The organism is Lachnospira hominis (ex Liu et al. 2021) (genome assembly GCF_014287955.1).
In the GTDB taxonomy this organism is placed as follows: Bacteria; Bacillota; Clostridia; order Lachnospirales; family Lachnospiraceae; genus Lachnospira; species Lachnospira hominis.
On record NZ_JACOPD010000006.1, the window covers coordinates 1 to 57,671 of the forward strand.

Annotated in this window: 46 protein-coding genes, 1 tRNA gene and 1 rRNA gene (1 of these 48 running past the window's edge); 46 read left to right on the forward strand and 2 right to left on the reverse strand. The window is 37.1% G+C overall.

Translation table 11 applies throughout. The features are described 5' to 3' along the window. From H8S01_RS09015 to H8S01_RS09035, 5 genes are all read left to right on the forward strand, one after another. Nucleotides 1-102, forward strand: a 23S ribosomal RNA gene (locus H8S01_RS09015); the annotation flags it as partial. Between the two features lie 115 nt (nucleotides 103-217). Next, nucleotides 218-288, forward strand: a tRNA-Trp gene (locus tag H8S01_RS09020). A gap of 326 nt (nucleotides 289-614) precedes the next feature. Beyond that, on the forward strand, nucleotides 615-956 hold the full coding sequence (locus tag H8S01_RS09025; RefSeq protein ID WP_186836973.1) for a hypothetical protein: 342 nt from the start codon (nucleotides 615-617) through the stop codon (nucleotides 954-956). A 48-nt stretch (nucleotides 957-1,004) separates the two neighbouring features. Then, nucleotides 1,005-1,508 carry an HD domain-containing protein gene (locus tag H8S01_RS09030; RefSeq protein ID WP_186836974.1) on the forward strand — a complete coding sequence of 168 codons (504 nt, stop codon included), beginning with the start codon at nucleotides 1,005-1,007 and terminating at the stop codon, nucleotides 1,506-1,508. Between the two features lie 73 nt (nucleotides 1,509-1,581). Beyond that, nucleotides 1,582-1,770, forward strand: a complete 189-nt coding sequence (locus H8S01_RS09035; protein ID WP_021866149.1) for a hypothetical protein — start codon at nucleotides 1,582-1,584, stop codon at nucleotides 1,768-1,770. A 132-nt stretch (nucleotides 1,771-1,902) separates the two neighbouring features. Here H8S01_RS09035 and arcC read toward each other — a convergent pair whose 3' ends face one another. Then, a complete protein-coding gene (gene arcC, locus H8S01_RS09040) occupies nucleotides 1,903-2,841 on the reverse strand; it encodes a carbamate kinase (protein WP_186836975.1) in 939 nt (312 codons plus the stop codon). 182 nt (nucleotides 2,842-3,023) lie between these two features. On the opposite strand from arcC, the gene H8S01_RS09045 reads away from it, so the two are divergent. The 39 genes from H8S01_RS09045 (at nucleotide 3,024) to hemW (ending at nucleotide 54,085) form a co-directional block, all read left to right on the forward strand. Next, on the forward strand, nucleotides 3,024-3,848 hold the full coding sequence (locus H8S01_RS09045; RefSeq protein ID WP_186836976.1) for a S8 family peptidase: 825 nt from the start codon (nucleotides 3,024-3,026) through the stop codon (nucleotides 3,846-3,848). A 103-nt stretch (nucleotides 3,849-3,951) separates the two neighbouring features. Next, a complete protein-coding gene (locus H8S01_RS09050; protein ID WP_021866146.1) occupies nucleotides 3,952-4,641 on the forward strand; it encodes a hypothetical protein in 690 nt (229 codons plus the stop codon). 110 nt (nucleotides 4,642-4,751) lie between these two features. Next, the gene (locus H8S01_RS09055; RefSeq protein ID WP_021866145.1) at nucleotides 4,752-6,389 is read left to right on the forward strand and encodes an ABC-F family ATP-binding cassette domain-containing protein; all 1,638 of its coding nucleotides are present in this window, start codon (nucleotides 4,752-4,754) and stop codon (nucleotides 6,387-6,389) included. A gap of 151 nt (nucleotides 6,390-6,540) precedes the next feature. Further along, nucleotides 6,541-9,336, forward strand: a complete 2,796-nt coding sequence (locus tag H8S01_RS09060) for an FtsK/SpoIIIE family DNA translocase (RefSeq protein ID WP_186836977.1) — start codon at nucleotides 6,541-6,543, stop codon at nucleotides 9,334-9,336. Nucleotides 9,337-9,352: 16 nt separating this feature from the next. After that, the gene (locus H8S01_RS09065; protein WP_186836978.1) at nucleotides 9,353-11,032 is read left to right on the forward strand and encodes a formate--tetrahydrofolate ligase; all 1,680 of its coding nucleotides are present in this window, start codon (nucleotides 9,353-9,355) and stop codon (nucleotides 11,030-11,032) included. A gap of 17 nt (nucleotides 11,033-11,049) precedes the next feature. Then, complete coding sequence (locus H8S01_RS09070) at nucleotides 11,050-12,561, forward strand: UDP-N-acetylmuramoyl-L-alanyl-D-glutamate--2,6-diaminopimelate ligase (RefSeq protein ID WP_021866142.1); 1,512 nt, start codon at nucleotides 11,050-11,052, stop codon at nucleotides 12,559-12,561. A gap of 31 nt (nucleotides 12,562-12,592) precedes the next feature. Beyond that, complete coding sequence (priA, locus tag H8S01_RS09075) at nucleotides 12,593-14,800, forward strand: replication restart helicase PriA (RefSeq protein WP_186836979.1); 2,208 nt, start codon at nucleotides 12,593-12,595, stop codon at nucleotides 14,798-14,800. Between the two features lie 14 nt (nucleotides 14,801-14,814). Next, on the forward strand, nucleotides 14,815-15,288 hold the full coding sequence (gene def, locus H8S01_RS09080) for a peptide deformylase (protein ID WP_021866140.1): 474 nt from the start codon (nucleotides 14,815-14,817) through the stop codon (nucleotides 15,286-15,288). Next, complete coding sequence (gene fmt, locus H8S01_RS09085) at nucleotides 15,288-16,235, forward strand: methionyl-tRNA formyltransferase (protein ID WP_186836980.1); 948 nt, start codon at nucleotides 15,288-15,290, stop codon at nucleotides 16,233-16,235. The genes def and fmt overlap by 1 nt, the downstream gene beginning before the upstream one ends. Nucleotides 16,236-16,286: 51 nt before the next feature. Next, the gene (locus tag H8S01_RS09090) at nucleotides 16,287-17,000 is read left to right on the forward strand and encodes a zinc metallopeptidase (RefSeq protein WP_186836981.1); all 714 of its coding nucleotides are present in this window, start codon (nucleotides 16,287-16,289) and stop codon (nucleotides 16,998-17,000) included. Next, complete coding sequence (rsmB, locus tag H8S01_RS09095; protein WP_021866137.1) at nucleotides 16,993-18,312, forward strand: 16S rRNA (cytosine(967)-C(5))-methyltransferase RsmB; 1,320 nt, start codon at nucleotides 16,993-16,995, stop codon at nucleotides 18,310-18,312. The genes H8S01_RS09090 and rsmB overlap by 8 nt, the downstream gene beginning before the upstream one ends. Nucleotides 18,313-18,314: 2 nt before the next feature. Next, on the forward strand, nucleotides 18,315-19,361 hold the full coding sequence (gene rlmN, locus H8S01_RS09100; protein ID WP_186836982.1) for a 23S rRNA (adenine(2503)-C(2))-methyltransferase RlmN: 1,047 nt from the start codon (nucleotides 18,315-18,317) through the stop codon (nucleotides 19,359-19,361). Nucleotides 19,362-19,382: 21 nt separating this feature from the next. Continuing rightward, nucleotides 19,383-20,105, forward strand: a complete 723-nt coding sequence (locus H8S01_RS09105; protein ID WP_021866135.1) for a Stp1/IreP family PP2C-type Ser/Thr phosphatase — start codon at nucleotides 19,383-19,385, stop codon at nucleotides 20,103-20,105. 33 nt (nucleotides 20,106-20,138) lie between these two features. Then, nucleotides 20,139-22,103 (forward strand): Stk1 family PASTA domain-containing Ser/Thr kinase, encoded by a 1,965-nt coding sequence (gene pknB, locus H8S01_RS09110; protein ID WP_243204324.1) that lies wholly within the window; start codon nucleotides 20,139-20,141, stop codon nucleotides 22,101-22,103. Nucleotides 22,104-22,109: 6 nt separating this feature from the next. Continuing rightward, entirely contained in the window at nucleotides 22,110-22,988 is an 879-nt protein-coding gene (rsgA, locus tag H8S01_RS09115) for a ribosome small subunit-dependent GTPase A (RefSeq protein WP_186836984.1), read from the forward strand. Nucleotides 22,989-23,015: 27 nt separating this feature from the next. After that, nucleotides 23,016-23,672, forward strand: coding sequence for a ribulose-phosphate 3-epimerase (rpe, locus tag H8S01_RS09120; RefSeq protein ID WP_186836985.1), 657 nt, complete (start codon nucleotides 23,016-23,018; stop codon nucleotides 23,670-23,672). Between the two features lie 329 nt (nucleotides 23,673-24,001). Beyond that, nucleotides 24,002-24,481, forward strand: coding sequence for a type III toxin-antitoxin system TenpIN family toxin (tenpIN, locus tag H8S01_RS09125; RefSeq protein ID WP_186836986.1), 480 nt, complete (start codon nucleotides 24,002-24,004; stop codon nucleotides 24,479-24,481). A gap of 154 nt (nucleotides 24,482-24,635) precedes the next feature. Continuing rightward, nucleotides 24,636-26,153, forward strand: coding sequence for a hypothetical protein (locus H8S01_RS09130; RefSeq protein WP_186836987.1), 1,518 nt, complete (start codon nucleotides 24,636-24,638; stop codon nucleotides 26,151-26,153). A gap of 136 nt (nucleotides 26,154-26,289) precedes the next feature. Next, a complete protein-coding gene (locus tag H8S01_RS09135) occupies nucleotides 26,290-26,679 on the forward strand; it encodes a C-GCAxxG-C-C family protein (protein ID WP_243204325.1) in 390 nt (129 codons plus the stop codon). 59 nt (nucleotides 26,680-26,738) lie between these two features. Next, nucleotides 26,739-27,314, forward strand: a complete 576-nt coding sequence (locus H8S01_RS09140) for a chromate transporter (RefSeq protein WP_186836988.1) — start codon at nucleotides 26,739-26,741, stop codon at nucleotides 27,312-27,314. Further along, on the forward strand, nucleotides 27,311-27,871 hold the full coding sequence (locus H8S01_RS09145) for a chromate transporter (RefSeq protein ID WP_186836989.1): 561 nt from the start codon (nucleotides 27,311-27,313) through the stop codon (nucleotides 27,869-27,871). Before H8S01_RS09140 ends, H8S01_RS09145 begins: the two co-directional genes overlap by 4 nt. Before the next feature lie 89 nt (nucleotides 27,872-27,960). Beyond that, nucleotides 27,961-29,058: a redox-regulated ATPase YchF gene (gene ychF / locus H8S01_RS09150; protein WP_021866126.1), complete on the forward strand. Its 1,098-nt coding sequence runs from the start codon at nucleotides 27,961-27,963 to the stop codon at nucleotides 29,056-29,058. A gap of 253 nt (nucleotides 29,059-29,311) precedes the next feature. Further along, nucleotides 29,312-29,749 carry a division/cell wall cluster transcriptional repressor MraZ gene (mraZ, locus tag H8S01_RS09155; RefSeq protein WP_021866125.1) on the forward strand — a complete coding sequence of 146 codons (438 nt, stop codon included), beginning with the start codon at nucleotides 29,312-29,314 and terminating at the stop codon, nucleotides 29,747-29,749. Between the two features lie 32 nt (nucleotides 29,750-29,781). Then, the gene (rsmH, locus tag H8S01_RS09160; protein ID WP_186836990.1) at nucleotides 29,782-30,726 is read left to right on the forward strand and encodes a 16S rRNA (cytosine(1402)-N(4))-methyltransferase RsmH; all 945 of its coding nucleotides are present in this window, start codon (nucleotides 29,782-29,784) and stop codon (nucleotides 30,724-30,726) included. Between the two features lie 2 nt (nucleotides 30,727-30,728). Continuing rightward, nucleotides 30,729-31,241 (forward strand): cell division protein FtsL, encoded by a 513-nt coding sequence (locus tag H8S01_RS09165; RefSeq protein ID WP_186836991.1) that lies wholly within the window; start codon nucleotides 30,729-30,731, stop codon nucleotides 31,239-31,241. A 41-nt stretch (nucleotides 31,242-31,282) separates the two neighbouring features. Beyond that, nucleotides 31,283-33,181: a peptidoglycan D,D-transpeptidase FtsI family protein gene (locus tag H8S01_RS09170; protein ID WP_186836992.1), complete on the forward strand. Its 1,899-nt coding sequence runs from the start codon at nucleotides 31,283-31,285 to the stop codon at nucleotides 33,179-33,181. 68 nt (nucleotides 33,182-33,249) lie between these two features. Further along, complete coding sequence (locus H8S01_RS09175) at nucleotides 33,250-34,989, forward strand: peptidoglycan D,D-transpeptidase FtsI family protein (RefSeq protein WP_186836993.1); 1,740 nt, start codon at nucleotides 33,250-33,252, stop codon at nucleotides 34,987-34,989. A 54-nt stretch (nucleotides 34,990-35,043) separates the two neighbouring features. Then, nucleotides 35,044-36,402, forward strand: coding sequence for a UDP-N-acetylmuramoyl-L-alanine--D-glutamate ligase (gene murD / locus H8S01_RS09180; protein ID WP_021866120.1), 1,359 nt, complete (start codon nucleotides 35,044-35,046; stop codon nucleotides 36,400-36,402). A gap of 36 nt (nucleotides 36,403-36,438) precedes the next feature. Further along, nucleotides 36,439-37,590: an FtsW/RodA/SpoVE family cell cycle protein gene (locus H8S01_RS09185; protein ID WP_330605563.1), complete on the forward strand. Its 1,152-nt coding sequence runs from the start codon at nucleotides 36,439-36,441 to the stop codon at nucleotides 37,588-37,590. A 66-nt stretch (nucleotides 37,591-37,656) separates the two neighbouring features. Then, nucleotides 37,657-38,907, forward strand: a complete 1,251-nt coding sequence (murA, locus tag H8S01_RS09190) for a UDP-N-acetylglucosamine 1-carboxyvinyltransferase (RefSeq protein WP_021866118.1) — start codon at nucleotides 37,657-37,659, stop codon at nucleotides 38,905-38,907. Continuing rightward, a complete protein-coding gene (locus tag H8S01_RS09195; protein ID WP_021866117.1) occupies nucleotides 38,904-39,626 on the forward strand; it encodes a cell division protein FtsQ/DivIB in 723 nt (240 codons plus the stop codon). The genes murA and H8S01_RS09195 overlap by 4 nt, the downstream gene beginning before the upstream one ends. Before the next feature lie 75 nt (nucleotides 39,627-39,701). After that, on the forward strand, nucleotides 39,702-40,913 hold the full coding sequence (ftsZ, locus tag H8S01_RS09200; RefSeq protein ID WP_186836994.1) for a cell division protein FtsZ: 1,212 nt from the start codon (nucleotides 39,702-39,704) through the stop codon (nucleotides 40,911-40,913). Nucleotides 40,914-41,016: 103 nt separating this feature from the next. Continuing rightward, the gene (locus H8S01_RS09205; RefSeq protein WP_186836995.1) at nucleotides 41,017-41,853 is read left to right on the forward strand and encodes a MerR family transcriptional regulator; all 837 of its coding nucleotides are present in this window, start codon (nucleotides 41,017-41,019) and stop codon (nucleotides 41,851-41,853) included. 212 nt (nucleotides 41,854-42,065) lie between these two features. Further along, nucleotides 42,066-48,314, forward strand: coding sequence for a pectinesterase family protein (locus H8S01_RS09210; RefSeq protein WP_186836996.1), 6,249 nt, complete (start codon nucleotides 42,066-42,068; stop codon nucleotides 48,312-48,314). 181 nt (nucleotides 48,315-48,495) lie between these two features. Further along, complete coding sequence (locus H8S01_RS09215; protein ID WP_021866113.1) at nucleotides 48,496-49,434, forward strand: sigma-E processing peptidase SpoIIGA; 939 nt, start codon at nucleotides 48,496-48,498, stop codon at nucleotides 49,432-49,434. Further along, a complete protein-coding gene (sigE, locus tag H8S01_RS09220) occupies nucleotides 49,406-50,146 on the forward strand; it encodes an RNA polymerase sporulation sigma factor SigE (protein ID WP_021866112.1) in 741 nt (246 codons plus the stop codon). Before H8S01_RS09215 ends, sigE begins: the two co-directional genes overlap by 29 nt. 139 nt (nucleotides 50,147-50,285) lie before the next feature. Beyond that, on the forward strand, nucleotides 50,286-51,101 hold the full coding sequence (locus H8S01_RS09225; RefSeq protein WP_186836997.1) for an N-acetylmuramoyl-L-alanine amidase family protein: 816 nt from the start codon (nucleotides 50,286-50,288) through the stop codon (nucleotides 51,099-51,101). Between the two features lie 16 nt (nucleotides 51,102-51,117). Next, nucleotides 51,118-52,929: a translation elongation factor 4 gene (gene lepA / locus H8S01_RS09230; RefSeq protein WP_186837093.1), complete on the forward strand. Its 1,812-nt coding sequence runs from the start codon at nucleotides 51,118-51,120 to the stop codon at nucleotides 52,927-52,929. Beyond that, the gene (hemW, locus tag H8S01_RS09235; RefSeq protein ID WP_186836998.1) at nucleotides 52,919-54,085 is read left to right on the forward strand and encodes a radical SAM family heme chaperone HemW; all 1,167 of its coding nucleotides are present in this window, start codon (nucleotides 52,919-52,921) and stop codon (nucleotides 54,083-54,085) included. The genes lepA and hemW overlap by 11 nt, the downstream gene beginning before the upstream one ends. On the opposite strand, the gene H8S01_RS09240 is transcribed toward hemW, so the two are convergent. Beyond that, nucleotides 54,075-54,836: a helix-turn-helix domain-containing protein gene (locus H8S01_RS09240; RefSeq protein ID WP_186836999.1), complete on the reverse strand. Its 762-nt coding sequence runs from the start codon at nucleotides 54,834-54,836 to the stop codon at nucleotides 54,075-54,077. The two genes, hemW and H8S01_RS09240, sit on opposite strands and share 11 nt — an antisense overlap. A gap of 290 nt (nucleotides 54,837-55,126) precedes the next feature. Here H8S01_RS09240 and H8S01_RS09245 point away from each other — a divergent pair, with 290 nt between their 5' ends. Together H8S01_RS09245 and H8S01_RS09250 are read left to right on the forward strand one after the other, a co-directional pair. Then, the gene (locus tag H8S01_RS09245) at nucleotides 55,127-56,866 is read left to right on the forward strand and encodes an ammonium transporter (protein WP_186837000.1); all 1,740 of its coding nucleotides are present in this window, start codon (nucleotides 55,127-55,129) and stop codon (nucleotides 56,864-56,866) included. A 193-nt stretch (nucleotides 56,867-57,059) separates the two neighbouring features. Continuing rightward, a protein-coding gene (locus H8S01_RS09250) for an FprA family A-type flavoprotein (protein ID WP_021866106.1) crosses the window boundary here: on the forward strand, nucleotides 57,060-57,671 show its 5' portion. 585 nt of this gene lie beyond the right edge of the window; only the first 612 of its 1,197 coding nucleotides appear in the window; the start codon lies at nucleotides 57,060-57,062; the stop codon falls past the right edge of the window.

Here is a 57,671-nt window from a genome sequence, read left to right on the forward strand (position 1 = left end):
AGTTAGTAAGACCCCTTGAAGACGACGAGGTAGATAGGTGAAAGGTGGAAGCACGGTGACGTGTGGAGCTGATTCATACTAATAGGTCGAGGGCTTAACCGAAGAGGTTAGGTTTGTAATGAAACGCAACGAGATAGAACGAGAGTTATCTTTAAAGGTAATCGGATGAAAAAAGATATATTTAATGTGCAGTTTTGAGGGAGCAATCCTTTGGCATAGGGGTGTGGTGAAGTGGTATCATAGGGGTCTCCAAAACCTTTGGTGGGAGTTCGATTCTCTCCACCCCTGCTACGATTTTAAAAATCAAAAATGCTGTGTGAAGTCACATAAATATTGGATAAAGGTGGAATTCTGAACGTCATCAGTTTTTGTTAAAATTTAAGAAATAATTAAAGTTATGATACGCCGTGATGGCGTTATTTTTTTACTTATTTTTGATGTATAACTGATTAATTTATGGCAGATAATCCATCTTTTTATGTCAAAATTTAATAAAAGGTGATAATTATAGAAATATAATATAATGAAACAATTTAAACACCCATTTATGTAGATTGACAAAAATATTACAAGAGAATATATTTGAGATAACAAAGATATGGAGGTGTTTTAATATGTCACTTTTGCAAAAACTATTGAGTATTGGAATGTATAATCAACAACCGAAGCAGATTCAGCAAAGACAACCACAATTAAATCCTGATTTTAAAGGGGTTTATAGACCTGTTGGCAATACATTACAAGAAGTTTATTGCCCGAGGTGTGGAAGTTGGGAGTGTTCACATACTCAAATTCCAATAAATGTACCCGGTAGAGTTAAAACAAGGTATACAGCTAACCTAAATCCATTTAGACCTTTTACGTTAGTAAATAAAAAGGAAAAAGTTGTTCAACAGGGTGGGACATATTATCAACATAGATTTGTATGCAATAAATGTGGCTTGATTTTTATGTAAATGTTATAATCAATTTAATAAGATTTTATTGATTAAGAGGTAAACATTATGTATACTAATAACAAAGTAGGAAATGTTATATATAAAGTAATTGAATACTTTGGAGATGACGTAAGAAGAATAAATCATTTTCTTAAAGTTTATGGTTATGCTAAGATGATTGGTGAGCGTGAGAATCTTGATGACAGCATGCAGGAGATTCTGGAGGTTACGGCTGTTTTGCATGATGTAGGTATCAAGGTGGCAGAACAGAAGTATAATTCAAGTGCAGGACATTACCAGCAGCTGGAGGGACCTCCTGTTGCAAAGAAGATTCTGGACGAACTTGGATACCCGGATGATTTTGTAGAAAGGGTTATGTATCTAATAGCACATCATCATACATACACTAATATTGATGGCATGGACTATCAGATTTTAGTTGAAGCAGATTTTCTTGTTAACGCGGATGAAGATAGGCTTAGCAGTGATGCGATAGAGAATTTTAAAGAAAAGATTTTTAAAACTACGACAGGAATTGCAGTTTTGGAGAATAATTATCTTAATTTATAAAAGCTGTACTTTTATGGATTGGGATTATTTATATAATTTTAGATAAGATTTTAATTACATTTCAGGAGGAGTTATGCCAAACGTTAATGGAAAGATGTTCAAAAATAATCAGCCACAGAAAAAAAAGGTTAATCCAATTGTTGCATTGATTTTTATAATGGTTTTAGCAGCGGTATTAATAGGATTACAGTATTTTCTGTTGGATGTTCAGACTGAGATATATAATCAGCAACAGCTTGAGTCTACACAGAGTGCAGAATAATAGAGCAGTGACGAAAAAGAAAATAAAAGATTCAAAATTTTATTAGCAAGTAAAGTTTGAAGCATAAATAAAACCAGAGCGGTAACGTAATTAATACATACGCTCTGGTTTTTCTTTATTAATTAATCACTTTTAAGCTGTGATTGTTGTGCCGCTCTTTCCGGCAAGGCTGAGTTTTGCTTTATCAAGGTTAGATATTACAGCTTTACGGCTTGAATCGGCAGTTACAAATCGAATTGATGCATCAACTTTTGGGAAAGTAGTCTTTGCAGGGAAATGACCAGCTTTTATGTAGCCATGCAAATCTGATGCAGTAACATTATCAAATGACTTTTCGTCAGGAGTTCCGTTTCCGATTGTAAGTTTGTCATAAGCAGTAAGGAAAAGAAGTGTTTCTGCATCTACAAGTTCCGCAAGTTTAGCTGCAGTGTAATCTTTCTCAATGATAGCACTTGCACCTTTGAGGTGTGAACCCTGCTGAAGAACAGGAATTCCGCCGCCACCGGCAGCGATTACAATCTGATCTGCATCAAGAAGAGCTTTGACAGCATCAATTTCATAAATGTCAATTGGCATAGGAGATGCTATGATTCTTCTGAATTTACCAGGTTCTTCTTCTGTAACATAGTTACCTTTTTCTTCTTCAGCTTCAGCTTCTTCTTTTGTCATATATCGTCCGATAATCTTTGATGGTTCACTGAATGCAATATCAAATGGGTCAACGCGTACCTGTGTGATGATTGTAGATACTGTTTTGTAAATACCACGATTTAAAAGTTCTTCTCTTATAGCATTCTGTAAGTCATATCCTATATAACCTTCGCTCATTGCACCACAAACAGACATTGGTGCAACTGTTCTGTCGTCAGGATTCAAACGGGCAAATTCAGTCATGGCTGTCTGAATCATTCCAACCTGTGGTCCGTTACTGTGTGTAATTACAACCTGGTATTTAGCTTCTACGAGGTCAGCTATAGCACAGGCAGCTTTTTTAACATTAGTCTGCTGCTCAGGGAATGTTTCACCGAATGCATTTCTTCCAAGAGCAACAACAATTCTTTTATTATTCATAATCAGCCTCCGTTTTATCGTAGCACAATTTAAAAATGTGTACATATAATAAATTATTATAAGATATTTACATACAAAAAGCAAATTATTACGTGCTTTTTTTGAAAATTAAAAGAAGTGAAAATATAAATTAAAAATCGATTGAAATAAATTTTGAAAACAGAGTTGAGTGGGGAATTAAAATGTATGTCAGTGTTGCTGTTATGGATACCGGAATTTTCAGACATATGGATTTTGATACAAGGATAGCTGGATTTGCAGATTTTGTCGGAAGAAAAAAATATTTATACGATGATAATGGTCATGGTACGCATGTTGCAGGAATAATTGCCGGGAGCGGAAAAGGTTCTAATGGAAAATACAGGGGAATTGCACCGGATACATTTCTTGTAAGTGTGAAGGTGCTTGATAAATCAGGAAATGGCAAGATAGAAAATGTTGTGGAGGCAGCCGGCTGGATTATAGAAAATAAATCGGCTATGAATATAAGAGTTGTGAATATTTCATTTGGGACGCGTGCAAAAATGGAGAATGGACCGGCAATTGAGACAGGAGAGGATGATTATGCACTTATCATGGCAGTTGAAAAAATGTGGGATTCCGGAATAGTTGTTGTTGCGGCGGCGGGGAATAACGGACCGGGAAATACAAGTGTTACCGCACCGGGAATAAGTAAAAAAATTATAACGGTAGGTGCATTTGATGATAAGAATTTTTTTTCCGGAAGAGGACCGACAAGGGAGTGTATCGTAAAACCTGAGGTTGTTGTTACGGGAAGTAATATTATTGCATGTAACAATCATCAGGGAAGGTATTCTTCAAAAAGTGGTACCTCTATGGCGGCACCAGTAGTTTCAGGGGCCGTGGCACGACTTATTAAAAACAATCCGGATATTACTCCTAAAGAGGTAAAGATATGGATGAAAAGCTGCTGTAAAAAGATAAACGTGCCATCTGAAAAACAGGGATGGGGAGTGCTGGATATCAGAAAGTTTGTTACCGGATGAAATATTATTATAAAAAAACGAAAAAAGTAATAGCATTTATATAAAAATAATGGTATACTTATTACAGGCGTTCAAATTAAATATTTAGGAGAAGAACAGGGAAGTGATACTTATTTATGAAAAAGGGAAGAAGGGCAGCATCGAAGTTATAGCGGAGGATTTACAAACAAGGCTTGAAGGATATGGAATAGATATTCATAAAGAATCATATGATTTGGGCGAATGTATGATGGCAGCTGATGAATCGAAGGTTTACATGTCCGGGAAGAAGAGAAGCAGGAGCAGAGGATTTGAGGTATGTTATGATATACAGGATTCTGGCAGCGAATTCGACAACATGACATATGATGAATTATATAGCAGATTTTTATGGGAAAAGTATGTGGTCGTGATAGCATCGGATGAACTTTTTTCAGAGGCAGAAGGCTTAATTAAACTTGATATTGCAATGCAGCTGTTTCAGAGTTGTAATATTACAGTTTTTACAATATATAATGACAGAATATTAAAAAAGATACCTAAGAGGGCAGAGTGGCTTGAAAAAACATATTTATTGAGTATTCCAAAGAATATGGATTTACAGAATGTGACGGCTGCTATTGCAAAGATTTACTGGAGAGACAGGCTGTCTGTTCAGAAGAGTAAAGGAAATGACATATATACTGATAATGTAAGAAGGAGCAAGCTGTGTATTGATACAGTTTTGTCAAATATTCTGGCTGATAATGCGACATGTGATGATGAATTAACAGCGATGAACTACTGTATGCTTGATATGATTAAGAATTTATAGTATACTATATTTATATTGCCGTTTTATGCGTTGCTTTTGATAAAAAGCCTGCATAAAACGGTGTACATTTGAGTTAAATGCAGTATTTTAGTTTTGGAGGAAATTTTTTAATGATTAGTGCAAATAATGTAACACTTCGTATTGGTAAGAAAGCACTCTTTGAAGATGTTAATATTAAGTTTACTGAAGGCAACTGCTATGGTCTTATTGGTGCAAACGGTGCCGGCAAGTCAACATTTCTTAAAATACTTACAGGACAGATTGAACCGAGTAAAGGTGATGTGAGTATCACACCTGGACAAAGACTTTCATTCCTGGAGCAGGATCACTTCAAGTATGATGACTGTGTTGTTCTTGATACTGTAATCCGTGGCAATGAGCGTCTTTATGAAATAATGAAAGAAAAAGAAGCAATATATGCAAAGGAAGATTTTACGGAAGAAGATGGCAATAAGGCAAGTGAGCTTGAAGCAGAGTTTGCTGATATGAACGGATGGGAAGCAGAGTCTGATGCGGCACAGCTTCTTAACGGACTCGGTGTTACAACAGATTTGCATTATAAACTTATGTCAGAGCTTAATGGTAGTGAAAAGGTTAAGGTTCTTCTTGCAAAGGCTTTATTTGGTAATCCGGATATACTTCTTCTTGATGAGCCTACTAACCATCTGGATCTTGATGCTATTGCATGGCTTGAAGAGTTCCTTATTAATTTTGAGAATACTGTAATTGTTGTATCACACGACCGTTATTTCCTTAATAAAGTATGCACACAGATTGCTGATATTGACTATGCAAAGATTCAGCTTTATGCAGGTAATTATGATTTCTGGTATGAGTCAAGCCAGCTTCTTATTAAGCAGATGAAAGAGGCCAATAAGAAGAAGGAAGAAAAGATTAAGGAACTTCAGGATTTCATTCAGAGATTCTCTGCTAATGCATCTAAATCTAAGCAGGCTACTTCAAGAAAGAGAGCATTGGAGAAAATTGAGCTTGATGAAATCAGACCATCAAGCAGAAAGTACCCATACATTGATTTCAGACCGGCAAGAGAGATTGGTAATGAAGTTCTTCAGGTAGAAGGAATTTCTAAGACTATTGATGGTGTAAAGGTGCTTGACAATATTTCATTTATTGTTGGACATGATGATAAGATTGCATTCGTAGGCTCAAATGAGCTTGCAACAACAACACTTTTCAAAATTCTTACGGGTGAGATGGAACCGGATGAAGGAAGCTTCAAATGGGGAGTTACGACATCAAGAGCATATTTCCCTAAGGATAGTGCAGCAGAATTTAACTGCGACGATACTATTGTTGAGTGGCTTACACAGTACTCACCGGATCCGGACCCAACATATGTAAGAGGTTTCCTTGGAAGAATGCTTTTTGCAGGTGAAGACGGAGTAAAGAAGGTTAAGGTCCTTTCAGGTGGTGAGAAGGTAAGATGCCTTATTTCAAAGATGATGATTATGGGTGCTAATGTACTTATATTTGATGACCCTACAAACCATCTTGATATGGAATCTATTACAGCACTTAATAATGGTCTTATTAAGTTTAGCGGTGTTTCATTATTTACATCGCATGACCATCAGTTTATACAGACAACTGCCAACAGAATCATGGAGATTGTTCCAAGCGGACAGCTTATTGATAAAATCACAACATATGATGAATATCTTGAGAGTGATGAGATGGCAAGAAAACGTCAGGGATTTGCTGAAGCAGCAAATGATGATGAGGATTAATATTATGATGTACACAAGCCTGTGTCCCATTGGGATACAGGCTTGTTTTAACTGCCGGTAAATGGTATAATATTAAAATATGCAAAATAATGGCTAATTGTCTGCATTGCATCCGGCAGCAGATATCAGAGCTGAAAGTGGAGGAAAGAAAATGGCGGAAAGCAGAAAGAAAAAAGAGGTGCCGGAACGCTCAGGTAAAAGTAGTAAAACAACGCAGAAAAGTGCCGCTAAAAGAAAAACCACAAATTCTTCGGCAAAGAAAAGTACAAGACAGACAAAACAGGAAGCAGCTGCTAAAGCTGCTTATGGTGCCAAAATGCAGGATGAAGTTATGGTGCTGTTGTCTTTTGCTGTTGCACTTATTCTTATTCTGAGTAATTTTAATCTTGTAGGAAGTGTCGGTAAAGGCATTAAATGGTTTATGTTCGGGCTGTTTGGCGTAGTAGAATATATATTTCCTGTAATTATGGCATTTACGCTTGTTTTTATGATTTCCAATAAGAATATTATTGCTGTAGCAAGAATTAAGACGGTAGCAGTATACATTTTTACAATAATTTTATCAGCTGTATGGTTAAGAATTGTTAATGAACCTAAGATAGCCGATGCAGGAATTATGGAATTTTTTACATACAGTGCTGATTATAAATCCGGTGGAGGATTATTTGGAGGAATTTTATGTAGAATCCTTTCGCCTATGGGATTCTGGGGAACAATGGTTGTCCTTATTATTCTTGCAATTATATGTATTATTGTAATTACGGAAAAATCATTTATTAATGGTATTTTAAAGGTTAAAAAGAATGGTTCACGTATGATGATGGCTGCAAAACAGGATTATGATATTTACAGGGAACATTCAAATGAGCGTCTTGCGGGTCGTGATATGTATGATGATGAAGATGAAGAAACACAGGAAGAATATCTTGCGAGACGGCGTCGTGAAAAAGAGGCAAAGCTTCAGGAAAAATATGAGAGGCAGGAAGAGCGTGCAAGGAAAAGAATGAATAAAAAAGCACGCGGTGTGACACTTGATACACAGCTTCCGAAGAAAGAAGAGACTGTAAAAAGTGTGGATGTGCATGAGATTGTACCTGATATATCAGTGCATGATGAATATTCGGCAGATATATATGATCCGGGTGACTCATTTGAATATATGCAGGAAAATGTAGATGATAATATAGAAGAACATATAGAGAATGATTCATATATTGATTTATCTGATAGTTCAGGTGTTGATTTATATGAAGATTCAAATGAAGATTCAAATGAAGATTTATATGAAAATTCATATGGAAACCCAAATGAAGGTACAGACACTAATTCATATGATAATACATATGAGAGTCCGGCAGAGGATACAGATATATCAGTAACTTCAGATAATAGAACCAATACAGCAGACATGGCTGAATCAGATAGTCAATTAGAAGAAACTGAAGAAATCCGGATGGGAAAAAGTGTGGATAAAAAGAAACAGGAATATGTTTTTCCACCTGTCAGCCTGCTTAACAGAGGAAAAGGTACAGATAAAGCCGGACAATCGCGTGAAAATAAAGAAACTGCAATGCGGCTGCAGCAGACATTGCAGAACTTCGGTGTTAAAGTTACTATCACAGATATAAGCTGCGGACCTGCAGTTACAAGATATGAACTGCAGCCGGAGCAGGGTGTTAAAGTAAGTAAGATTGTATCACTGTCAGATGATATAAAACTTAATCTTGCAGCAGCAGATATCCGAATAGAGGCACCAATTCCGGGAAAAGCCGCAATAGGAATAGAAGTTCCAAATAAAGAAGCAGGAAGTGTATCTTTAAGGGAACTTATAGAGACGGATGCATTTAAAAACAATACATCTCAGATTGCATTTGCGGCTGGAAAAGATATTGCCGGAAAACCTATAATAGCAGATATAGCAAAGATGCCGCATCTTCTTATTGCAGGTGCGACAGGCTCAGGTAAGTCTGTATGTATAAATACAATTATTATGAGTATTCTTTACAGGGCAAATCCTGAAGATGTCAAGCTTATAATGATTGACCCTAAGGTTGTTGAACTTAGTGTATACAACGGAATTCCACATCTTTTAACTCCGGTTGTGACAGACCCGAAGAAGGCGTCTGGAGCATTGAACTGGGCTGTTAACGAGATGACGAAGAGATATAAGCTTTTTGCAAAAATGGCGGTCAGGGATTTGAAAGGATACAATGCTAAGGTATCAAAGATACAGGTTGGTGAAGACGAGACACCGCCTGAAAAGATGCCACAGATTGTAATTATTATAGATGAGCTTGCAGACCTTATGATGGTTGCACCGGGAGAGGTTGAAGATTCAATCTGCCGTCTTGCACAGCTTGCAAGAGCAGCGGGTATACACCTTATAATTGCAACACAGAGACCGTCAGTTAATGTTATAACAGGTCTTATCAAGGCGAATGTGCCATCAAGAATTGCATTTTCGGTATCATCAGGTGTTGATTCGAGAATTATTATTGATATGAATGGTGCAGAAAAGCTGCTTGGTAAAGGTGATATGTTATTCTTCCCATCGGGATATCCAAAGCCTGTACGTGTGCAGGGAGCATTTGTATCAGATGATGAAGTTGGAAAAGTTGTCGATTTCTTAAAAGAACATATGCAGCAGGAAGTTACATATAACGAAGAAGTGACTAATACCATGACGGCAGCAACGGGAAATGTGTCAGGACAGGATAATGAAAAAGACAGTTATTTTGCCGATGCGGGACGATTTGTAATAGAAAAAGAAAAAGGTTCTATTGGAATGCTGCAAAGATATTATAAAATCGGATTTAACAGAGCCGGACGAATAATGGACCAGCTTGCAGATGCCGGCGTTGTAGGTCCGGAACTTGGAACAAAGCCGAGAAAGATATTGATGACAGCCGAAGAGTTTGAAGAATACTTAAAGAAAAATAATTTATAATTAAAGGAGAACAGACATGGGCGTAAAGAGTGATATTGAAATAGCACAGGAAGCACAGATGCTTGATATAAGAGAGGTGGCGGCAAAAGTAGGCGTTGCAGAAGATGACCTTGAACTTTATGGTAAGTATAAGGCAAAGATTTCTGATGATTTATATTCAAAACTTGAAGATAAAAAAGATGGAAAGCTTATCCTTGTAACAGCAATTAACCCTACACCGGCTGGAGAGGGAAAGACAACAATAACGATAGGGCTTACACAGGCACTTAATAAGATGGGCAAAAAATCAGTTGCAGCATTAAGAGAGCCTTCACTTGGTCCATGTTTTGGAATAAAAGGCGGTGCAGCAGGTGGTGGATATTCACAGGTAGTGCCTATGGAAGAACTCAATCTTCATTTTACAGGAGATTTTCATGCAATAACATCTGCAAATAACCTTCTTGCAGCAATGCTTGATAATCATATTATGCATGGCAATGAATTAAGAATTGATACCAAGCATATCGTTTGGAAACGCTGCATGGATATGAATGACAGAACATTAAGAAATATTGTAATCGGCATGGGCGGACGTATGGACGGTGTTATGAGAGAAGATCATTTTATCATAACAGTTGCATCAGAAATAATGGCTGTTTTATGTCTTGCAAAGGATATGAAAGATTTAAAGGAGCGTCTTGGAAGAGTAATAGTTGCATATAATGTTGACGGTGAACCTGTTACAGCAGATGATTTAAAGGCAACCGGTTCTATGGCGGCACTTCTTGCAGACGCAATTAAGCCTAATATGGTACAGACACTTGAACATACACCTGTACTTGTTCATGGCGGACCATTTGCCAATATTGCACATGGATGTAATTCAGTAAGAGCTACAAGACTTGCATTAAAATTATCAGATTATGCTGTTACAGAAGCCGGATTTGGAGCTGACCTCGGGGCAGAAAAGTTCCTTGATATAAAATGTCGTCTCTCAGAATTAAAACCGGATGCAGTTGTCATTGTTGCTACAGTAAGAGCACTTAAATATAATGGTGGTGTTGCAAAAGATAAGCTTAATGAAGAAAATATGGACGCGCTTAAAGCCGGTATTGTTAATCTTGACAAACATATTGAAAATATGCAGAAGTTCGGCATACCTGTTGTAGTTACACTTAATGCATTTATAACAGATACACAGGAAGAATATGAATTTATAAAGAAGCATTGTGAAGATGCAGGCTGTGAGTTCGCACTTGCAAAAGTATGGGAGAAAGGCGGCGAAGGCGGTCTTGAGCTTGCAGAAAAGGTAATAGAGAGCATAGAAAACAAAAAAGCTGAATATAAACCAATTTATGAAGATTCAGATTCACTTAAAGAAAAGATTGAAAAAGTTGCAAAAGAAATATATGGTGCAGATGGTGTTACATATGACGATGCAGCTACAAAAGAATTACAGCATATTGAGCAGATGGGATTTGGAAACTTCCCTGTATGTATAGCTAAAACACAGTATTCACTTTCTGATAATCCTAAGCTTCTCGGAAGACCGGAAAACTTTACAATAAATGTAAGAGAGGCATATGTTGATGCCGGTGCCGGATTTGTTGTAATACTTACAGGAAAAATACTTACAATGCCGGGACTGCCTACTCATCCGGCTGCCGAAAATATTAATTATGATGAAGAATCAGGTAAAATAACAGGTCTGTTTTAATATGAAAGGAGAACTGCATGAAATTATCAGAACTTTTACAGGGACTGGAATGTGAAATTGTACAAAAAGGTTTTGAATGTGAGATAACTTCTCTTACTTCTGACTCAAGAAAAGTTACTGAGAATGGTGTGTTTATATGTATCACCGGAGCTGTGAGTGATGGACACAAATATATTCCACAGGTTATACAAAAGAAAGCAGGAGTAATTGTAATTCAGGATAGTGCACTTGGAAATGATGAAACGGCTTCTCTTATAAAAGAGATTCCTTCAGATATAACAATTGTCAAAGCACAGAATACAAGACTTGCACTTGCAGTTATGTCGGCAAACTATTTTGGTAATCCGGCAAAAAAGCTTTTTACAATTGGAATTACAGGAACAAAAGGCAAGACAACAACAACATATATGGTCAAGAATGTTCTTGACGCATGTGGAATTAAGACCGGCCTTATAGGTACTATTGAGACGATTATAGGAGATGAACATACGCCGGCATGCAATACGACACCGGAGTCTTACGATATTCATAAAAGTTTTGCGAAAATGGCTGAACAGGGATGTAAGGCTGTTGTAATGGAAGTGTCATCACAGGGGTTAAAGCTTGACCGTACTGCTGGAATTATGTTTGACATAGGTGTATTTACAAATCTTGAGCCAGACCATATAGGACCTAATGAACATGCATCATTTGAGGAATATCTTGAATGTAAGGCAAAGCTTTTTTCACAGTGTAAGGTTGGCATTGTCAATGCCGATGATGAACATACGCCAAAAATTCTTGAACATGCAACATGCAGTATCGAAAGTTATGGTATATCAGATAAGGCTGATATTCGTGCAAAAAATATAACGCTTTTCCATGAACCGGGAAAAATAGGACTTAGTTATGACTGTGAGGGGCTTGTGAACATGCCTGTTACATTAAAACTGCCGGGTAAGTTTTCAGTGTATAATTCACTGTGTGCAATAGCTGTTACGAGACATTTTAATGTGGATAAAGATACGCTTGAAAAAATGCTGTATGAAGTTAAGGTAAAAGGCAGAATAGAGATAGTTCCTGTATCTGACCGATTTACACTTATGATAGATTATGCACATAATGCAATGGCATTGAAAAGTATACTTGAAACATTAAAAGAATACAATCCTAACAGACTTGTATGTCTTTTCGGATGTGGCGGCAACCGCTCAAAGGAAAGACGTTTTGAAATGGGAGAAGTTTCCGGAAAGCTTGCTGATCTTACAATAATCACATCAGATAATCCAAGATTTGAGGAACCTCTTGATATTATTGAGGATATTAAGACAGGTATTTCAAAGACAACAGGAAAGCATGTTGATATTCCTGACAGAAAAGAAGCAATAAAATATGCAATAAAAAATGCACAAAATGGCGATATTATTGTTCTGGCAGGAAAAGGACATGAAGATTATCAGGAAATAAAAGGTGTAAAATATCCTATGGATGAGAGAGTTCTTATAAAAGAAGTTGTTAAAGAACTTGAATCAGAAGGCTGGAAAAGATAAAGCTGCAAAAATATGTGAAAGGGTGTGACGGATGTACGCAAATATTATTGTTGATATTTCACATGAACAATTAGATAAAACATTTCAATATCATGTACCCGATGCATTACTTTCGCAGATAGATACAGGAGTTATGGTTAATATTCCGTTTGGAAGGGGAAATCGTATTATAACAGGCTATGTTATAGAACTTACATTGAAAGCAGAGTTTGATGAAGAAAGAATAAAAGACATAGACAGTGTCGTTCCTAATCGTGTAAAAGCTGTTGAAGATATGATAAAGCTTGCAGCATGGCTTAAACATAATTATGGCGGAACTATGAATCAGGCTTTAAAAACAGTAATTCCTGTCAAAGAAAAAATCAGGCAGAAAGAAAAAAAGCATATAAAGCTTAATGTTACAAAAGAAGAAGCAAAAGAATTTATAAAAAATGCGAAGAGAAAATCACCGTCAAAGGAGAAACTCATAGAGTATCTTTCTGATAGAGAAGAAGCAGATATGGATGTGCTGAAAAATGAAACAGGCATATCGCCTTCGACAATAAAATCGTTGGAAAACGATGGAATAATACAGATTATTTCAAGGCAGCTATACAGGAATCCTGTAAAAGAAGATGAAATACAGGAAGATAAGATAAGCCTTAATAATGAACAAAAAAATATTGTTGATGATTTTATAGGTGATTATGATAGAGGAATAAGAAAAACATATCTTATTCATGGTGTGACAGGAAGTGGAAAAACTCTCTGCTATATCAATATGATTGAACATGTTGTCAGACAGGGAAAACAGGCTGTTATGCTTATACCTGAAATTGCATTGACATTTCAGACTGTAAAAAGATTTTATGACAGATTCGGTGAGAGAGTTTCAATTCTTAATTCAAGAATGTCCAAAGGGGAGCGTTATGACCAGTTTTTAAGGGCTATGAGAGGTGAGATTGATGTGATAATAGGACCCAGGTCTGCTTTGTTCACACCATTTTCAAATCTTGGACTTATAGTTATAGATGAAGAGCATGAAATGGCATATAAAAGCGAGCAGACACCATCATATCATGCAAGGCAGACGGCAATTCACATAGCCCAGACAAAAAATGCTTCTGTTGTGCTTGGCTCTGCAACTCCGTCGGTTGAAAGTTATTATAATGCAAAAAAAGGCATATATAAGCTTTATGAATTAAAGAACAGAGCTGCGGGGGCAGATATGCCGGACGTTGCCGTGGTAGATTTAAGAGAAGAATTAAAACAGGGGAACCGTTCGATATTTTCAAGAAAGTTAAAAGAACTGATTGAAGACAGAATAAGAAAAAAACAGCAGATAATGCTTTTTCTTAATAAAAGAGGTTATGCCGGTTTTATTTCATGCCGTTCGTGTGGTTATGTCATGAAATGTCCACATTGTGATATTTCTTTGACAGCACATAATAATGGCAGGCTTGTATGCCATTACTGCGGATATCAGACTGGGTCTGTTAAGTTATGTCCCAAGTGTGGTTCAAGATATATCTCTGGATTTAAAGCCGGGACACAGCAGGTTGAGGAAATGCTGAAAAAAACATTTCCGGGAATAAGAGTTCTCAGGATGGATATGGATACAACATCAGGTAAGGATGGGCATGAAAAAATAATTTCAGAATTTGCCGCTCATAATGCAGATGTGCTTGTAGGCACACAGATGATTGTAAAAGGCCATGATTTTCCAGATGTTACACTGGTAGGTGTGCTTGCGGCAGATATGTCTTTGTATACAAGCGATTTCAGGGCAGGAGAGAGAACATTTCAGCTGCTTGTCCAGGCGGCAGGGCGTGCCGGAAGAAAAAATCTTCACGGTGATGTTATAATACAGACATATACGCCGGATAATTATAGTATTGTGGCTGCACAAAAACAGGATTATGAAATGTTTTATGATGATGAAATATCATTCAGGAAACTTATGGGATATCCGCCGGTAATGCATATGCTTGAAGTAAAAATTTCATCAAAGAATGAAGGAAATCTTGAAAAATCATGTGATGATATGAAAAAATTTTCAGACATGGCAGACGATAAAAAGCTTTTTATAACAGGTCCCGTTGTTCCGCAGGTATATAAGCTCAATGATATTTATACACAGGTATTATATGTTAAGGCGGCTGATTATGAGAGGCTTACGCAATTTAAAGATAATATAGAAGTGCATGTAAAGGATAATATATTATATAAGAATGTAAGTGTACAGTTTAATTTTGATTAAGGAGGTAATGCATAATGGCATTAAGAAACATTAGAATACTCGGAGATGAGATTTTAAAAAAGCAGGCAAAAGAAGTTACAGAGATGACACCTAAGATTGAGGAATTAATCGATGACATGTTTGAAACTATGTATGATGCAAACGGATGCGGACTTGCTGCACCACAGGTAGGAATAAGAAAAAGAATAGTTGTAATTGACTGCGGTGACCAGCCACTGGTACTTATTAATCCTGAAATTCTTGAGACAAGCGGAGAACAGACAGGTCAGGAGGGCTGCCTTTCTGTTCCAGGAAAAGTGGGCATTGTGACAAGACCTAATTATGCAAAGGTTAAGGCTCTTGATGAAAATATGGATGAAATAATTGTCGAGGGCACAGAACTTCTGGCAAGATGTCTCTGCCATGAAATAGACCATCTTAACGGGATAATGTATGTTGATAAAGCGGAAGGACCGCTTATGGATACAGAGGAGGCAGAAGAAAATTAATGAAAGTTGTATTTATGGGAACGCCTGATTTTTCAGTTGGTACATTAAAGGCAATTGTAGAAGCAGGACATGAAGTTGCAGCAGTTGTCACACAGCCTGATAAACCGAAAGGAAGAGGCGGTGCGATGAGTTTTTCAGATGTAAAGCAGGCAGCTATTGAACTAGGACTTTTAGTGCTTCAGCCGAAACGTGCAAGGGATGAAGAGTTTGTAAATGAACTTAGAAAGATAAATCCGGATGTTATAGTAGTAGTCGCATTCGGACAGATTCTTTCAAAAGAAATTCTTGATATGCCAAAATATGGATGTGTCAATGTTCATGCTTCACTTCTTCCAAAGTACAGAGGTGCATCGCCGATACAGTGGGCAGTAATTGACGGTTGTGAGTATTCCGGCGTAACAACAATGATGATGAATGAAGGAATTGATACCGGTGATATTCTTCTTGTTGAAAAAGTAAAGCTTGATAGTAAAGAGACAGGAGGAAGCCTTTTTGATAAGTTAAGCGGTGTCGGTGCTGCTCTTCTGGTGAAAACTCTTGATGAACTTGAAAAAGGTACAGTAAAGCCTGTAAAGCAGAATGAGACTGAAGCAACTCATGTAAAAATGCTTGATAAATCATTTGGTAATATAGATTTTTCAATGGAGGCTGCAAGAATTGAGAGACTTATAAGAGGTCTTAATCCGTGGCCGAGTGCATTTACACATTTCAATGGAAAATTGTTGAAAATATGGGATGCGGATGTTTGTGATGATGTTGTTTGTGAATCATGTGAATCTGTTGTGAACGGAATGATAACACATGTGGACAACAATTCGTTTATCGTAAAATGTGGGGATAACTCGCTTAAAATCAATGAACTTCAGCTTGAAGGCAAGAAGAGAATGAAAACACAGGATTTTTTACGTGGAAATCATATTAATACAGGGGATATCCTTGGAAAATAAATGATTTTTGTGGATATATGTTAGTATTTGGATTTAAGGAGGTAGCAGCTTATGCCATATGGATATTACGGATATTATTTTGACCCGACATATATTTTGATAATTATTGCAGCTATTATATCACTTATTGCACAGTGGAGAGTTAATTCAGCATTTTCAAAATATTCAAGGGTGGCGAGCATGTCAGGAATGACAGGTGCACAGGCAGCAAGAATGATTTTGCAGTCAAACGGAATAAATGATGTGTCTGTACAGAGGATATCAGGTAAACTAACAGATCATTATAACCCATCTACGAAAGTGCTTAATCTTTCGGAATCTGTGTATGGTTCAACATCTGTTGCAGCTATAGGAGTTGCGGCACATGAGTGCGGTCATGCTATACAGCATGCAAGAGGATATTTTCCACTTTCTTTAAGAACTGCACTTGTGCCTGTTGCGAATATCGGTTCACAGCTCTCATGGGTATTTATCATAGTTGGTGCAATTTTAAGCTTTAACCAGACACTTATAACAATAGGTATTATTATGTTTAGTGCGGCCGTGCTTTTTCAGCTTGTTACGCTTCCTGTGGAATTTAACGCTTCTGCAAGAGCTCTTGAACAGCTGGAAAGTAATGGTATACTTTACAGGGATGAAGTAAGCCAGACAAGAAAAGTATTGTCAGCTGCTGCACTTACTTACGTTGCAGCAGCGGCTACAGCAATCTTGCAGCTTTTAAGACTTATAATTCTTTTTGGAGGAAGAGACCGGAGAGATGACTGATAAAATGCAGGTTAATTTACGACAGGTAGCTATGGAAATACTGTATGAAGTACAGAAGAATAATGGACTGCTTCATGTTGTATTATCGGATGCTTTAAAGAAATACCAGTATCTTGATAAAAATGAGCGTTCATTTATCTCAAGACTTGTACAGGGAACAGAAGAAAGAAAAATAGAACTTGATTATATTATAGACAGTTTTTCAAAAACTCCTGTAAAAAAACAGAAAGATGTTATAAGAATTATTCTGGAAATGTCTGTCTACCAGTTAAAATATATGGACAGTGTGCCGGCTTCAGCAGTCTGCAATGAAGCGGTAAAGCTGGCTGTAAAGAAAAACTTTGGGACGCTTCGCGGTTTCGTGAATGGTGTTTTGAGAAATATAGCAAGAAATATTGATAATATTGAATATCCGGATAAAAGTACGAATACAGATAAATATTTATCTGTAAAATATTCAGTTCCGGAGGAGCTTGCAGGATATTTTCTTAAAAAATTCGGTGATAATGAAACAGAAGAAATGTTTGAAGCATTTAACAAAGATAAGTCAACATATATAAGATGTAATACAAAAAAGACAGATATTGCAGGTCTTACGGCTGCACTTGAGGCAGAGGGAGTTACAGTTACAAATGAAGGCATAGATAAAAGAATTGATTATGCTTTGAAAATATCAGGGTATGATTATCTTGGCGGACTGAAGTCATTTCGCGATGGACTGTTTTTTGTGCAGGATATAAGTTCCATGCTTGCATCACAAGGCGGCTTTATTAAGCGGGATGCGTATGTTATAGATGTGTGTGCCGCACCGGGTGGAAAGAGTATTAATGCTGCTTTAATGGCTGACATCGGACATGTAAGTTCAAGAGATATAAGCGGGCGTAAAGTATCACTTATAAAAGAAAATGCTGAAAGACTTGGAATTGATAATATTACGTATAAAGTATGGGATGCTGTTAAAAAGGATGAAGAAAGTGTAGAAAAAGCAGATGTGCTTATATGTGACCTGCCTTGTTCCGGACTTGGAATTATAGGAAGAAAGCCGGATATAAAGTATAATGTTACATATGAAAAAATAAAAGAACTCGCTTTACTTCAGAGGAAAATACTTTCAACAGTCTGGGAATATGTAAAAAAAGACGGAATACTTATATATAGTACATGTACGGTTACTCCTGAGGAAAATGCAGAAAATACTGAATGGCTTGTGAATAATTATCCATTTGAACTCATTGGAAAACCTGAACAGATTATGCCTCAGGACGGCACAGGAGACGGATTTTACATAGCAAGGCTTAAAAGGACGGAATGACAATGGAAAATATTGATAACAGAATAGATATAAAGTCAATGACAATTGATGAACTTGAAGAACTTCTTGTGTCAATGGGAGATAAGAAGTTCCGTGGAAAGCAGATTTTCTCATGGCTGCATGAAAAACTTGTTGTTTCATTTGATGACATGACTAATTTATCAAAACCGCTACGTGAAAAACTTGAAGAAAAATGCAGAATTACAGCGTTAAAAGCAGAAACTGTGCAGGTTTCAAAAATTGACGGAACATCAAAATTTCTATTTGAATTATATGACGGCAATCTTATAGAAAGTGTTCTTATGAAATATCATCATGGTAATTCTGTATGTATATCTTCACAGGTTGGCTGCCGTATGGGATGCCGTTTCTGTGCGTCCACACTTGATGGATGTGTGAGAAATCTTACGCCATCAGAGATGCTTGACCAGATATATACGATTCAGAAAATTTCCGGTGAGAGAGTTGATAATGTTGTAGTCATGGGTTCTGGTGAGCCAATGGATAATTTTGATAATATTATCCGCTTTTTAAGTCTGTTAAACAGTGAACAGGGACTTAATATCAGTGCGAGAAATATTACTGTATCGACATGTGGAATTGTACCTAAGATTATAGAGCTGGCAGATAAAAAACTGCAGATAACGCTTGCAATATCGCTTCATGCTCCTAATGATGAATTAAGAAAAACGATGATGCCTATTGCAAATAAATATTCAATTGAAGAGATTATGGAAGCATGCCGGTATTATTTAAAGCAGACTAACAGACGAATTTCATTTGAATATAGTCTTGTAAAAGATGTTAATGATACAGAGGAGTGTGCACAGCAGCTGATATCGCTTGTGAAAGGGATGAACTGCCATATAAATCTTATTCCGGTTAATCCTATTAAAGAAAGAGATTACAGGCAGTCAGAGCAAAAAGCTATTTATGCTTTTAAAAATAAACTTGAAAAAAATGGAATAAATGTTACTATAAGAAGGGAAATGGGCAGAGATATTGATGGTGCCTGTGGACAATTAAGAAAAAGCTATATAGGCAAATGAATGTAAAGAATGGAGATAACAATGGAAGCATTTGCTTTGACAGATGTGGGGATTGAAAGAAAAATTAATCAGGATTATGTCTATTTTACCCTGAAACAGACAGGGCATCTTCCGAATTTGTTTATAGTTGCTGACGGCATGGGAGGACATAAGGCAGGAGACGTTGCATCAAGGTACACTGTTGATGAATTTGTATCTTTAATAGAAAATGCTACTGAAAAAGATGACATAACAGTTATAAGTGAGGCAGTTACAAAGGTAAATACGATGCTTCTTGAAAAGGCAAAAGAGTCACCTGACTATACAGGAATGGGAACAACTCTTGTTGTTGCTACGATTAAAGATGAAATGCTTCGTGTTGCAAATGTCGGTGACAGCAGGCTGTATGTTATAGGTACAGATGGCATACGCCAGATTACAAGAGATCATTCACTTGTTGAGGAAATGGTTTCTATGGGAGAAATAGACAGAAAAGAAGCAAGAACACATAAAAGGAAAAATATTATTACAAGAGCTATAGGTGGAGACAGTTATGTTGAACCGGAAATGTTTTGCGTAGAACTTATGCCGGATGATATAATTATGATGTGTTCTGACGGACTTACGAATATGATTGAAGACGAAGATATATTTAAGATTGTTAAACAGAATCTGCCGCTTGATAAAACAGCAGAAACATTAGTTGATACAGCTAATAGTAATGGCGGTAAAGATAATATTTCAGTCATTTTAATAAAACCTTAAAAGGTGAAACAGCAAACAGAAATGGAGAATTTTATGTTAAGAAAAGGAATGTTTTTGGCAGACAGATATGAAATTCTGGAACAGATTGGTACAGGTGGAATGTCTGATGTCTACAGAGCAAAGTGTCATAAGCTCAACAGATTTGTAGCAATCAAGGTCTTGAAAAAAGAGTATAGCGAAGATAAGACTTTTGTATCAAAATTCCGTGCAGAAGCACAGGCAGCAGCAGGACTTACACATCCTAATATTGTAAATGTATATGATGTTGGTGATGAAAATGGCATTTATTATATTGTAATGGAACTTGTAGAGGGAATTACCCTTAAAAAATATATAGAAAAGAAGGGAAAGATTCCATATAAAGAGGCTGTAAGCATTGCAATCCAGGTAGCAAAAGGCATGCAGGCGGCTCACAGCCATCATATCGTGCACCGCGATATCAAACCGCAGAACATTATTATTTCAAGGGATGGCAAAGTCAAGGTTACTGATTTTGGTATAGCAAAAGCAGCATCTTCAAGTACAATTACATCTTCTACAATGGGTTCTGTTCATTATATAAGCCCTGAACAGGCCAGAGGTGGTTATTCAGATGAGAGAAGTGATATATATTCATTTGGTATTACACTATTTGAGATGCTTACCGGAACAGTTCCGTTTGATGGGGATTCAACAGTTTCTGTAGCTGTACAGCACATACAGGAAGAGATTCCAAAGCCATCGACAGTTGCCGATGGTATTCCTGTAAGCATTGATATGATTGTACTTAAATGTACACAGAAAAAAACAGAGAGAAGATATCAGGATGCAGCAGAACTTATTGCTGATTTGAAAAAATCTCTTGTGGCACCTGATGAGAATTTTGTTAAGATGATGCCTGTATATAATGCACCTGGTCAGCCTGAAACAGTTCAGGCTGCAGAGGAAAGCAGCGAAAATAATGATGAACAGGAAAATCAGAATAGTGATGAAAGTATGGCAGAAAATAAAAAAGACAGTGAAGATATCGATGATGAATTATTAGATGATGAACTTCTTGACGATGATGACGATGAAGAAGATTCTGATTCCGATGATGACGATGAAGAAGATATTGACGATGAGAATAATGATAAACTTGATAAGATATTCAAGTGGATTGGTGCCGGAATTATAGCATTAATAGTTATTATAACAATATTTGTTGTTGCAAAACTTTTCATAGGTGGTTCTTCAAATAAAAAGGAAGAGGAAACAACAACTCAGGCACAGACAACTACAGCAGCTTCAAAAGAAGATGCTTCAAAGAAAGTTTCTGTTCCTAGTGTTATCGGTAAGACTGAGGAAGAAGCAAAGACAACACTTAATTCACTTGGTCTTGGATATAAGGCGACGTATCAGCCATCGAATACAATCCCTGAAGGAACAGTAATTTCACAGGGAACAAGTTCAGGTACAAAGGTAGCAAAGAATACAACAATAACACTTTCAATAAGTTCAGGTCCTGAAAGTTCATCAGTTCCTAATGTTGTCGGACAGGATCAGGTTCAAGCATCATCGATACTTGAGTCTGCCGGATTTAAGGTATCGGTAAAACAGTCATACAGTGATTCAGTAGAACAGGGCAAGGTAATAAGCCAGTCACCTTCAGGCAGCACAACTGTATCACCGGGTTCAACTGTAACAATTACAGTAAGCCAGGGCAAAGAGACAAAGATGGTTACTGTGCCAAATGTTGTTGGTATGAATAGTACAGATGCACAGAATACTCTTACATCTTTAGGACTTAACTACAGTATCGTTGAGACAAAAGATACTAATGTAGAAAAAGGTAAAGTAATAAGTATATCTCCTTCTGCAGGACAGCAGGTTGAGGAAGGAACATCCGTTAAGATTTATGTAAGTAAAGGTCAGGAGACAACAACTGCTGCATCTGGAAACGGAGCAGGAAATAATAATTCCGGTTCAGGAAACAATACAGGAAATAACAGTCAGCAGCGTGCTGCAGGCAGTAACTAACAGAATATGGTTTACGGAAAAATAATTAAAGGTATTGCAGGTTTCTACTACGTTCATGTAGAGGCCTGCGGTATTTATGAATGTAAAGCAAAAGGAAACTTCAGAAATAAAAAAATCAAACCGCTTGTAGGAGATAATGTACGTATTGAAATAATTGACGAAGAAAATTTCAAAGGCAATATTGAAGAGATACTTGAGCGGAAAAATGAGCTTATACGTCCCGCTGCGGCTAATATTGACCAGGCACTGCTTTTATTTGCAATTAAAGAACCTGCTCCAAACCTGAATCTGCTGGACAGATTTCTTGTTATGATGGATTACCAGAATGTACCAGTTATAGTATGTTTTAATAAAGTGGAACTTGTAGACGAAAAAGAGCAGGAAAGGCTTCGCAGCATATATGAAAAATGTGGATGCCGTGTTTTATTTATGAGCATATACGAGAATAAAGGCGTAGATGAATTAAAGAAACTTCTGCATGATAAAACAACAATTCTTGCAGGACCATCAGGTGTTGGTAAATCGTCATTTACTAATATTTTACTTGAGTCAGATACAATGGAGACAGGCGGAATAAGCAGAATCGGAAGAGGAAGACATACTACCAGGCATTCAGAGATATTTAATATGTATGGAAAGTCATATATATGTGATACACCGGGATTTACTTCACTTATGCTTCCTGAACTGGAAAAAGAGGATTTAAGATATTATTTTCCGGATTTTGAAGAATTTGAGGGTAAATGCAGATTTAATGGCTGTGTTCATGTAAATGAGCCGGGATGTGCGGTTAAAATGGCTGTTGATGAGGGAATACTAAGCAAAGACAGATATCAAAGTTATGTCACTTTGTATGAAGAGTTAAAAAATAAAAAGAAGTATTAATTTCTTTTGAAGAACAAGGAGAAAATTATGAATATTTTATCGCCGTCTATTCTTTCAGCAGATTTTACCAAGCTGGGAGAAGAGATTGAGACAATAGATAATGCCGGGGCAGAATATATCCATGTTGATGTAATGGATGGAATGTTTGTTCCGAGCATTTCTTATGGAATGCCTGTTATAAAGTCAATAAGAAAATCAACAGGCAAAGTCTTTGATGTTCATCTTATGATAAGCGAGCCAATAAGATATATTGCTGATTTTGCTGCATCAGGAGCGGACATGATTACTGTTCATGTTGAGGCGTGTTCGGATGTTGTTGCAACAATTGAGAAAATAAGAGAGTATAAGCTCAAAGTTGGTATAACCTTAAATCCGGACACACCGGTATCAGCTATAAAACCATATCTTAACAGAGTTGATATGGTATTGATTATGAGTGTTAATCCGGGATTTGGAGGACAGAAGTTCATTACTTCATCAGTCGATAAGATAAAAGAAGTCAAAAGATTAAGAGATGAGTTGAATCTTTCATATGATATCGAGGTCGATGGCGGAATTAATATTGACAATTTGGCAACGGTTCTTGAAGCAGGTGCCAATGTCATTGTTGCAGGTTCTGCAATTTTTAGAGGTGATGCCGTTGAAAATGTTAAGAAATTTAAGAGTATTATGAGTGTATGGTAATATTTTATGATGAGTCCTGTGACGGTTCTGACAGGACTCAAAATTAATTATGTAAATTAATAAAAAAGTGTTGATATTTACAAAAAACATGTATATAATACAAATAGGAACAGATAAAGTTCTCTTCATCATCTATGATGAGTCCTGTGACGGTTCTGACAGGACGGTAAAATAAAAATTGACCGAGTGATGAGTCCTGTGACGGTTCTGACAGGACGGTAAAATAAAAATTGACCGAGTGATGAAGCTAATTACGAGAGGCTTATAAAAGTCTCTCGTTTCTTTTACCCTGCTTAATCAAGCAGATATTTCCCAAAGGAGAAAATTGAATGATATTATCTGAGAATGATTATCAGATTCTAAAATTGACGGATGCATTTTATAAGGCATATCCTAATCCGCCATATATAGAGATTTTAAAGAAAAAACAGAGAGCGTATAATTGTTTATTGTTTCAGACTCATTATAATTATTTTATATGTATTCCATATAGAACAGAAATCAGTCATAGATATGCATTTCATTTTACCAATACATTAAGAGCAAAAAAACATAAATCAGGATTGGATTACAGCAAAATAGTTATTATAGAGAAATCAGAATATATTGATTCTACAGATGCGATTATTGATAAAGATGAATTTAATGAGACTATGGTGAATCTTGGACGTATAAAAAAAGAGGCATTAAATTTTGTTGAAGATTATATTGCACATATGAAAGGTGAAAAGCCGTTACATAAAAAAGAATTTGACAGAAGGTATGGTTTTTCTCCGTTGAAATATTTTCATAAAGAATTGGGAATATAAGAAAATCTTTCCTGCATTTCATTCGTGCTGAAAAAACTGTAATTCGTGCAAATTGTCACACAAGATGTTTTATTTTTTATATTATAAATACAACGTATAGCAGAAACAATTAAATAGAAGTACGTTTTATTTCAAATGTGAAGGAGGAAACAAGATGAAGAATAAATTATTTACAATTTTAATCGGTCTTGCCATGGTGGCAGCAATTCTGCCTGCCTATAAAGTAAAGGCGGAGGAAACGGGACACAAACATTGCATATGCGGTGCACAGCATACAGAAAAAGGAGACCATGTAAGCGATACGCAGACAGAGTATTCTACAAGATTGTATATGAAAGACGGAAAACTTATGATGGGTGACGGAGAGTGGGAAACAAGAGAAACTGCTCTTACACCATATGTTTCATATGATGCGTATTCATTGGAAAGCGGAAATTATTATCTTGACACGGACCTTGAGTTTAGTTATGAACTTATAGAAATGCCTGTTCTTTTTATTGACGGAGATGTAAATCTTTGCCTTAACGGTCACAGTATTATACTGGCTTCATCACAAAGTTCTGTAATTGAAGTTATTAAAGGAAAAAGTCTTACTTTGACCGATTGTAAAGGCGGAGGAAATATTTCACACAAAGGTATTTATTCTGCGGGACACGGAATAACTACAGCAGGAACATTTAATATGTATGGAGGAAATATCACTAATAATTTTACATTTGGAGTGACCAACAATATTGCTGATAAGGCCAACAACGGCGGTGGTGTGTTTATTGAACCGAACTGTACAATGAACATGTATGGCGGAACAATCACTAATAACAAAGCTGTAAGCGGAAAGGATTCTTCAACAGGTGAAGCCATTGAAGGACACGGCGGTGGTGTCTATGTTTCAAAAGACAGCGAATTTAACATGTATGGCGGTGAGATTAGTGGTAACAAATCAAATTTAACAGGAGGCGGTGTATACAATCTCGGCACAATGACTGTGTCAGGTGATGCAAAGATTTCCGGAAACGGAAAAAACAGCAGAAATTACAGCAATGCCTATATGGGAGAAAGAGGAACTCTCACAATCGGCGGTAAACTGACAGGAAAGATAGGCGTCAGCAAGTATGACAGTAAAGTTGGTGACGTTGTCGTAACAGGTGCCGATGCGGACACAGATTACAGTGCAATATTTTTTAGTGACAATTTTAACTTCGATGTTAAACATGATGGCAATAATATTGTGTTGATACCACACACACATGTTTTGGGAGAATGGAAACACAATGGTATTTTACACTGGCATGAATGTGAGGTTTGTTCCAAAGTGCTTGATGATGCAGAACATACATGGGATGAGGGTGTAATTACAAAGGAGCCTACAACCGATGCCGAAGGTGAGAAAACTTTCACATGTGATGTATGTAAAGCAACAAAAACGGAAGCGATTGACAAGCTGCCTGTTGTAAATGACGAAATTCAGGATGGCTCAAACAATTCACAGGATACAGATGTTTCTGACAAAAATCAGAATAATGGCACAACAGGTGAACAGAATAATGACACGTCTGCAATAACATCTCCGGAGACAGGAGACAAGATGAATCTTGTATTGTGGATTGCCCTGCTGGCTGTAAGCACAAGTACAGTTATCGGTACGGCTGTTGTAAAAAGAAAAACAATATAATATATAAACAATAAAACGTATTAAATTGCAAGGCGGCTATCGGAAACGATGGCCGCCTAAAATTATGAGAGAATAATATTGAAAAGATTAGTAAATAATGATATTATTATCGCAAAATACATATAAAAGAGGAAATATGTCTATGCAATCAAAAGTGAATGAAGCGGCAAAAAGAAAAAATTGTGGTTATAATTGTGCCCAGGCAGTGGCATGCACGTATTGTGACATGGCTGGTATTGATGAAGAAACAGCAAAAAATCTTACACAGGGTTTTGCTGCTGGTATTGGAGGCAGTATGGAAGCAACATGTGGAGCGATAATAGGTGCAGTTAGTGTATTAGGTATGATTAATAAAGATGCCGTGAAAACAATGCAGGGTTCAAGAAGAATAATCAATAGATTTAAGGAACAAAATGGTACAGTTGTCTGTAAGGAATTAAAAGGAATAAATGATGGGGTTGTAAAAAGAGAATGTATTGACTGTGTGAAAGATGCAGCGTTATTTCTTGAGGATGAATTAAAATAAGATGGTATTTTGAGCTATACTTTTAATGTGTTATTTAATAATTATCAGAGGATATTTTTATGAAAGAAAATGAAAAAAAATCCAGAATACTTTTACAGCTTTTTATAACATTTATGAAAATAGGCACATTCACTTTCGGCGGTGGTTATGCAATGATTCCGCTTATTCAGAGAGAGACTGTGGTGAAAAGAAAATGGGTAGATGATGAAGATATACTTAATATTGTAGCAATAGCAGAGAGTACGCCGGGCCCCATAGCGATAAATACTTCGACATTTGTAGGATATCGTGTTGGAGGATTTTGGGGAGCTGTTGTTGGAACGGCTGGCATGATACTGCCGTCATTTGTAATAATACTGGCGATTTCTTTTGTATTGAAAAGATTTCAGGATATACAGATTGTAAAGTATGCATTTAATGGTATACGAGCCGGTGTACTGGCACTTATAATAAGAGCATTGTGGCTTATGTACAAGAATGTTAAAAAGTCAGCTGTGACATATATAGTTATGGCTGCAGCATTTGTTTTATGTGCATTTGCTGATGTTAATGTAATTATTGTTATAGCATGCTGTGCATTATTTGGACTTATAACATCTTATATAAAAACAGGAAAAGAGAAGCAGAATATATGATATATATCAGATTATTATGGACATTTTTTAAAATAGGTGCTTTTACATTCGGAGGAGGCTATGCAATGCTTCCGCTTGTAGAGAGTGAAGTCATGGCACATGGGTGGATGGATGAACAGGATATCGTTAATTTTATAGCGGTCAGCGAAAGTACGCCGGGCTCATTTGCTATAAATGTTGCTACATATGTAGGGGAAGAAGTTGCCGGTATTGCCGGTTCGGTATGTGCAACACTTGGTGTTGTGCTGCCGTCGTTTATAATAATTCTCATAATAGCCGGATGTTATAAGAAATTCAGGGACAGCGGCATTATAAAAGGGTGTATGAGCGGACTTAAACCAGCAGTTGTCGGACTTATCGGAGCTTCAGTTATATCAGTAGGCAGGGAAGTATTTATTCCTGATGGATTAGCAGTGGAAATTTTTAAGGCAGCAGGTACATATGTTTCCGCAGGAATACTTGTGATTGCACTTATTTTGTCATTTAAAAAAGTACATCCGATTATAATAATCATTTTAAGTGCAATATTAGGGATAGCAGCCGGATATATTGCATAAAAATAAGAAATGTACATTTTACCATATATGTGATATACTATATTCTATTGTATTATGACATTAAATACTTTTAAAGGAGAAAATAAATTATGAAACTTGGTATCGTAGGTCTGCCAAATGTTGGTAAGAGTACATTATTTAATTCACTTACAAAAGCCGGAGCTGAGTCTGCAAACTATCCGTTCTGTACAATTGATCCTAATGTTGGCGTTGTTACAGTTCCAGATGAAAGACTTGACAGACTTGCAGCACTCTATAATTCAGCAAAGATTACACCTGCTGTTATTGAATTTGTTGATATTGCCGGTCTTGTTAAAGGTGCATCAAAAGGTGAAGGACTTGGTAATCAGTTCCTTGCAAATATCAGGGAAGTTGATGCGATTGTCCATGTTGTAAGATGTTTTGAAGACAGCAATATTGTTCATGTAGATGGTTCAATTGACCCATTAAGAGATATTGAGACAATTAATCTTGAGCTTATTTTCTCAGATATGGAAGTTCTCGAGAGAAGACTTTCTAAGCAGAAGAGAGCATCATATAACAATAAAGAGATTGCAAAAGAATGTGATTTGATTGAGAGACTTATTGCGTTCCTTGAAGCAGGCAATCTTGCAAAGAATTTTGAACTTGAAGATGAAGATGAAGAGGCATTTTTCAAAGAATACAATCTTCTTACAGCAAAGCCTGTAATTTTTGCGGCAAATGTAACAGAGGATGATTTGGCAAATGATGGTGCTGATAACAAGTATGTTCAGGCAGTACGTGAATTTGCAGAGAAAGAACATTGTGGAGTATTTGTAATCTGTGCACAGATTGAGCAGGAAATTTCAGAACTTGATGATGATGAGAAGAAGATGTTCCTCGAAGACCTTGGACTCAAGTCTTCAGGACTTGATAAGCTTATTTCAGCAAGCTACAGTCTTCTTGGACTTATCAGCTATCTCACAGCAGGTGAGACAGAGACAAGAGCGTGGACAATTACTAAGGGTACAAAAGCACCTCAGGCAGCCGGAAAGATTCACAGTGATTTTGAGAGAGGCTTTATTAAGGCAGAAGTTGTATCTTATGACGATTTAATTAACTGCGGTTCATATAATGCTGCAAAAGAAAAAGGTCTTGTAAGAATGGAAGGAAAAGAATATGTTGTTAAAGATGGCGATGTTATTCTTTTCAGATTCAATGTATAAAACCAATTTATAAAGAATTGTAAAATTTTTGTGAAATATATTACAAAACAAAAAATCTATATATTGTGGGCTTTACTACGTTAATACACTATATAAATACAAACAGAGCAGATATTGAGGAATTTCCAATATTTGCTCTGTTTTTTTTGTACAAAAAAGACTTGTGTTTTAGCTAAAATAAGTATAAAATTGACCATAAAGTGGTGGAAAGTGGTAGCAAATGGTTTAAAGTGGTAAATGGAGGCACGAAATTATGTTTATGGGAGAATATAACCATACAATTGATGCCAAAGGGCGTCTTATTGTACCGGCGAAGTTCCGTGAAATATTAGGTGATAATTTTATTGTTACCAAAGGTCTCGACGGCTGCCTTTTTGTTTACCCGAATGATGAATGGACCAGATTTGAAGAAAAGCTGAAAAGCTTACCACTTACTAATAAAAATGCCAGACAGTTTACACGTTTTTTCCTTGCCGGAGCAGCGGCATGCGAAGTTGATAAACAGGGAAGAATACTTCTCCCACAGGTTTTAAGGGAGTTTGCCAGTCTCGAGAAGGACGTTGTGCTTGTCGGAGTTGCAAGCAGAATCGAAATATGGAGCAGAGAACGCTGGGATGAATCTATGAATACATATGATGGTGACATGGATGAAGTGGCAGAAAATATGGAAAGTCTGGGATTTAGTATATAGCAGTTTACTAAGTGTAAAGGAAAGATTCGGATATGGAGTTTAAGCACAAATCAGTTTTATTGGAAGAGACAATTGAAAATCTGAATATAAAGCCGGATGGTATTTATGTGGATGGAACGCTTGGCGGAGGCGGACATTCATATGAGATTGCTAAAAGACTCACTGCCGGAGGAAGACTTATAGGAATAGACCAGGATGCAGATGCGATTAAGGCAGCTACAGACAGATTAAAGGGATTTGCTGACAGGGTTACGATAGTAAGAAATAATTATTGTAATATTGCAGATGTACTTGACGAACTGGGAATAGTCAAGGTTGACGGAATAATACTTGACCTTGGAGTTTCATCTTATCAGCTTGATACAGCTGAACGTGGATTTACATATAATGTAGATGCACCTCTTGATATGAGAATGGATCAGAGGCAGCAGATAACAGCAAAAGACATAGTAAATACATACAGTGAATTTGATTTATACAGAATAATCCGTGATTATGGAGAAGATAAATTTGCAAAAAACATTGCAAAACATATAGTTGCAAGACGTACTGAAAAGCCAATAGAGACAACATTTGAACTCAATGATGTCATAAAGGCAGCTATACCGATGAAGTGCAGGATTAACGGAGGACATCCTGCAAAAAGGACATTTCAGGCAATAAGAATAGAATTAAATCATGAGCTTGATGTTCTTGAAAATTCTATTGATACAATGATAGACCGCCTAAATGCGGATGGAAGATTATGTATTATTACATTCCATTCTCTTGAGGACAGAATTGTAAAAGTAAGATTTAAAAATAATGAGAACCCATGTACATGTCCACCAGATTTTCCGGTATGTGTATGTGGAAAGAAATCAAAGGGAAAGGTTATTACAAGAAAACCGATACTTCCGTCTGAAGAAGAACTTAGTGTTAATTCACGTTCGAAAAGTGCTAAGTTAAGAGTGTTTGAAAGAGCAGGGGAGGCTTAAAAATGGCTGGTAGGAGAGTTGAAAATCAAAGAAGACAAAAATATGGCACAAGTTCATATGTGAGTGGAAATACTGTAAGAAAACTTGCAGCTGCACCACAGAGAAGATATGAAGAATATGATATACCTAAGGAAGTTGAAATAACAGAGGAAGACCGGATTGCCATCAGAAAAAAGCGTAAGGCAATACATCGTGCCAACAGACTTAATTTCCTGTATACAGTCGGAGTGTCAGCTATTGTTATTACAATATTTGCAATATGCTTACAATATCTGAATGTCCAGTCACAGGTCAAGACTAACTCAACAGCAGTTACAAGGCTTCAGTCAGAACTTAATGAACTTACTAATTCTAATGATGAACTTGAACTTGAAATTAATGCAGGCATAGATTACGAACAGATTTATAATACAGCTGTAAATGAACTTGGAATGGTTTATCCTGAGAGAGATCAGGTTATTACATATGATGCGGGAGTAAGTGAGTACGTAAAACAGTATCATGATATTCCATAAGATTATATTACATTTGATATATGGGAGAATTCAGAACGCATATGAATAACGAAGAACTTAGACGTAATAAATACAGAAGAAAAAAGGCAATGCTTAGGAAAGTACAAAACAAAATGGGCGTTGCCTTTTTTGTTATAATTCTTGTACTCTTTGCATTGGCAGTGAGAATACTTCTCATCAACTATAATCACGGAGAAGCTTATTCTAAGACGGTACTTGACCATCAGAGTTATACATCTACAACAATACCTTACAAGAGAGGTCAGATTCAGGATGCTAATGGAACAGTTCTTGCGTATAGTGAGAGAGTATACAACCTGATACTTGACCCGAAACTTATATTGTCTGATGAAAAGTATAAAGAACCGACACTTACGGCATTGACAGAATGTTTTGATTTAAAAAGAAGTGATCTTGAGTCAATTCTTGCAACTAAAAGCACAAGTCAGTATGAGAAGCTGTTAAAAGAGCTGACAAAAGATGAAATCTCAGAATTTGAGAGCCGTGTGGAAGATACAAAAAATAATCCATATATAAAAGGTGTGTGGTTTGAAGACAGCTATATAAGAAAATATCCATTTTCTACACTGGCGGCCGATGTAATTGGATTTGCAAGTGCTGCAAATGGCGGTGAGCTTGGGCTTGAAAATTATTATGATGAGGAACTGTCCGGAACAGATGGTATTTCATACAGTTATGTAGGTGAAAATCTTGATGTTGAGACACAGGAGAAAAAAGCTGAAGATGGCTATAATCTTGTGACAACAATAGATTATAAAGTACAGAGCATAATTGAAAATAAAATAAAAGAATTAAATGCCGAAAGACCATCAAAGTCAACGGCTGTAATTGCAATGAATCCAAAGACGGGGGAGATTCTTGCAATGGCAAGTTATCCGACATTTAATCTTAACAATCCGAGAGACCTGAGTGGTGTGTACACACAGGAAGAGTTGAGCACAATGACTGATATAGAGATGACTGATGCCATGTATGCATTGTGGAGTAATTATTGTGTTTCTACTATATATGAGCCGGGTTCAACTTTCAAGCCATTTACGGTAGCAGAGGGACTTGAGGAAGGTGTTATACATGATGGCGATACATTTTACTGCGGTGGTTTCATGGAAGTCAGCGGAAGCATAATCAACTGCCATGAACACAGCGGACATGGTACTGTTACAGTAAAAGAAGGTCTTATACAGTCATGTAATCCGACTATGATGCAGATTGCAGCAAAGCTTGGTGGTGTGAAAATTGCGAAATATGCGGCACTTTTTGGATTTGGTAACAGGACAGGCATTGATTTGCCGGGCGAGGAAGCCGGTCTTACAATCGGTGAGAAGATGACAGTCATTGATGCAGCATGTAACTCTTTTGGACAGAATATCAATGTAAATATGGTTCAGATGGCAGCGGCATTTTCATCACTTGTAAATGGTGGTAATTATTATCAGCCTCATATAGTAAAAAGAATTGAAAAGAGTACAGGAGAAGTCGTAAAAACGATAGAACCTAATCTTGTAAGACAGACTGTAACATCAGAGACATCACAGCTGCTACGCACATATTTAAGAGCCGGCGTAGATGAAGGACTTGCCAGAAAGTCAGGTGTTGCAGGATATGCTATCGGTGGTAAAACGGGAACGGCACAGAAACAGCCGCGAGAAGATAAGAAGTGGGTTGTATCTTATATAGGATGTGCACCTACTGATGACCCACAGCTTGTATTGTATACAGTAATTGATGAACCATTTGAGACAAACGGAACATCAGGAAGTTCTCTTGATGCACTTAATCTTTCAAGAAGTATCTACGAGGAGGCTCTTCCATATCTTAATATTTATAAAGATATTAAGGCAGAACCGGTTGATACAACCAATAGTGCAGTTGAATCAACTGTAGAACTTCCGGATACAACAAATACAAATAATAATTAAAAAGAGTGATTATATCCGTTATATAGTACATAAAATTATGTAAGCCACTGACATATCAGGAGATGTTTATGAAAAACCGTGATGAAGGCATGGTTAAGACTTATCACCGCAAGAAGCTGCTGGTTAGTATTACATGTGTGATTCTCGCACTCTTACTTATAAGCATAAGACTTTTATATGTATGTGTATTCCAGTCATCGTACTATCTTGAAAAGGCACAAAAGCTGCATGAAAGAGAGCGTGACATAAAAGCGTTAAGAGGTGAAATCCTTGACAGAAACGGAGTTGTGCTTGCATCAAACAAAACAGTATGTACTGTTTCGGTTATACATAGCCAGATTACACAGCCACAGGAAGTAATACAAATGCTTGTAAAAGAGCTTGATATTACGGAAGAAGCTGCAAGAAAGAGGGTTGAGAAAGTATCCTCAATTGAGAGGGTGAAGACAAATGTAGACAAAGAGACCGGTGACAGGATAAGAGAATATAATTATTCAGGTGTCAAGGTGGATGAAGATTATAAAAGATATTATCCATATTCAAAATTATGTTCCAAAGTTCTTGGGTTTACAGGAAGTGACAATCAGGGGATACTTGGACTTGAAGCGAAATACGACGCATATCTTTCAGGTACTCCCGGGCAGATACTCACACTGACTGATGCGTGGGGTGTTGAGGTGAAAAATGGTAATGAAGAACGTGATGAACCTGAAAAGGGGAGTAACCTTTATACCAGCATAGATATTAATATACAGTCATATGCACAGCAGCTTGCACAAAAAACTCTTGAACAGAAACAGGCAAAAAGCGTTTCAATAATCGTTATGAATCCTGAAAACGGAGAGATTCTCGCTATGACAAATGAACCGGAATATGATTTGAATAACCCGTATGAATTAAACAGTGATTTGCTGATATCATCAACAGGAACATCAAAAATGGATTTATTAAATAATATGTGGAGAAATTTCTGTATTAATGATACATATGAACCAGGCTCAATATTTAAAATGGTGACAGCAACTGCCGCACTTGAAACGGGGAGTGTAACATTAAATGACCATTTCACATGTGGAGGAAGTGCTATTGTTGCTGACAGAAAAATAAGGTGCCACAAGACGACAGGACATGGAACACAGACGTTTACACAGACCGTAATGAACTCGTGTAATCCGGCATTTATAGAGTGGGGAAGAAGAGTCGGAACTGAACGGTTTTTTGAGTATATGGGAAAACTTGGTCTGCTTGAAAAGACAGGAATTGATATAGCAGGTGAAGCATCGACAATCATTCACAAGCAGGAAAATGTAGGTGAAGTTGAACTTGCAACAATGTCTTTCGGACAGTCATTCCAGATAACACCGCTTCAGATGCTTCGTGCTGCAAGTGCAATCATAAACGGCGGAAATCTTGTCACACCTCATTTTGCAGTTAAAAGCGTGTCAGAGGCAGATGGAACAGCGGTTGAATTCAATTATGAAATTCAAAGTAATGCCATAGAAGAAAAAACAAGTCTTATGATGAAAGATATTCTCAGGCAGGTAGTTGAAGATGGAGGCGGTAAAAAGGCATATTTAGAAGGATTTTCGATAGGTGGTAAAACTGCAACCTCGCAGAAACTTCCGCGAGGCTCGGGAAAATATATTTCAAGCTTCATCGGATTTTCACCTGTTGATAATGCAAAGGTAATAGCAATGTGTCTTATTGATGAACCACAGGGCATATATTATGGCGGAACAATCGCGGCACCCGTTATAAGGGAGCTTTTTGAAAATATACTGCCTTATCTTGAAATACAGAATAATTGAGAGTAAAATGTGAACATAAAAGCGAATTTAAAGCATGCAAGGGAGAAAGCTGAAATGTTAGATTTAAAAAATAAAAAGATTATGGTCGTAGGAGCAGGAATAAGCGGAATCGGAGCAGTACATCTTCTTAATCAGGTAGGAGCTGATGTTGTATTGTACGATGGTGGTTCAAAACTTAGCGAAGACGATGTGATAAAGAAGTTAAATGGAGACAAAGCACAGATTATTCTTGGCGAATTCAGCAGAGAGTATATGGAAGGAATAGATATGCTTGTCATAAGCCCGGGCGTTCCGATAGATAATCATGTTGTTGTAGAATTTAGAAAGGCAGGCGTTCCGGTATGGGGAGAAGTTGAACTTGCATATAATTATGATAAAGGAACAGTGCTTGCAATAACAGGTACTAACGGAAAGACAACAACAACAGCACTCACAGGACAGATTGTCGGAGCATGGGCAAAAAAGACATTTGTTGTCGGCAATATTGGCAATTCTTATACAAAAGAAGTGTTAAATTCAGATGAAGATTCATATACAGTGGCAGAAATAAGCAGTTTTCAGCTTGAAACGGTGCATAAATTTGCACCTAAGGTAAGTGCTGTTTTAAATATTACACCAGATCATCTTAACAGACATCATACAATGGAATGTTATGAACAGACAAAAGAAATGATTGCAGCTAATCAGACAAAACAGGATACATGTGTACTTAATTATGATGATGAGCGTTTAAGAAAATTTGGCGAAAACAAGTGCAAAGCATCTGTTGTATGGTTTTCAAGTAATGGAAAGGTTCCGGTTGGTGCATATGTTGATGGTGATATGATTAAATATACAGACGGCACATCTACACAGGATATTATTAATGTGCATGATATGAATCTGCTTGGAAAGCACAATTATGAAAATGTTTGTGCGGCTGTAGCAATAAGCAAGGCAGCAGGTGTGCCTGATGATATTATAGTAAATCAGGTACGTGTATTTAAAGCAGTTGAACACAGAATTGAATATGTTGCGACAAAAAATGATGTAATGTATTACAATGATTCAAAAGGAACAAATCCGGAAGCGGCAGTCAAAGCAATTGAGGCAATGCAGCGTCCTACAATTCTTATCGGTGGAGGATATGATAAAGGTTCTGAATTTGATTTATATGTAAAAGCATTCAAGGATAAAGTGAAGCTTCTTGTGCTTATAGGCCAGACAAGTGAAAAAATTGCCGCGACAGCCAAAAAGTATGGATTTGATTCAATTATTTATGCTGATTCAATGGAAGAAGTTGTAAAAATATGTGCACAGAATGCGAAACCAGGAGATGCAGTGCTTCTTTCTCCTGCATGTGCAAGCTGGGGAATGTTTGATAATTATGAACAGCGTGGAAGAATGTTTAAAGATTATGTAAATGCACTTTAAATATTATAAATTAGAAAAGTTATTAAGGAGACAGTTGTGGATAGAACCAGAAAGAAATCGGTAAAAAGATATTTTGACTATAGCCTTTTATTTGTTACAATATTTATTGCCGGCTTTGGCCTTATAATGATTTATAGTACAAGTTCATATACTGCCCAGATGAAATTCGGCAATGCACAATACTATTTCAAAAAACAGCTTATGTTTATGCTGCTGGGGTTTGCTGCCATGTATGTTGCATACAGGATTGATTATCATGTATGGCATAAACTTGCGTTTCCGATTTTTATATGTGCATCTCTTCTTGTATTTGCATTAATTCCATTTGGCAGTGAGGCAAATGGTGCAACCCGCTGGATAAGATTCGGTTCAATTGGTGTACAGCCGGCAGATGTGTGTAAGCCTGCGGTTATAATGATGGTATCTTCAGCAGTCTGCTCATATGGAACAAAGTTAAAGAAGTTCCGGTATGTAATGCTGATATGTATTCTTACCGGTGGCGTTGAGGCTGCACTTGTATTTGTTATTTCAAATAATATGAGTAGTGCTATAATAATTTTTCTTATTGCATTTGTTCAGACGTTTATAGCATATCCGGGATATAAAATATATGTGGCATTGACAGGGCTTGTGGCTGCCGGTGTCGGAGGTATTTATGCATGGCTTACGAATATGATTAAAGGTGGAAATATGACAGAGAGTTTCAGGCTTAACAGACTGCTTGTCTGGATAAATCCTGAAAATTATGCAAGCGATAAAGGCTTTCAGACTGTGCAGGCTCTTTATGCCATAGGTTCAGGCGGACTTTTTGGAAAAGGACTTGGAAAGAGTCTGCAAAAACTGGGATACATACCTGAATCTCAAAATGATATGATTTTTTCGATAATATGCGAGGAGATTGGACTTTTTGGAGCTATTTTCGTTATTATTGTTTTTGGAGTAATGTTATGGAGAATTGCCCATGTGGCACAGAATGCACCAGATTTATTCGGAACACTCCTTGTATCAGGGGTATTTGCACATATTGCGATACAGGTTGTCCTTAATATTGCAGTTGTAACTAATTTTATACCAAATACAGGTGTTTCACTTCCATTTATAAGTTATGGCGGAACATCAGAGACAATACTTCTGGCTGAAATAGGGCTTGTTCTTAATGTTTCAAGTAAAATAAGGCTGGAAAGCTGACAGGATGGATGCACAGATTGTAAATAAATTCATATAATGTTATATAGCATTTCCGGAGGCAGAGTTTTGAAAAATCTGTGTGTTCAGGGTGGACGAAAATTATACGGAAGTGTAAGAGTGCAGGGTTCAAAGAACATATGTCTTCCAGTTATGGCAGCAAGTATTCTCAATGAAGGTATCAGTGTTATTGAAAATTGCCCGTGCATTGATGATGTATTTATAATGCAGGAGATCCTTTCCGGTCTTGGCTGTGTAATTAACAGGGAGCAAAATACACTGATAATTGATACTGCTAATGCTGTAAGCAAGCCTGTTACGGCTGATATGGCAGGAAAACTGAGAGCATCTTCTGTGCTTATGGGACCGCTTCTTGCAAGATTCGGAAGCGTCAAGACGGCAAAACCGGGAGGATGTCAAATTGGAAAAAGACCGATTGATATACACCTTGATGTATTTAAAAGACTTGGTGCATCATGGGAGCTTGATGATGAGTATGTAAGTGTTTCGGCATTAAAACTCCATGAGGCTGATATATATCTTAGATTTCCAAGTGTGGGTGCAACACAGAATGCTATTATGGCATCGGTTAAGGTGCCGGGAATTACTATTATCAGAAATGCAGCTAAAGAGCCGGAAATAGTCGGCCTTTGTGATTATCTGACAGGTTGTGGCGCTGACATAAAAGGAGCAGGTGGTGACACAATTGCAGTAAGAGGTGTGGATAAGTTAAATGACACAGTGTACACAATTCCGGCTGACAGGATGGTGATGGGAACGTATATTGCTTCTGCATGTGCGACAAGGGGAAATATAAAGCTTACCGGATGTAACATATGTGATGCAGAGGGATTTCTCGATGTATACACGGGCATGGGGCTTGAGTACAAAGAGTGCAAAGATGGAATATCTATATTCCAGAAAGAAAGACCCAAAGCGGTTGATTATATAAAAACAAGTGTATATCCGGGATTTCCTACAGATATGCAGTCTGTGACAATGAGTGTGGCTGCATATAGTGATGGAAAGACAGTGTTTGAAGAGAGCATATTTGAAAACAGATTTGGCGTTGCCGGACAGCTTAAAAAGATGGGAGCAGACATATCGGTTGATAAAAATATGGCTCATGTTACCGGCAGAAGCAGACTTACCGGAGCAGATGTTGCCGGAACTGATTTGAGAGGAACGGCGGCTTTATTTGTGGCAGCACTCGCAGCTGATGGCGAAAGTATAATCAGAAACACGCAATATATAAACAGAGGATATGAGAAATTTGTATCGAATTACAGAGAACTTGGAGCAGAAATAATAGAAATATGAAAAGGCAGAAAAACAACAACAGAGTTATAAAAATAGTAGTGCCTGTTATTATATGCCTTGTGGCAGCACTTGTGGTGGCAGGTTATTTCCTGTTCAGGGTAAATAATATATCATACGAAGGAAACAGGCACTACTCTGATGAGGAGATGAATAATTACATATTTGGAACGGATACACCGAATGCGGTTGTATATAACATTTTCGGCAAAAAAAACAAACAGATTCCTTTTATACAGAAATATGAAGTTGAGACAATCTGGCCGGATAAAATGAATGTTACAATATATGAGAAGGCGGTTGTAGGATATATTAATTATATGGGCTGCAACATGTATTTTGATAAGGATGGAATAGTTGTTGAAAGCTCGTCAAAATTATACAGCGGTGTTCCTCAGATAGAAGGATTGAAATTTACATCAATCGTTTTGGGAAGCAAGCTTGATGCTGGAGATGACAGTGTATTTTCGGATATACTTGAACTTACGCAGGCATTTGAAAAGTACAATCTTGATATAGATAAAGTATATTTTGATTCTTCTTATAATGTTACACTTTATATGAATGAAGTCAAAATTATTCTTGGAAATGCAGCTGACATCACGGACAGGCTTTACGCTTTGAAACGCATGGAAAATAAGATTGCCAATCTGAAAGGAACATTATATTTGTCAGATTATAACGGAAGTGAATCGTCTGTTATATTTAAGAAAGAAAATTGAAAAATGTATTGATATTTTGTTTAAAATTTTATATTATATTTAATAAGTGCAAATTGGTTAAGGAGGCAAATACCCTTGTTAGAGATTATGACAAATGACGCAGAGTCATCAGCAAAAATTATAGTAGTAGGTGTTGGCGGAGCAGGTAACAATGCAGTCAACAGAATGATAGATGAAAATATTAGCGGTGTTGAGTTTATCGGTATTAACACAGATGGACAGGCATTGCAGTTATGTAAAGCACCAACAACAATCCAGATTGGCGAGAAGCTTACAAAAGGACTTGGTGCAGGTGCACAGCCTGAGATTGGACAGAAGGCAGCAGAAGAGAATATAGAGGAACTTACACAGGCTATTGATGGTGCTGATATGGTATTTGTAACATGCGGTATGGGCGGTGGAACAGGAACAGGTGCAGCACCTGTAGTTGCCAAGATTGCAAAAGAAAAAGGTATTCTTACAGTAGGTGTAGTTACAAAACCTTTTAAGTTTGAAGCAAAGACACGTATGACTAATGCTATTGCTGGTATTGAAAGATTAAAAGAAAGTGTTGATACACTTATTGTAATTCCTAATGACAGACTTCTTGAGATTGTTGACAGAAGAACAACAATGCCGGATGCATTAAAGAAAGCAGATGAAGTTTTACAGCAGGCAGTTCAGGGAATCACAGACCTTATTAATGTTCCTGGTCTTATTAATCTCGACTTTGCCGATGTTAAGACTGTCATGACAGATAAAGGTGTCGCACATATCGGTATTGGTACTGCCACAGGTGATGACAAGGCGATTGAGGCAGTTAAGCAGGCTGTTACAAGTCCTCTTCTTGAGACAACAATTGAAGGTGCAACACATGTTATCATTAATATATCAGGTGATATAAGTCTTATTGAAGCAAATGAGGCTGCAAGTTATGTTCAGGAGCTTGCCGGTGAGAATGCCAATATCATATTTGGTGCCATGTTTGATGAAAATGCAGCAGATACAGCAACAATCACTGTTATTGCTACAGGTCTTGAAGACAGCAACGTGAATAATGCAATGGCAGGTTTTTCAGCAAAAGTACAGACACCAAGACAGGCAGTTAAGCCTTCATATACATATTCTGGTTCAGCATCAGCTGCTGCTTCAACAAGTGTTAATGCAGGACATGCATCAACACAGCAGACTGCATCAACGATTTCACAGTCACCGCTTCCGGGCTTAAAACAGCCGGGACAGGTTACAAGTAATGTTAAGGAAAAAGGAATAAACATTCCTACATTTTTACAGAAGACAAAGAAGTAATAATGGTTTTGTAAAAAATTATATTTATGATTAATACAGGCTGCCTTGCTTATCATAGTGAGGCAGCCATGTCTTTTTGCTTCGCAAAAACAAGGAGGATGTTATGAGGTATAAAATAAGTGAGCTTGCAAAGCTTTTAGGGGTTTCTACAAATACTGTGAGACGCTACGAAGATATGGGGTATATATCTGCGGTGCGTGACGAAAACAGCGGATACAGATATTACAATGATGATGATATTTTTTCTGTGATGAATGCAAAAATGCATGTAAAATATGGTTTTTCGCATGAACAGATAAGCCAGATGCAGTCATTTTCTCTTGAAGAGACAATTGATGCATACAAAAAAAGAATGGATGAGATGGATAAGCAGATTGCATATATGACTTATCTGCGTCATCGCCTCAAAGATGATTACCTTCTTATGAATAAGGCAGCTACATATTCAGATATTTATGAGAAAATGAGTCTTACTATGTATACAGTTATATATAAAGATGGTGAAAAGCTTCTTCAGGAGCCTGAAAGATTGCAAAAGCTTGGTGAATTTATATATAATTCACCGGAGGTACTGCATACGTATATTATACCGAAAGAATCCGTTGATAATGGCAATTTCCGTGTATGTTGTGGATGGTCAGTAAAGGAAGAACATATGGACAAATATGGAATGACAGAAAACAGTTATACACAGATATATAAAGGAAAACCATCTGTAATGGGCATATCAGAAGTACCGGCAGATATAGGACGGCTGGCAAATGAAAATCCAGAATATTTAAAAGAACTTATGATTGGCAAGCATCTTGATTATATGAAAGAACATAATCTTTATCTTAATGGGGATATAATCGGAATTGTAATTACAAAAGTCCGGGATAGCGGTAAAAATGTTATTTACATGCTTATGAGCCTGCCTTTTGGGAAGAATGATGTATAAAAATTCAAATAGATTATTAAATACATTTGTAAAATATTCTACCGGATATTTTCATAAGTGTACTTATAAAAAAACAATTTTATGTAATTTATGCAAAAAGTGTTGACCTTGACATTGGTTCATACTATACAATTTGTACCTGAAAGAACTTGTATGTAACGTACAGGTTCTTTCAGGTATTTTTAATATAGCAAAAAATAAGGAGGAGAAGCATGAAAAGAATTGCAAAAAGACGTCTCAGTTGTCTTTTGAGTGCCATACTGCTGCTTGTTATGAGCCTTGATATGAGTGCTTTTGCAGGGGTTTTTGAAAAGACAGCAAGAAAAATTGATGTCTGGGATTTCGGTGGTGTTGCTGAGAGTAACACTGAAATGTATCAGAATAATATCAGTGCATCAGACTGGGACAATTGCAGTGATGTTGGAACCAATGCGAAGTTTAATGCAGCAAGCATTAAGTTTGGCGATTTGACACTTATTACAACAAAAGGAGACAGATTGTATTCTACTTCATCAAAGAATTATGGTGCAAGTGGTTATGCAACTACAAAGTATGCAGATGGTTATGCTGCAAATGGTATGTTTTATTCAAATGGTACCGGAGGAGAATCAAGAAGATGCTTTACAATTGATAATGTAAAAGCTGGAGACAAGATTGTTGTCTATATGGTATCAAGTAATGCAGCAACAAGTAATCTTATTTTTAAGTATCTTGGTGAGTCCGGAAAACAGCAGGATTCAAAAGAATTTTCAAACACAGCAGGAAAGTATGAATTTATCGCAAAATACGACGGACAGTATAAAGTATATGCTGATTCTGTGGCAGGAAAACCTTGCTACAACAGAGTTGTAAGAATTCCGGGTGTAAATGTAAGCGGTACAATTGATTTAAATGGTGCTGATATTAAAGATTATAAAATAGTCTTTAAAGATGAAACTAATGATATTTCTTACGAAGCAGAAGTAAAAAATGGAAGCTTTAATGTAGTGCTTGCTGCAGGCTGTGATTATACAGCTGCATTGTCAGGAGTTACAGGATATGGATTTACATCTGACACAAAAGTAATATCTACAAAGACAGATGATATTATATCAGGTAAGGATGGCGTTATATTAAAAGTCGAGGCAAAGTCTGTATACAAGTATACAGGTAAGCTTACAGGATTTGATAAGAACTATGACATTTCAAAATTAAGCGTAAAACTTGAGGCAGATAAGAATACACTTGCAGATGATGTTACACTTAATTTAAACAGCGATATGACATTTGAGGCAACTCTTGAACCTGATGTTGAGTATACAGCGGTTCTTTACGGAGTAAATGATTATGAAATCGTAAAGGGTGCGACAATTCTTGACAACAAGGATGTAAGCAGTGACATTGAAGTTGCCTTAAAGAAAGTATACAAAGCAACAGGTAAGTTTAACGGACTTGATGATGCTTCAAAAGTAACGGCAATTAAGTTTGTTAATGTTGAAGATAAGTATGAATATACAGGAACTGTTAAGGACGGCGGTTATGAAGTTTCATTAAGAGACGGTTCATATCAGGTTGTTACAACAGTTGCTGATTACAGAACTACAACCCATGTTGTTGTAAAAGGTTCTGATGTCAGCAAAGATATTTTATTTGTATCAACAAAGAAAGCAGACGCACTTACAAGAGTACCTGACATTTATGTAGGCTACGAGGATAAGGCAGAACTTAATTATAATACGGTGAAGGAAGCTGTTGCGGCAGCGGCTGCGATGAATCCTTCAAAAGAAGACGAAAGAGTAACAATTCATATCAAACCGGGTACATACAGAGAACAGGTTGTTGTTACAACACCTTATATCTCATTTGTAAACGATGAGAAGAATTCAGGTAAAGATGTCCTTCTTACATGGTATTACGGTATCGGATACGAATATTACAGCATTGATTCAACAGGTTTTTACAATGAAGAAAATGCTTATGACAAATATGAAAAAGCACAGGCTTCAAAATGGGGCTGCTCTGTATATGTAAAGAACAGTGCTACTGCATTCAGAGCCGACGGAATTACATTTGAGGCTTCATTCAACCGTTATATAACAGATGAAGAAATAGAAGACGGTGTAAATGCGGCAAATACAAAGCTTCCTCAGAGAACTTACGGACTTGATGCAACATCAAAGGCTGCAACAGAGAGAGCTACAGCACTTGCTATTGAAGCTGATAAAACGGAATTTACAAACTGTGCATTTTTGGGAAGCCAGGATACACTTTATACAGGAAATTCCGCAACAAACCTTTATTTCAAGAATTGCAGAATCGAAGGTAACACGGATTATATCTTCGGTGACGGCAATGCAGTATTTGATGGTTGTGAACTCAGATTTTTCGGTTACAGCACAGGTTCTGTAGGTGGTTATATCACAGCACACAAGCCGGGTACGGCAACACAGTATGGTTATCTTTTCAGAAATTGTACAATAACAGGAAACAGTGACCTTACAGTAAAAGCAGGTTATCTCGGAAGACCTTGGGGTGCAGATGCCCGTGTTACATTTATCAATACTAAGATGACAGATAATCTTATTAATGATGCGGGATGGTATGAGATGGCTGTTAAGCCTGAGAAAGCTAATTTTGCAGAGTACAATACACGTCTTACAACTGGTGAAGCGGTTGATTTGTCAAAGAGAGCAGGAAAGGCATTAAGTGACAGCGATGCAGCTGCAATAAATGTTAAGTCATACTTTGGCAGCTGGACACCTGTATCATATAAAGATGAGAATGGTACAGTGGAATTTAAGACAGTTCCTTTTGTTGTTGATAACGGCGACATCAATGCACCATATCCTGGACATACACTTACAGCAGGATATTCTCTCGGAGATGTTAATGATGCAAGTGACGCTTCTGTTATACGCTGGTACAGAGTTGACAAAGACGGCAATGAGACTCTTGTTAAGTCATCAACAGCAAATGTAGACAAGACATATAAAATCACTAAAAACGATATAGGAAACTATATTAAAGTTGTTGTTGTTCCTGAGACATTGAGCGGAAACAAGGCAGCAGAAAAGTCTTATAAGGTTGAAGCTTTTGTAAGAGACGGATTTGAAGACCCTTCGGGAAGCACAGATATTGAACTCGGAGATGGTGTAAATATCTTCCTTGCAGGTGATTCTACAGTTAAAGATTATTCCGCAGCAGGTATGTATATGAGCGGAAAAGCACAGAGCGAAGGTGCGTGGGGTGAATTCTTACAGTCATTCTTTGACTCTTCAAAGGTTAAGGTACAGAATTATGCCAACGGCGGAAGAAGCAGCAGAAACTTTATAAACGAAGGTTCTCTTGACAAGATTAAACAGAATATCAAAGAGGGAGATTATCTCTTTATTCAGTTTGGTCATAATGATTGTGCAAACAAATCAGGTTACCTTGAGGATAGATATGTACCGCTCGGAACACCGGATGCAGATGGCGTATATCCAAGTACAGCAGGTACAAAGACAGCAACACCTTCATCACTTGTAAGCAAATATGGTGATACATTCTATTCTTATAACTGCGGTGGTACATACAAATGGTATTTACAGCAGTATATAGATGCAGCAAAGAGTGTCGGAGCAATTCCTGTTCTTGTTACACCGGTATCAAGACTTTACTATAATTCAGATGGTACAATTAAGCCGCATCATGATTCTACAGATAAGACAACAGGTACATATGTTTCATCAAATGATGCTTATGTTACTGCAGTTAAGCAGCTTGCAAGTGAGCAGAATGTTCTTCTTCTCGATGGTTTTGCAATTACAAAATCACTCTATGAGGAGACATATAAGAATGATTCATCTGCAAAGTCAGGTGTATCACAGCTTGCAACACAGATTATGGCAGCGGGAGATAAGACACACAGCAATAAGCTCGGTGGTTTTATCACAGCAGCATTATTTGCTTCAAAGCTTCAGGATATGAATTTATCAATATCAAAAGCAGTCAGCATGCCTGCAAAGACAGCGGGAATCAATCCTGACGGACAGCAGATTTTCAGTATTAACGGAAGCAGTGTATTTACTGCATATGCAGCAGATGATAATGGTAAATATTCAGCACAGTCTGAATATTGGACTAATTACGGACAAGAACTTATTAAGGCAATCGGAACCAAGAAAGATGAACTTAATAAGACACCAGACCCGGTACCGGACCCTACACCAACACCGGACCCTACACCAACACCGGACCCATCAGCAAAAGCTACAGTATGGGTTGTCGGAGATTCAACAGTTTCATCTTTCAGTGATAAGTATTATTATCCTAGATATGGCTGGGGTACACAGCTTTCTGCATATTTTGATGATACTCTTACAGTAAATAATCTTGCATTGTCAGGAAGAAGTTCTAAGAGTTATACATCAGAACCACAGTATAAGACACTTATTGAGGGTATGCAAAGCGGCGATTATCTTCTTATCGGTTTTGGACATAATGATGAGAAAGCAGAGGAGGCAAGATATACAAATCCTAACGGAGATTATAAGACAGCTGGTTCATTTGCCAATTCATTATATGAAAATTATATTAAGCCTGCACAGGATAAAGGTGTTACAGTTGTTGTATGTACTCCTATCGTAAGGAGAACAGCAACTAAAGACTGGGCAAATTCAAATCTTCATATTACATCGGCAAGCGGTGCATTTGAAGGTGGAGATTATGCAAAATCAATTATTAATCTTGGAAAAGATACAGGAGTTGCAGTTGTAGATATGACATCACTTACAAAGCAGCTCTATGATGAACTTGGACCTGATGAGACAGTTAATTTACACGCATGGACATCATCTAAGTCATCAAGTGTAGATAATACACATACAAATATATGGGGCGGAAGATATAATGCTTACCTCATAACAAAGACAATCAAGGAACTTGGCGTAAAGGGAATTTCTTCACACATTATTGATGCAGAAGCACCTAAGAAAGAAGATGTATTAAAGAAGAATCCTGACTATAAGGAAGCAGAATATGTCGGTGTTGTAAAAGACAGTACAATATGGTCACCTGCTGGTGTATTTAAGGGAACTGTATTCGGCAATGTCGGCGGAGCTCCAAGTAAATCAAATCAGACACTTGAAATGAATGATAACAAATTCCATATTCAGGTAAAGAAGAATAAAGGTAAAATAGGTGCATCAGCAGATGGTGTTGCAATGTTTTACTATAAAGTTCCTGTAAAGAGCAAATTTACAATTACAGCAAATGCAACTGTAAACAGCTTTGATTTAAATGACCAGGTATCATTTGGCCTTATGGCAAGAGATGATATGTATATTGATGAAAACCGTACAGATGTACTTGGCGATTACGTTGCGGCAGGACCGTTGAAGCTTGCAACAGCAGGCGGTGTATGGAACTGCTTTGCAAGAAAGAGCGGTGTTCTTACACAGGGTGGAACATGCAAGAGTGAAGTTAAGGCAGGACAGACATATGCGTTAAAGATTGAAAGCAATTCAGACGGATATGCATGCACATTCGGCGACGAAGACACAATAACAGGCGGATTTGACTTTATGCTTACAACAGTTGATTCTGAATATGTATATGTAGGTATGTTCGTTGCTAGAAATGCTGATGTAACATTCTCAGATGTAACACTTATTGTTGACGGTGAGGTTATTACGGGAAATGTTCCGACACCAGACCCAACACCGGATCCGACACCAGATCCAACACCGACGCCAGACCCTAAGCCGGAAAATCCGGGTTCTACGGTTGTTGATGATGTGATTGAAAAAACAGAAGGTGTTGACAAGGCTGTTGTAAAGGTTTCATCAGATGCAGTTAAAGTTACAGAGGAAGAAAAAGCACTTATTGAATCAGGAAAAGATTTACACATATCTGCTGAAATAAAGAATGCAAAAGACACAGTAACCAAAAAACAAAAAGAACTTATTGATTCTGAAGTAAAGAAATATGCCGAAAACGGTATCACAGGACTTTATCTTGACATTAAGATGACAAAGAAAATCGGTGATGACTACAAGGCACCAGTGTCTGAATTAAGCACACCTGCAACATTCAGTGTTAAGATTGCAGATGAACTTAAAAATACTGATTCTTCAAAGGAAAGAACATACAGTGTTGTAAGAATTCATGGAGAAAAAGCTGAAGTTATAGACAGCACATTCGACGAGGCTTCATCAACACTTACATTCGCAACAGACAGATTTTCTGTATATGCTGTTGTTTATGAAGATAAGACAAAATCATTAGAAATTACTAAACCTGATAATGAAAATACAGATAACAATGTAGACAAACCTTCATCATCAGAGACAGTTACTCCTGATGACAGCCAGAATACAAATGCAGCACCTGAAACAGGTGATTCATTTGGAAAAGATATTATGGCAGCATCATTTGCTATGATAATCTGTGCTATGGGAGCAGCATATGTTTTAATGACAAGGAAGAGAAGACAGTTTTAATCAGCTATTCCTAATAATTTTAATACATGTTTAAGGCCGGGGCTGCACTTTAACGATTGAAAGTCGTTAAGGTGCAGCCCCCTTGCTTTGCATAATGAGATAAATTGTCGAAACACGTAATTTAAAGTTTAGTAATATACTACCAGATTTGACAAATTATGCATGTATACAGTCCTATAATATGTCCTGTCAGGAGGTGATAAAAAGGAAAGTAATTTATCTTGATGAATTTTTCGTAATCAATTTTATTATGGATTTTATAGTGCTTTGTATAACAAAAAAAATCTGTAAATTTGCTGCTACATATTTACAGATATTATTATCTGCCACTTTTGGGGCATTATGGTCTGTAATTGTGTTGATTGTACCGGAAAATATCAAAGGAGCGGTTAATATATGTACATATATTTTAATCAGTGCATTAATGATTAGAATATGTGCCGGAAAATGTAATTTTAAAGAATTAATAAGAGGTACTGCAATTCTTTTTGGAGTGACATTCTGCATGGCAGGAAGTATATACATGATTTATTACTATACATATGCTGGTTACTGGATTCGCATGAATCTTCTTAGTGACACAGAGCTGCTTATGTTTACAGCGTTATCGGTTGTAATTGTGGGGATGATTATAAAACAGATAATGGTGCGTATTGTATATGGTGAAAGTGAATGTCTTGTTAAAATAATATTTAATGACAAATGTTTTGATTTAAAGGGATATATAGATACGGGAAATGTACTAAAAGACCCATATTTCAAAAAGAGTGTATCAATAGTGGATTTGGAGTCGCTGAATTTTGGTGGTGACAGTATCAGACAGTTAATTCTAGATGATATAGAGCTTAATACAAAAGTGAAATACCATATGATTCCCTACAATTCGCTGGGATGTGAGAGCGGAATGTTAGAGGTTATTACAGTGGACAGCATGTACATATACACAAAGAAAAAAGTCTATGCACAAAAAAATGCATTGATTGGGCTTAGCACAGTAAAATTATCATCGGATAATGAATTTGATGTACTTGTAAATATAGGAGCTGTGCAGGCAGAAAATTGTATAAAGAAATTAAAATTTGGAGGTTGTTATGGTTTTAAAAGTTGCGGTAGAAGATAGATTTCAATTTAAGGTTGTGCCAAATTTCAGAAATTTTTGTCTGTTAAAACAGTCGGATGTGCATTATATAGGTGGTACGGATGTCCTGCCGGCACCTCTGGCAGCAGATGAGGAGGCGGATGCAATTTCAAAACTTGGCACTCAGGACGAAAAAGGTGCAAAGTCACAGCTGATTGAGCATAATCTGAGACTTGTTGTATACATAGCAAAAAAATTTGACAATACGGGAGTGGGAGTAGAGGATTTAATTTCAATAGGTACGATTGGTCTTATAAAGGCGATTAATTCATATAATCCGGAAAAAAATATTAAGCTTGCAACATATGCTTCAAGATGTATAGAAAATGAAATATTGATGTATCTTAGAAGAAATAATAAAACAAAGGCAGAAGTTTCAATTGATGAACCTCTCAATGTTGACTGGGATGGGAATGAACTTTTACTGTCGGATATTCTTGGAACAGATGAAGATATTATATATAAAGATTTGGAAGATGAGGCTGAGAGAAAAATTCTTAGTAAAGCGATAGAAAAACTTTCAGACAGGGAACGCATGATAGTAGATTTAAGATATGGATTAAGTGCTTCGGACGGAATGGAAAAGACCCAGAAAGAGGTGGCAGATATGCTTGGCATATCTCAGTCATATATTTCAAGGCTTGAAAAAAAGATTATAAAGCGTCTGAAAAAAGAAATGATAAAAAATTCGTGAAAATAAAAAGAAAATGCATGACCGTTATCAGGGTTGTGCATTTTTTCTGTTCATTTTTCTTGTAAAAAAGCTTGACAATTCGGCGTTACTTAGAGAAAATAAAAAGTGTATGCGTAAATGACGCAGGAATGGATGTAAAATGGGTAAAAAGACGCTTAACAGAAATAAGAAAGAGAATCCACCCAAAAGATGGGACAAGATTATCGGTGCAGTTACATTACTGACAATCGTGATATTTGGATTTATTATATATAATGATTATAACGGAAGTTCATCAAAGACTGCAAGTGTAAATGCTGAAAAAAATACAGTTAAACAGACAGAGTCTGAAAAGGTAACAAAAGCTGAGACTGATACAAAAAAGAATTCCAACAGGACGCAGGTTCAGGGAAATCCGACAGTCTGTATTGATGCAGCTCATGGCGGAAGCAGTACGGGAGGAGCGTCCGGTAATTATACAGAAAAGGCAATAACATTGTCAGTAGCATTAAAAGTGAAGGAATATCTTGAGGAGAGCGGAGTTAATGTTGTTATGACAAGAACTTCTGATAAAGATGTTACTAATGAACAGCGTGTAAAAACATGTAACGATTCCAAAGCATCTGCGATGGTTTCAATCCACATGAATTCAGCTGATAAGACAGTTACTGCAAAAGGGGCAGAGTGCTGGGTTCATACTAAAAAACCGGCAGATTCGCAAAAACTTGCAGAGGATGTATTAAAACAGTTAAAGTCAGAGGCAGGATTTAATGACAGAGGTGTCAAGTACGGAACTGTTGCTGACAATCAGGAAAATTATTATATTAATTCACATAGCTCATGTGCAAGCATGGTACTTCAGCTTGGTTTTATAACTGACAGCACAGATGTAAAGCTTGTGACAGATAAGCTTGATACTACGGCAACGGCAATAGCAGACGGCATAGTGGAATATCTTAACGGAAAAGCACACTAGCATGTAAGAATGGAGGATAACTTTGAATCAGGAAAATATCAGAAATTTTTGTATAATAGCACATATTGATCATGGCAAATCAACACTTGCTGACAGAATAATTGAAAAGACAGGTCTCCTTACAAGCAGGGAAATGCAGGAACAGGTGCTTGATAATATGGATCTTGAAAGAGAAAGAGGAATTACAATCAAGGCCCAGACTGTAAGAACTGTATATAAAGCAGAGGATGGACAGGAGTATATTTTTAATCTTATTGATACTCCGGGCCATGTTGATTTTAATTATGAAGTTTCAAGAGCACTTGCAGCGTGTGACGGTGCTATACTCGTTGTAGATGCCGCACAGGGAATAGAAGCACAGACACTTGCAAATGTATATCTTGCACTTGACCATGACCTTGATGTATTTCCTGTTATTAATAAAATTGACCTTCCGAGTGCAGAACCACAGCGTGTAATTGATGAAATTGAGGATGTTATAGGAATTGAAGCACAGGATGCACCACAGATTTCAGCAAAGAATGGTATCAACATTGAAGCCGTTCTTGAACAGATTGTAAAGAAAATTCCGGCACCAAAAGGTGATGCGAAAGCTCCGCTTGCAGCACTTATATTTGACTCGATTTATGATGCTTACAAAGGCGTTATTGTATTCTGCCGTATAAAAGAGGGTACTGTTAAAAAAGGTACAAAGATAAGAATGATGGCAACAGGTGCTGTAGAGGAAGTCGTTGAAGTTGGATATTTCGGTGCAGGACAGTTTATACCTTGTGATGAACTTTCGGCCGGAATGGTTGGATATATAACAGCAAGCATTAAAAATGTATCTGATACACGCGTTGGTGATACTATAACAGATGATGAAAGACCATGCAGCGAACCACTTCCAGGTTACAAGAAAGTTAATCCTATGGTTTATTGTGGACTTTATCCGGCTGATGGTGCAAAGTATCAGGACTTGAGAGATGCACTTGAAAAATTACAGTTAAATGATGCGTCGCTTCAGTTTGAACCTGAGACATCAATAGCTCTTGGATTCGGTTTCAGATGTGGGTTCTTAGGACTTCTTCATCTTGAAATTATTCAGGAGAGACTTGAAAGAGAATACAATCTTGACCTTGTAACAACGGCACCGGGCGTTATTTACAAAGTTCATAAGACTAATGGTGAAGTTATTGACCTTACAAATCCGTCAAACATGCCTGACCCGTCAGAGATTGACTATATGGAAGAACCTATGGTAAGTGCAGAGATTATGGTTACTACTGAATTTGTCGGTTCTATCATGAAACTTTGTCAGGAAAGGCGAGGCGTGTATAACGGAATGGAATATATTGAACAGACAAGAGCGTTGTTAAAATATGACCTTCCGCTTAATGAGATAATTTATGATTTCTTTGATGCTTTAAAATCACGTTCGAGAGGATATGCTTCATTTGATTATGAGATGAAAGGTTATGAAAAATCTAATCTTTGCAAACTTGATATTCTTATTAACAAAGAAGAAGTCGATGCACTTTCATTTATTGTATTTGCGGGAAGTGCCGAGGAACGTGGCCGTAAGATGTGTGAAAAACTCAAAGGAGAGATTCCCAGACAGCAGTTTGAGATTCCTATTCAGGCAGCAATCGGAAGCAGGGTAATTGCCAGAGAGACAGTAAAGGCATTAAGAAAAGATGTTCTTGCAAAATGTTATGGCGGTGATATTTCGCGTAAAAAGAAACTTCTTGAAAAACAGAAGGAAGGAAAGAAGCGTATGCGTCAGATAGGAAATGTTGAGATTCCTCAGAAGGCGTTCATGAGCGTATTAAAATTAGATGAAGAATAGGCAGAGACTGGGGATATATATACATATCCCCTTTTGTGTTAAAAAATGTGCATATTGTGATTTTTTATCATTCCCGGCGACAAAAGAAGTGCAGGAAAAGTATATGTCATCACTTGAATCTGATATAAAATATTGCGTTTCAAAGTATGGTGCAAGGCTTGATGATTATATTGTAGATACAGTATTTTTTGGAGGCGGAACACCGTCTTATGTAAGTCCACAGCTTATTGCGGGGATACTTAAAACATTAAAAAGTGAATTTGTATTTGACGAAAATCCTGAAATTTCAATAGAGTGTAATCCGGGGACTATAGATGACGAAAAAATGCGTGTTTATGCAGAAAGCGGATTTAACAGATGCAGTATCGGACTGCAGTCGGTTCAGGATGACCTATTAAAACAGATAGGAAGAATTCATACATTTAAAGAATTTGAAGAGGGATTTTCTGCGGCAAGAAATGCAGGCTTTAAAAATATTAACATTGATGTAATGTCGGCACTTCCGGGACAGAGCGTTACGGATTATGTGAACGGCCTTAAAAAAATTATTGAATATAAACCTGAGCATATATCGGCATACAGCCTTATTGTTGAGGAGGGAACGCCGGTTTATGAGCATCCCGAAAAGTTCCTGCCGCTTCCGTCGGAGGACGATGAACGGGAAATGTACTATGAAACTGACAGAATTCTTAAAAAAGCCGGATTTGACAGATATGAGATATCGAATTATTCAAAAAAAGGATTTGAATGCAGGCACAATGTCGGATACTGGGAAAGAAAAGATTATCTTGGATTCGGGCTTGGTGCATCATCGCTTTTTGAAAATGTCCGCATGAAAAATATTTCAGATATGAATAAATATATCGGAAATGCGGGAAAGTCGGATTTGTATGAGGACACGGAAATTCTTACAGTAAATGACTGTATGGAAGAGTTTATGTTTCTGGGGCTGCGTATGATGAAAGGTGTGAGCAGCCGGAGATTTCTTAAATTGTTCAATAAAAATATTAATGATGTATATGCAGAACCTTTGGAAGAAAATATTAAAAATAATCTTCTTTGCAAGTACAGGGATGACAGCGGTGAATCATGGTATTGTCTTACACCGTATGGAATTGACATAAGTAATACTGTTATGGCTGATTTTATGCTGTAAAACTGTTAATAAACTGCTTCGGTGTAATTCCTGTGAATTGTTTGAATTCACGCTGGAAATGTGCCTGGTCTGAATAAGAACTGTTCTGTATAAATTCAGAATTCTGGCGGAAAGGATTTTTAAAGATTTCATCAAGTGCGTATTGAAAACGCACATATCTGCAATAATCTTTCGGTCCGAATCCGTAATAAGATGTAAATATTCTGTTGATATGGCGGCATGAAAATCCTGTCTGTTCTGCAAGCAGTGAGACTGAAATGTCGCCTTTTGAATGGATTATCATTGAACGCATATTTTCAATTTCAACAGGACAATGTGTAATCTGGAAACTGTTTCTAAGAAAAGAGTTAAAATATTCAACCCGTTTATCATAATTTCCGGTTGTCAGAAGTTTCTGCACGAAATCGTCAGGCTGTGAATCATTATAAGATGGTATATAAAAAGCATTATCATCCATAACAGATATAAAACATCCGCTGATATCTTCAACCGTATCAGCAGGTATTTCGGTTATGTTCCGGCATCTGTCTATGATTGAAAGATTATAGTTGCCTTTTTTATTATATAAAATTATGAAAACAGTATATGATGATGGTATTATTTTTATATATGTATGATTTTCTGGGTTTGTTGAAAAGTTCATGTCATCATAAATTTTCATGTATGAAGGGCAAAGCTGTTCAGGTATTTCACAGCTGCCAAAATCCAACTCGATAAATGGCTGAATAAGCCTGTTTTGCGTGAATGTCATGTGCTCTATAATCCTTTATAATTCCTTGTTAAAAGAGGTATTTACTATGCTTTATTAAATAATAATAAACAAAAAATAAAAAAAGTCAATAAACATGTCCGATTTTTTCAATAAATAAAAAATTACATATGTATAATAAAGTTAAATTAAACGAAGCGATACACAAAGGCGTGTAACCAATCAGATGTGGTTACACGCCTTTTTTCTTTTCGTTTGATAAGCCTCGCGGGAGAACAGGATCCACTCTTTAAAGGCAGAATAAGAATATGAATTTAAGGGAGGAAAAAATTATGGAATTTTCACCGGTTAATACCGCGTGGGTGCTTATAGCGGCTGCGTTAGTATTTTTTATGCAGGCTGGTTTCGCAATATTGGAATCTGGTCTTACAAGAGCAAAAAATGCAGGTAACATTATTATGAAGAACCTTATGGACTTTTGTATAGGAACACCAATCTACTGGTTTGTCGGATTTGGTATTATGTTTGGTACAGGTTCACTGGTTGGCGGAATTGATTTATTTACAAGAGGAGATTATTCAGCAGTAACTCCTGACGGCGTTCCTTTTTACGCATTCTTTATTTTCCAGACAGTATTCTGTGCAACAGCAGCAACTATTGTTTCAGGTGCTATGGCTGAGAGAACAGATTTTAGGGCTTACTGCATTTACAGTGCAATAATTTCACTTATTGTTTATCCTGTATCAGGTCACTGGATATGGGGCGGCGGCTGGTTAGCTGATATGGGCTTCCATGATTTTGCCGGTTCATGTGCAGTACATATGGTAGGCGGATGTGCAGCACTTGTCGGTGCGATTGTTCTCGGACCTCGTATCGGTAAATATGATAAGAACGGAAAGCCAAGAGCTATTCCGGGTCATAACCTTACAATGGCAGCGCTTGGTGTATTTATTCTCTGGTTCTGCTGGTTTGGTTTTAATGGTGGTTCGACAGTTGCAATGGAAGGAACTACAGTTGCAGCAGGTGGTGTAGGAGAGATTACAATGGGTGCTCTTGCAGGTTCGGTTTTCTCAACAACAAACCTTTGTGCAGCAGTTGCTACAATCGTTGCTATGATGTTTACATGGATTAAATATAAGAAACCTGATGTTTCTATGTCACTTAACGGTACACTTGCAGGACTTGTTATGGTAACAGCAAGTACAGACTGTATCGATATGTATGGTGCAGCAATTGAAGGTATCATTGCTGGTATTGCAGTTGTTGTTGGCATTGAATTTATTGATAAAGTATTAAAGGTTGATGACCCGGTAGGTGCTGTAGGTGTTCATGGTGTTAATGGTCTTTTAGGTACATTTTGTGTAGGACTTTTCTCAACAGGCCAGAATGGTGTAGGAAAAGGTCTTTTCTATGGCGGTGGATTCACACAGCTTGGAATTCAGGCACTTGGTATTATCTGCGTTCTTGCATGGGTTGGTGTAATGATGACTATTACATTTACAATCTTAAAGCACACAGTTGGTTTAAGGGTTGAACCTGAAATTGAAATTGCCGGTCTTGACCAGGCTGAGCATGGTCTTGCTAGTGCATATGCAGGTTTTGAAATTTCTACATCTGAGCTTACATCTGACAGCGATTATGATGTAATTGGTTCTGAGAAGATGGAAGATTCAGTTCCGGCAGTAGTTAAATCTCTTGATGTTCCTGACGGAAAGAAGATTACAAAAGTTGAGATACTTATGAAGCAGGAAAGATTCGAGAAGTTAAAGAAAGCAATGAACGAAATCGGTGTAACAGGTATGACAGTTACACAGGTTCTTGGATGTGGTACACAGAAAGGTGCTCCTGAATATTATCGTGGTGTTCCTGTTGAAATGCAGCTTCTCCCTAAGATTCAGGTTGAGATGGTTATATCAAAAGTTCCTACGATGGATGTTATTAATGCAGCCAGACAGGCACTTTATACAGGACATATTGGTGATGGCAAGATATTCGTATATGATGTCGAAGATGTTGTCAAGGTACGTACCGGTGAATCGGGATATGATGCATTACAGGGTGCGGACGATTAATTAGCTGCTATATTGCGTTACTCCGGCAATATAGAATATATAACCCATAATACACAAAGACCGGCTTCAGTTTATCTGTGGCCGGTCTTTGGTTATGTATGATGGGAAATTATGCCTGTAAACACATTATGTTCTTGAACTATTATAAAAATGTGTGATAGAATAAACAAAAAATAAGGAGGTTAAATCCAATATGGCATTAAAACGTATTTCCGACAGTATTTTATATGTTGGAGCAGATGATAGAACAATAGATTTATTTGAAAATCAGTATCCTGTAAGCAATGGTGTTACTTATAACTCATATGTCATTAAAGACAGTAAAATTGCTGTTATGGATACAGTGGATGAAAGAGCGACAGACCAGTGGTTTGATAATCTTGAAGAAGCATTTGAGGGAAAGGCACCGGATTATCTTGTAGTGTCACATCTTGAACCTGATCATTCAGGAAATATTGAGCGATTCTTAAAAAAATACCCGGATACAATTGTCGTTGCGAATGCAAAAACATTTGCAATGCTTCCGCAGTTTATTGACATTGATGTACCGGAAGATAAAAGATTTGTTGCGGCAGAAGGAACAACACTTGCACTTGGAAAGCATGTTCTTACATTTGTGATGGCTCCAATGGTTCACTGGCCTGAAGTTATGGTGGAATATGAAAGTACAGAAAAAGTGCTTTTTTCGGCAGATGGTTTTGGAACATTTGGTGCATTGGGAGACAGGCTTAAAACATCAGAACTTGAAAATATGCCACAGAGCTGGGCAGATGAAGCAAGAAGATATTTTATTAATATCGTTGGA

Bases quoted from the DNA above. Each gene is read 5' to 3' on its own strand.
- H8S01_RS09025 (WP_186836973.1), top strand. From the start codon at position 615: ATGTCACTTTTGCAAAAACTATTGAGTATTGGAATGTATAATCAACAA.
- H8S01_RS09030 (WP_186836974.1), top strand. From the start codon at position 1,005: ATGTATACTAATAACAAAGTAGGAAATGTTATATATAAAGTAATTGAA.
- H8S01_RS09035 (WP_021866149.1), top strand. From the start codon at position 1,582: ATGCCAAACGTTAATGGAAAGATGTTCAAAAATAATCAGCCACAGAAA.
- arcC (WP_186836975.1), bottom strand. From the start codon at position 2,841: ATGAATAATAAAAGAATTGTTGTTGCTCTTGGAAGAAATGCATTCGGT.
- H8S01_RS09045 (WP_186836976.1), top strand. From the start codon at position 3,024: ATGTATGTCAGTGTTGCTGTTATGGATACCGGAATTTTCAGACATATG.
- H8S01_RS09055 (WP_021866145.1), top strand. From the start codon at position 4,752: ATGATTAGTGCAAATAATGTAACACTTCGTATTGGTAAGAAAGCACTC.
- H8S01_RS09060 (WP_186836977.1), top strand. From the start codon at position 6,541: ATGGCGGAAAGCAGAAAGAAAAAAGAGGTGCCGGAACGCTCAGGTAAA.
- H8S01_RS09065 (WP_186836978.1), top strand. From the start codon at position 9,353: ATGGGCGTAAAGAGTGATATTGAAATAGCACAGGAAGCACAGATGCTT.
- H8S01_RS09070 (WP_021866142.1), top strand. From the start codon at position 11,050: ATGAAATTATCAGAACTTTTACAGGGACTGGAATGTGAAATTGTACAA.
- priA (WP_186836979.1), top strand. From the start codon at position 12,593: ATGTACGCAAATATTATTGTTGATATTTCACATGAACAATTAGATAAA.
- def (WP_021866140.1), top strand. From the start codon at position 14,815: ATGGCATTAAGAAACATTAGAATACTCGGAGATGAGATTTTAAAAAAG.
- fmt (WP_186836980.1), top strand. From the start codon at position 15,288: ATGAAAGTTGTATTTATGGGAACGCCTGATTTTTCAGTTGGTACATTA.
- H8S01_RS09090 (WP_186836981.1), top strand. From the start codon at position 16,287: ATGCCATATGGATATTACGGATATTATTTTGACCCGACATATATTTTG.
- rsmB (WP_021866137.1), top strand. From the start codon at position 16,993: ATGACTGATAAAATGCAGGTTAATTTACGACAGGTAGCTATGGAAATA.
- rlmN (WP_186836982.1), top strand. From the start codon at position 18,315: ATGGAAAATATTGATAACAGAATAGATATAAAGTCAATGACAATTGAT.
- H8S01_RS09105 (WP_021866135.1), top strand. From the start codon at position 19,383: ATGGAAGCATTTGCTTTGACAGATGTGGGGATTGAAAGAAAAATTAAT.
- pknB (WP_243204324.1), top strand. From the start codon at position 20,139: ATGTTAAGAAAAGGAATGTTTTTGGCAGACAGATATGAAATTCTGGAA.
- rsgA (WP_186836984.1), top strand. From the start codon at position 22,110: ATGGTTTACGGAAAAATAATTAAAGGTATTGCAGGTTTCTACTACGTT.
- rpe (WP_186836985.1), top strand. From the start codon at position 23,016: ATGAATATTTTATCGCCGTCTATTCTTTCAGCAGATTTTACCAAGCTG.
- tenpIN (WP_186836986.1), top strand. From the start codon at position 24,002: ATGATATTATCTGAGAATGATTATCAGATTCTAAAATTGACGGATGCA.
- H8S01_RS09130 (WP_186836987.1), top strand. From the start codon at position 24,636: ATGAAGAATAAATTATTTACAATTTTAATCGGTCTTGCCATGGTGGCA.
- H8S01_RS09135 (WP_243204325.1), top strand. From the start codon at position 26,290: ATGTCTATGCAATCAAAAGTGAATGAAGCGGCAAAAAGAAAAAATTGT.
- H8S01_RS09140 (WP_186836988.1), top strand. From the start codon at position 26,739: ATGAAAGAAAATGAAAAAAAATCCAGAATACTTTTACAGCTTTTTATA.
- H8S01_RS09145 (WP_186836989.1), top strand. From the start codon at position 27,311: ATGATATATATCAGATTATTATGGACATTTTTTAAAATAGGTGCTTTT.
- ychF (WP_021866126.1), top strand. From the start codon at position 27,961: ATGAAACTTGGTATCGTAGGTCTGCCAAATGTTGGTAAGAGTACATTA.
- mraZ (WP_021866125.1), top strand. From the start codon at position 29,312: ATGTTTATGGGAGAATATAACCATACAATTGATGCCAAAGGGCGTCTT.
- rsmH (WP_186836990.1), top strand. From the start codon at position 29,782: ATGGAGTTTAAGCACAAATCAGTTTTATTGGAAGAGACAATTGAAAAT.
- H8S01_RS09165 (WP_186836991.1), top strand. From the start codon at position 30,729: ATGGCTGGTAGGAGAGTTGAAAATCAAAGAAGACAAAAATATGGCACA.
- H8S01_RS09170 (WP_186836992.1), top strand. From the start codon at position 31,283: ATGAATAACGAAGAACTTAGACGTAATAAATACAGAAGAAAAAAGGCA.
- H8S01_RS09175 (WP_186836993.1), top strand. From the start codon at position 33,250: ATGAAAAACCGTGATGAAGGCATGGTTAAGACTTATCACCGCAAGAAG.
- murD (WP_021866120.1), top strand. From the start codon at position 35,044: ATGTTAGATTTAAAAAATAAAAAGATTATGGTCGTAGGAGCAGGAATA.
- H8S01_RS09195 (WP_021866117.1), top strand. From the start codon at position 38,904: ATGAAAAGGCAGAAAAACAACAACAGAGTTATAAAAATAGTAGTGCCT.
- H8S01_RS09205 (WP_186836995.1), top strand. From the start codon at position 41,017: ATGAGGTATAAAATAAGTGAGCTTGCAAAGCTTTTAGGGGTTTCTACA.
- H8S01_RS09210 (WP_186836996.1), top strand. From the start codon at position 42,066: ATGAAAAGAATTGCAAAAAGACGTCTCAGTTGTCTTTTGAGTGCCATA.
- H8S01_RS09215 (WP_021866113.1), top strand. From the start codon at position 48,496: ATGTCCTGTCAGGAGGTGATAAAAAGGAAAGTAATTTATCTTGATGAA.
- sigE (WP_021866112.1), top strand. From the start codon at position 49,406: ATGGTTTTAAAAGTTGCGGTAGAAGATAGATTTCAATTTAAGGTTGTG.
- H8S01_RS09225 (WP_186836997.1), top strand. From the start codon at position 50,286: ATGGGTAAAAAGACGCTTAACAGAAATAAGAAAGAGAATCCACCCAAA.
- hemW (WP_186836998.1), top strand. From the start codon at position 52,919: ATGAAGAATAGGCAGAGACTGGGGATATATATACATATCCCCTTTTGT.
- H8S01_RS09240 (WP_186836999.1), bottom strand. From the start codon at position 54,836: ATGACATTCACGCAAAACAGGCTTATTCAGCCATTTATCGAGTTGGAT.
- H8S01_RS09245 (WP_186837000.1), top strand. From the start codon at position 55,127: ATGGAATTTTCACCGGTTAATACCGCGTGGGTGCTTATAGCGGCTGCG.